Here is a 55290-nt window from a genome sequence, read left to right as displayed (position 1 = left end):
AATTGGGGCGATTCAAAGGAAACACCCGCATGGTTTGCGAAACAGAATGCCCGGAAAATCGACATTGTTGTCCGGGATTTTGACCCTGATCATTCCCAGTACGTGGAATCACGTATACGTCAGACAGCTTCAGTCGCGAACACTTCATGGAAGGTCTTTTTGAGCGCCACGTCGACGTCATCCATCGTCACTGGCAAGCCCAAATCTACCAAAGACGTAACCCCGTGTTCTTGGATTCCACAAGGCACGATGCCTGTGAAATGAGACAGATCTGGCTCGACATTGATCGAAATGCCGTGGAAGCTGATCCACTTCCGTAGGCGGATTCCTATGGCAGCGATCTTGTCCTCAGCCAGCTGTCCCGTCACCGTCAGAGGTTTGTCTTGCCGCCGTACCCAGACACCCACGCGACCTTCGCGTATCTCGCCAGTAACATTGAATTCGGCAAGAGCTGCGATCACCCATTCCTCAAGCTGCTGCACAAAGCGGCGCACGTCATGTCCGCGTTTGCCTACATCAAGCATGACATAAACCACCCGCTGGCCAGGGCCGTGATAGGTATATTGACCGCCACGTTTGCTCTCATAGACCGGAAAACGATCCGGGTCGGTCAGATCTTCGCGCTTCGCAGATGTCCCGGCTGTGTAAAGCGGCGGGTGCTCGAGCAGCCAGATGCATTCATCCGCCTCTCCCGCTGCAATCGCGGCGGCACGCGCCTCCATGAAGGCGGTGGCATCTTCGTAATCAACGAGGCCGTCAGTAGTCTTCCATTCCATCGCCGTCTCTTAAACCGTCCGCGGGGTAGGGTGAAGGGGTCAGGCAGCCTCGGCCAGACAGCGTTGCAGAACCTGCGCATAGGTGTCGGAGCCTCGCGCGCCGGTCAGCAGGTATTTCCCGCCGAATACCATCGAGGGCACACCAGAAATACCCCGGCTGGTCCAGAATTGTTGTTTCTCACGCACTGGCTGGACATGTGCACCCGACTCAAGCGCCGCGCGTGCCGCATTCGGGTCGAGCCCGGCTGTCACGACCGCGTCCAGCAACACCTCTGTTTTGGAAACATCCTGTTGATTGGTGAAATAGGCCTCGAACAGGGCAAGTTTCAACGGATGCTGACACCCCTGCATTTCCGCCCAATCCAGCAACTGATGCGCGGCGAAGGTATTCACGATCCGGCTTTCATCGGTGAAATTGAAAGTAAAGCCGAGTTCGGCCCCCAAAGCGGTCAGCTGCTCGCGCGCTTGCTGGCTCTGCTCAGGTGTAGAGCCATATTTCTCGGCAATATGCTCCCGCAAGTTCTGTCCTTCGGAACCCATGGCAGGGTTCAGTTCGAACGGATGCCAGCGCAGCCGGGCCAACACATTCTCTTGCTTCAGGGCTGCATCGAGCTGGCGAAAGCCAACAATACACCAAGGACAGACCACATCAGATACAACATCAATCTGTACGGTGGGGCGGGGATCGGGCGAGGCCATTTGCTGCTCCAGAATGCTTCCTTTTGCGTTTAGATATGGCCAAAGCGAGTGAATTCAATCACGTGTGTTTTTGCCTCTTCACATCGCGCGGTCCAGCGTCTATACGCCCCCTACCAAGTCATTGGCAGTGCGGTCGTGGCGGAATTGGTAGACGCGCAGCGTTGAGGTCGCTGTGGGGTAACACCCGTGGAAGTTCGAGTCTTCTCGACCGCACCAAGTACTTGATTTTCAACAGGTTTCTTCGCTGAATATAATGGCAAATGGAGCCTTTTGAGATGGATGTACGGGTGCCAAAGGGTCTCTTTATGAGAGGCAAGGGGCACGCGGTCAGAGTCGCAGTACTCAACGAATACCAAGCTATCATCGGTAGGAAAGAGATCGTGCGGGGTCTCGGAACGCAGGACTTGGCTGAGGCTTTGGTTCGACAAGAGGAAGTATTACCAGAAATACTTGCGTCAGTTGGCGAGGGCTCAACGCCCGAACCGATAGTAAAACAGGTTGCGCGACATAACTCTCAAGAGGGAACCACGGTCGGAGATACATCCAATCAGTGGTTGAGAGAGGCCGACGATATCAAAGAGTCCATCGAGGCTAAGCTTGAGAGTATGGATCTGCGTGGGTATGTCTGGATTCTCGTGAAGCTTTCCTATGATGAAGAGGCAGGAGCCTACATCAGTGAATCGTAGCGATCCGGATGTTCTAAGGCGTTTTCAAACGTCACAATAAGAAAGCTATCGAAGAATTTCTTCAAAACCCTTCCGTGGGAGGACATGCAACTGGCCACCATAGCCAACGTTATTGATTTCGCAGCCTTGCTTGTTCAAAACGGACGCTAGGTTCTTTATCGCGGTATTTATTCCTTTGGCTCCGCTATCTCCTGAGCGGAACGCGTTCAGCCTGCGTGCTTCTTTTTTCCCACCGCCATAGAAGTGTGTAACCGGGCCGGAATAATCCAAGTCGACTCCGAGAAGATTGATCTCTTTGTAACCCATGAAATGGCCTAACTGACAGGCTTGCAGTACAACGGATCCCCCCCGAAAGAACATATTTTTACCAGGGGTGATGGGACCGTGCGTCAAGTTAAACGGCCCATCGCCAAAGACATATGTGTTTGTTGGCAGCGGCCTAGGCGCAGAGGCTATTGCAGTACCGCTTAAAAAAGTCGCTTCTGCAGGAAACGCATCTATTTCACTCTTATAATCCCGATAAACGGCAGCATCGCTGACTATTAGAAAGCGAGGCTTCGGTAGCCCCAAAGACATTGCTTTGAAGCCGCGATTTACAACAATTATGTCCTCGCCATTAAGAAGGTGAAGTGGCATCTTTTTAAGAGAGGGACCATTTGCGACGACAAAACAACGGTTGCTGCGAGGGCAGGGCCAAGGTTTTTCACCACAATAAGCTTCATTCCAGTTTCGGCACAATTCTTCTAATTCAGCCCAACCGATCATCGCGGCCCAGGATTGGAAGCTCGTCAGAAGCCTTGTTGAATGCGGCAGTCGGGAAAGGGAGTTCCTGAACAGAGATGCCACCATGTCGTTGTCACGCGCTTCAATAGCGGCGTCCACGGCATCTTCAATTAGACCAGATATATCTTCCCCGACTGCTGCCTTTGCAAGGAGGCATCTATCATGGTAGTGAAGAATCTCTGCGCGCTGCAAAATACCGGCTGATGGCATCTTTTCATCTGCAATGCGGGCGGCTTGCGCCCAGTCGCCGGAAAAAATAACCGTCTCCAATCGCTTAAGTTGATCGAATTGATTGCGCCGGCTGCTTACCGGTTGCTGTTTCAAAACGGCTTCTAGCTTTGCGTTTTCCAACCGTTTCTCAATAGATCTCGAAACTTCGAGTATTTGCGATATAGTTTCTTTATCAAGAATTTCCGGTATACGCCCACTGCGATTGACTAACGCTCGTAACCAGTCGAACAACTTTTGGTTCTGGCGATGCTTTGACCCTTGTGGAGGATTTCTCAGTATTCTGATCCCTCGTGAGATCAACTCTTTATCTTCAAACCTTACACCAATTTCAATAAGTGAGCTTGCACGCATAGCTTCAGATAAGCTTTCGCTCACCTCAAGAAATTTGATGAGGTGATCGAACTCGTTCGACTCAGCTAGGATTTCGATCATTAATAAATCTGCGGCGGGTTTCTGCGGGGAATCCGATTTGATTCGGTCCAACCAATAACGGGCAGACTGATACTTCTGCGCTCGCCTAAGAGTTCTTGCCATGCGAAGCTTTACAAGATCACTTTTATCAAAAAAATATGGCCTCTGTACGCTCAAGCTCAGGGCCGGATCTACCGAGTGGATAGCTCGAAAAATACAGTCTGCTGCATACGCTCGTTGGACTGGGGACTTCAGATGGGGAAGGTCTGCGATCGACTTGTCGACGCCGAATTGGAAAACGATTTCGGTCGACGGCTGAATCCTGGCGACTTCGTGCATGCGTATGGCGGGCTCCAACATATCGGCAAATGATCTTTTGGCGCTGAGGGCATGTTGAAACTGTTTATTTAGCCTTCTCGCTTTGAATTTTCGCCACTGTCTTCTCAAGCCCATAAGTTAATCCCCATCTAAAAATTTCTCATCGGGGTTGTATTGTTGATCGGTTATGGCATCAAGTGGTCAGATCGGCCTTGGTTGGCGACAGCAGGCGAATAGTCGCTGAACAAATGATGCCATTCGCGCTCTGAATATCAATGCGTCCTGAACCTGGATTAACCGCATCAATGAAGCACGGAATGGTCATATCACGCGCGAATGCCCGAAAGTAGTTTTCAGTGGGAACGATTGACGCATCCTCACGGACTTGCGCCGGAACCAAGAGCATCTCTGCCAAATGCCCTAGTAGCTGAAAAGCCCATGAAGCCATGGCTGTTTAACAACAACAACGAGACACAATACTCACCGAAACAGCACGCATCTGGAGAAGCGATAGCGCTACGCAAGGTGATTATATTTATAAAGCAATGGTTTATCAGCTTTTATTCGATGTGCCGGATGTTCCTCGACACGCCAACATCCCAAAAACAACAGAGATTTTCGTCAGTTTAGACGTGCGCCCTGTTGGTCGAAGCGATAGGTTCGATCCTGGGCATAGCCGAAATGGACGGATTCACCAGCGTTGACCTGATGCTGACCGAACAGACGCGCAGTGATCTGGTGGTCTTGCATCATCGCGATCACGTTGGTGTCTCCGCCCAGATGCTCGACATGGGTCACGTTCGCGGTCAGAGGGCCTTCGTCGGATAAGTACAAGTCCTCTGGGCGGATGCCCAACGTTGTGTCCGCGCTGTCGCCTATTACGCTGGCGGGGAAGAAATTCATCGAGGGCGCGCCGAGGAAGCCTGCAACGAACTGGTTGGCGGGGTTGTTATATAACTCCATCGGGCTGCCGACCTGTTCGACCCGACCGTCGCGTAGCACGACGATCTTGTCGGCCAGTGTCATCGCTTCGGTCTGGTCGTGGGTGACGTAAATCATCGAAGCATCAAGCTGCTGATGCAGGTTTGCGATTTCCAGCCGCGTGTTCATGCGCAGGGCGGCGTCCAAATTGGACAAAGGCTCGTCGAACAGGAACAGTTTGGGTTCACGCACGATGGCGCGACCGATGGCGACACGTTGGCGTTGGCCACCGGACAATTCAGAAGGGTAGCGGTCGATGTATGGCTCAAGATTCAGCATCTTGCTGGCCTTGGTGACGCGCTCTTCGATGACCTGCTTGCTCTGACCTTCCTGTTTCAGCGCCAGTGACATGTTCTTGCGCACATTCAGATGCGGATAGAGCGCATAGCTCTGGAACACCATCGCAATGCCGCGCTTAGAGGGCGGTGTGAGGTTCATCAGATCTCCACCGATGCGCACTTCGCCCGAAGTCACATCCTCAAGCCCTGCGATCACACGCAACAGGGTGGATTTGCCACAACCCGAGGGGCCGACGAAGACGACGAATTCTCCGTCTTCGACTTCGATGTTGATATCCTTAAGGACTTCGACGGTGCCGAAGGACTTGTTCACGTTTGTAAGCGTCAGGGCGGTCATGTGCGTGCCTCTTTCAGCGAAATGGGTTGGCCGGTGCGGATGCTTTCATCGGCAGCTAGGCAGATGGCGAGCGATTGCACGGCATCGTTCATGTGGCGGGTCAGGTCGATATCCTCGGCGATGGCACGCAACATATAGGCTTGTTCGGCGTCGCAGAGCTCCTGATGGCCGGGTTCATCGGGCAAGTCGATTGTCTGGTCGCCGTCAGGGCGATGAACCAGAAGGCCACCGACCTTCGTGTGGCCGTCGATATCGGCTGACGCACCTTTGTTGCCATCGGTGATCGAGACCGAGCCGTTGGGTGACACGATGTCTTTCACGAAGAACGCAGTCTCGGACATCATCGGGCCCCAACCGGCCTCGTACCAGCCGATCGAGCCGTCCTCGAAGACCACCTGAAACTGGCCGTAATTGTACATGTCTTCGGCGATCTCATCGCTTAAGCGCAGGCCCATGCCGTGGACGCGCACGGGGTCAGAATCAGTGATCTGACACATCACATCGACATAATGCACACCACAATCGACGATGGGCGAGGTGGTCTGCATCAGGGCCTTGTGCGTCTCCCACTCGGCCCCGCTGCTTTGCTGGTTGAGGTTCAGGCGGAAGACATAGGGTCCGCCGAGATCGCGCGCCTCGGAAATCAGGCGCATCCAAGAAGGGTGGTGGCGCAGGATATAGCCGATGACCAGTTTGCGGTTGGTCTCAACGGCCTTTGCGACAACACACTTGGCGTCCGCCACAGTGGTCGCCAGTGGCTTTTCGACAAATACATGCGCGCCAGCTTCCATCGCCGCGCAGGCGAAATCGGCGTGGCTGTCGGAGTAGGTCGCCACGACCACCAGATCCGGGTTGGTTTCAGTCAGAGCTGCCTGAAAATCTGAATAAGCCGGATAGCCTGACAGGTCAGGATGGTCGACGCGACCGGATCGGTTCACCAGCCCTACGATCTGCGCGTCCGGGTGGTGATGGTGGACCAAAGCGTGGCTCAGCCCCATATTGCCAAGGCCGGCGATCAGAACTTTGGTCATTTGACAGCTCCTGAAGTGATGCCGCGGATCAACTGGCGTGAGAAGATAACGTAGAGCACCAGCACCGGCAGGATCGCCATGCTGAGCGCCGACAGAACCGCGTTCCAGTCGGTGACGAACTGGCCGATGAAAACTTGGCTGCCTAGTGTCAGGGTTTTGGTCTCCTCAGCGGGTGCGAGGATCAGCGGGAACCAGAGGTCGTTCCAGATGGGGATCATGTTGAATACGGCCACGGTCGCCATGGCGGGGCGGACCAGCGGCAGGACCAACCGGAAGAAGATGGTGTACTCGGACAGCCCATCGACGCGGCCAGCGTTCTTCAGATCATCCGAGACCTGCCGCATGAATTCTGACAGGATGAACACGGCTAGCGGCAGGCCTTGTGCGGTATAGACAAGGATTAGTGCCCACAAGGTGTTCACCAACCCGGTTGCCACCATCATCTCAAGTATCGCCACGGTGCCGATGCGGATCGGGATCATAATCCCAAGCGCCAGATAGAGGCCCATCAGGGTGTTGCCCTTGAACTTGTACTCGCTCAGCGCAAAAGCAGCCATTGCGCCGAACAACAGAACAAAAGCCAGCGATACCACGGTCACGATCAGCGAGTTCTGAAAATAAAGGAAGAAATCCCCTTGTTTCATCACCGTCTGATAACCGATCAGCGAGAAGCTTTCGGCATCGGGCAGGGCGAGTGGCTCGCGGAAAATCGAGCGTCGGGTTTTGAAGCTGTTGATGATGATCACGAAGACCGGGAAGAGGGCGATCAATGTGTAGAGGATCAGCGCCCCATGCATGGCGGCCGTGTTCAGCGGGTTCTGGCGTGCTTTGTTCATGCGTTCACCCTCACAGTTGATACCGGCGCATCCGGGTCTGGATGCCGAAGAGATAGATGCAGACGCCGACAAGGATGATGGCAAACATGGCGCCAGCGATGGCGGAGCCCATATGCGGGTCGCCCAGTTGCAGCTGGAAGCCAAAGAAGGTGCGGTACATGAAGGTGCCTAGGATATCGGTTGAGAAATCCGGCCCTGCCAGCGCGCCTTGCGAGACGTAGATCAGGTCGAAGGCGTTGAAATTGCCTACAAAAGTCAGGATTGAGATGATCCCGATTGAAGGAATGATCAACGGCAGTTTGATCTTCCAGAAAGCCGAGGCTCCGGTGATGCCGTCTATTTCTCCGGCCTCAAGGATTTCTTCGGGGATTGACAGCAGGGCGGCATAGATCAACATCATTGGGATGCCGACGAACTGCCAGACCGAGACAAGTGCCAGTGTCGTCAGCGCGTACTCTTCTTTGCCTAGCCATGGTGCAAACAGCGACTTGAGGCCGACGGCGTCAAGCATCGAAGGTGCGATGCCCCAAAGCGGGGACAATATCAGTTTCCACGCGAAACCGACGATAACAAAGCTCAGAATGGTGGGAATGAAGATCGCGGACCGATAGAGCGCGGCAAAGCGTAGGCGTGGATGTGAGAGAAGCGCAGCCAAAGCGATACCGATGGGGTTCTGAACCAGCATGTGGATCAGGAAGAACCAGAAGTTGTTACCCAAAGCATTCCAGAACTGCTCGGACCAGATCGGATCGAAGAACAGGGTGCGGAAATTCTGCAGGCCTACGTAGATGCGTGTCTGATCGACCTCGGTGAACAGTGCGAGGCGCAGTGTATTGAACAAGGGGAAGATCATCACCGCCGTGTAAACCAGCACCGCAGGGGCGAGGAAAACGGCGATGTGCCAGCGTGTGCGGCGGGTCTGCATGGGAATCTCCGGGGAAAAGGTCCGGACGCGACGCGGTGGCCGCGTCCGGTGTGAGTGGCCTAGGTGTTACTGATGCGGTGCGTACCAGCTGGCCAGACCGTCTTGCAGTTGCTGACCCAGCGCTTCGGGTGTCTCGGCACCCTTGATGGCTGCAACGGATGCACCCCAGGTCTCGTTTTCCAGGTTCGGCGTGCCGCGCGACAGGATCTGGTAGGTCGAGCGGATCGTGCTTTCGCACTCTTCACGCCAGCCGACGATTTCTTTGGCCAGTGGATCTTCCAGCTCGACCGGAGTGCTGGATAGCGGGAAGAAACCAGGTAGGGCGTTACCGAATATGCTGGCAAACTCGGGGCTTGCGACCCAAGCCAGGAAGGTGCGCGCGGCTTCTTGGTTTTCGCTCGCCGCGTTCATGCCGATGCCGATATCGGTGTGGTCCGAAATATAGCAGGTATCGCCCGCGTTCTGGACCGGTGGCTTAAAGGCGCCCATCTCGAAATCGGCCTGCGTGTTGAAGCCCGAAATCTCCCAGCTTCCTGCTGGATAGACCGCCGCACGACCCAGCGTGAACAGGTTCTGGCTGTCGGGATAGGTTTGCGCTTCATATCCGTCACCCAGATAGTCCGCCCATTTGGCCAGCGTCGCATAAGGGGCAACCCACTGTGGATCGGTCAGCTTCTGCTCGCCCTTGATCAGCGCTTGACGGCCTTCTTCACCTTTCCAGTAGTTCGGGCCGATGTTGTTATAGCCCATTGTGGCGGCTTCCCACTGGTCGTTGGTGCCCATCGCCATCGGGATATAAGTGCCGTCTTCCTTGATCTTGTCGAGAGCGGCAAAGAACTCGGCCTCAGTGGTTGGAACCTCGATGCCCAACTCATTGAACGCGTCTTTGTTGTAGATGAAGCCGTGGATCACCGATGCCATCGGTACGCAGAAGCTGGCTGATGCGTCATCGGTCTGCCAGGCGGATTTGGCGACGTCCGAGAAATTGCCCATCGCCTCCAGATCGGAAAGGTCTGTCAGGTGGCCTGCCTCATAGAGTGCCAGCGAGGCATCGAACGGGCGGCAGGTGATCAGGTCGCCAGCTGATCCGGCCTCAAGCTTGGAATTCAGCACAGCGTTATATTCCGCTGGGGCAGAAGGTGAGAAAATCACCTTGATACCGGGATGCTCAGCTTCGAACGCCGGTATGATTTTTTCCTGCCACAAGGCCAGATCGTCATTGCGCCAGCTTTCAATCGTCAGCGTGGCGTCTTGCGCATAAGCGCTTGTGACCAGCGCCGTGCTCATCAAGGCAAGGCTTAGAACTTTGCGTTTCATTTCGTGTCTCCCAGGTTGGTGGTTTCTTGGTTTTGTTTCAGCCGCTTCAAAGCGGGGCGGAGGTGATCGTTGGTCTCACGCAACATCGCCTGCGCCACATCCAGCGACGCAGCGCCCGCCGCCAGCAAGGCTGCGCATTTGAGATTGCCTTGCGCCGTCGTGAGCGCAGACGCTGCCTGTTCGGGGTCGGCGCCCGTCAATTGGCACACGATTACGTTGGCGCGGGCGCGTAGCTTGTCGTTATCTGCGCGCAGGTTGATCATCATGCCGTCCTGAATATGCCCCAACTCCATCGCCATCAGCGTTGACAGCATGTTCAGAGCAATCTTCTGCGCCGTACCTGCACCCATCCGGGTCGAGCCGGAAACCAGTTCGGGCGGTGTCGGCAAATGGATCGCGTGATCCGACAACCGCAGAAGCTCGGTATCCGCGTTGTTGGCGATGCCGATGACCGTCGTACCTATGCCGCGTGCGATTTGGGCCGCTGCGACAGTGTAAGGGGTTGTTCCACTGGCCGAGACGGCGATCAGGGTGTCCTGAGGGGATAGATCGGCAAGTTCATCTGTGAGAGTGGCAGAGATATCCTCGACATCTCCGGGCATTTCCGCGCCGGAAGGCAGACCGCCTGCCATGTGTATTCGGATCTGATCTGTCGGGATCGAGAACGTGCCCCCAAGCTCCAACGCGTCGGCGGCGGCCATCAGGCCCGAGGATCCAGCAGCAAGGTAACACAGGCTGCCACCCGCTCGGATCGTGGTTGCCATGGCGCGCGCACCTGCGCAGATCGGGTCAGTCGCTGCCAGCGGGGCAGAGGCTGCAGTGGCCTGCGACTGAGCCAATAGGGCAGCGACATCCGTCAGCGGACGTGTGTCGAGCCCAATGGCCTTCTGATGCAACTGTTCCGTCACAGGTGTGCGCAAGTGATTCTCCCCCCCAGTTCTTCGATATCATACCTTTTAGATACCATTAGTCTACCATTTTGTTTGAGGTGACTGAAATCGCGTTATTTTGCCTATTAGGTCGCTTTTTGGCCTTCAAATTCCTTTAAAGGTATTATAAAGGTCTCAATATGACTCGCGCCTCTGATACCATTGTTCTGGCCGCCGATGGCGGTGGCACGCGGTGCCGTGTTGCCTTGTCCGATGGTGATCGGATCTGGCAGGTCGAGGTTGGGGCGGCGAATGTATCTACTGATTTTGACGCATCCTGTGCTGAGCTTAAGCGGGGTTTAACTGCGGTGAGTCAGCAGGCGGGCATTGACCTGACCGAGGTCGCAGATGCGCCGGCTTATCTGGGGTTGGCAGGGATTACCGGTCAATCTATCGCGGATCGCTTGGCCGGGGCGCTGCCTTTTTCAGATGTACGCATAGAGGATGACCGACCGTCGGCCCTGCGTGGGGCGCTCGGGCCGGGTGATGGCTTTGTAGCCCATTGTGGCACAGGGTCTTTCCTGGCTGCGCAACTTGAAGGCAAGCCGCGCTTCGCCGGAGGATGGGGGCCGGTTCTGGGGGATCAGGCCTCGGCCCAATGGGTTGGGCGGCGGGCGTTGTCCCAGGTGCTGGATTGTGTTGATGCGGTGTGTGAGCCGTCCGAGCTGTCTGCGCAGCTCTTGTCACGATTCAAAGGGACGGCAGGTATCGTCAAAGCCGCATCTGACATGTCGCCCACCGAGTTTGGCGCTCTGGCTCCTGTCGTCACTCAATATGCCGGGCAGGGGGATCCGTTCGCGCAGTCGATCATGCAGGCAGGCGCTGAGTATCTGCGGGAACGGTTGGAGAAAATGGGCTGGGCCGCGGGCCTTCCAATCTGTCTGACCGGGGGCATTGGGCCGCAATACGCTGCCTATCTTCCAGAACCCATGCAGCAGGATTTAATGAAGCCGTTGGGTGATCCGCTATCGGGCGCAATCGCGCTGGCCCACGCTTTCAGGAAGGAGATCGAACATGAGCGTTGCTGATTTCCTGAGGCCAGAGGGCTGGCTGGGCCATACTGCCGGTCCACGTTATGTGCAGTTACGTCAAAGGCTTGAGCAAGGGATTGCGGAAGGCATCCTGCCGCCGAACAGTTCCCTCCCGCCAGAACGCGAGATCGCGGAACTCACTGATCTGTCGCGTGTCACTGTGCGCAAGGCCATTCAGGAACTGGTGCGTAAGGGAACAATCGAGCAGCGTCAGGGGTCGGGCTCATTCGTGCGCGAGCCGGTTGCGCGGGTTGAACAATCGCTATCGCATCTCACCTCGTTCACCGAGGATATGGAACGTCGCGGGTTTGAAACCACCTCGACCTGGCTGGAGCGGGGGATATTCCTGCCGTCGCCGGATGAGATGCTGGCGTTGGGCCTGTCGGCCAATGATCAGGTCGCCCGCATCCACCGCTTGCGCGCCGCCGGAGGGCGACCAATGGCTCTGGAACGCGCGGCGCTGCCGCTGGATATCCTGCCCAACCCGACCGAGGTCACCGGGTCGCTTTATGCGTTTCTGGAGCAATCAGGCTATCGCCCTGTGCGCGCGATCCAGAAAATCTCGGCCATCAATCTCGAAGCCCCCGAGGCGCGCCTTTTGGACGTTGCCGAAGGCACGGCTGGTCTTCGCATCCAGCGCACATCCTATCTTGAAAGCGGGCGCGTCGCGGAACTCACCCGATCCATCTATCACGGCGATGCCTACGATTTCGTGGCAGAGCTGCGTCTGTCAAACTGAAAGGCCGGGCACAATGTCCACCAAAACCACGCAAATGAGGCAAGAAATCAATGAGATACCGTGCGCTGTTGATCGGCTTTTGACCGACGGTGCAGTGGCCATTGAGGGTGCGGCGCAGGCGGTTCGTGATCATGATCCGAGCTTTCTGATCTCGGTCGCGCGGGGGTCATCCGATCATGCCTGTAGCTACCTAAAATACGCCTCCGAGCTGCTTTTGGGGCTGCCGATGGCCTCGGTGGGGCCAAGCGTCAAATCGATCTATGGCGTGGATATGCGTTGCCCTGGCGCATTGTGTATCTCGGTCTCGCAGTCGGGTCAGAGCCCCGATATCGTGCGCCTGACTCGATCACTTACGCAAGGTGGCGCCTATTCGGTCGCCATCACCAACAACACCAATTCAGCGCTCGCGGATGCGGCCTCGGCGGCACTACCTATCCATGCGGGGCCGGAACTGAGCGTGGCGGCGACCAAGACCTTCGTGACCTCGCTGGTCACCGGGCTATGGCTGCTGGCCGAGGTCAAGGGCGACGCCGCGTTGCTGTCGGCGATCCGCAAACTGCCCGAGGATCTGGCGCGGGCCATCACCTGTGATTGGGGTAGTGTGATAGAGGCGATCAATGGCCAATCCCTGTTCACTTTGGGGCGCGGGACCTCCTGGGCGATCTCGAACGAAGCCGCGTTGAAATTCAAAGAGACCTGCCAGATCCACGCGGAAAGCTACTCTTCAGCCGAGGTGCTGCATGGGCCCGTATCCATCGTGGATCAGGGTTTCCCAGTGCTTGCGTTCTCATCCGGCGATGCTGCTGAGGCCAACATTGCTGAGGTTGCCGATGCCTTGGCCGCAAAAGGCGCTCAGGTTTTCGCCACGACCGACCGGGTAAAGGATGCGGTCTCGCTGCCACATGTTCGGACGGCGCATTGGATGACGGACCCCGTCGCAGCGATTGCGTCGTTTTATGGCATGGTGGAAACCGTCGCGACCGGACGCGGCATCAACCCCGATACCCCGCGCCATCTGCGGAAAGTGACGGAAACGGTATGAACACGTCGACCATCACCTTTGCAGGCGGCCCGATCTTTGACGGAGAGACTTTGTTCACCGACCACGCCGCCGGGTTCGTCGATGGGACGCTCGATGCGATTGTGCCAAGAGCCGACCTGCCGTCTGATACCGAGATCCAGGACCTTTCCGGAGATATCCTCAGCCCCGGCTACGTCGATCTGCAGGTGAACGGCGGGGGCGGGGTGATGTTCAACGACGATCCCTCGGTCGACACCCTGCAGAGAATCGCTGAGGCGCATCGTGGGCTTGGGGCGGTATCGATCTTGCCGACGCTGATTACGGACACGCCTGAGAAGACTTCAGCTGCTATTGAGGCCGCGATACAGGCTGTTCAGCGTGGGGTTTCGGGCATTGCGGGTCTGCACCTTGAAGGGCCGCATTTGTCAGTTAAACGTAAAGGGGCGCATGACGGTGCTCTGATACGTCCGATGGACAACAACGACCTAAGCCAATATCTGGCAGCGGCGCGTGCATTGCCTGCGTTGATGGTCACTTTGGCACCGGAAAACGTGACGACTGATCAGGTTGATGCTCTGAGCCGCGCAGGCGTCATCGTTTCGCTAGGCCACACCGATGCGCCGTTCGACACCTGCACGGAATATGTGAAAGCTGGCGCGCGCTGCGTGACACATCTGTTCAACGCGATGAGCCAGTTTGGCAGCCGGGAACCCGGCTTAGTGGGTGCGGCGCTGTCCAACGGGGATCTGTCAGCTGGATTGATCGCGGATACCGTGCACGTGCATCCTGAAACGATGCGCGCCGCTTTTGCCGCTAAACGCGGTCCAGGGAAGATCTTTCTGGTGAGTGACGCGATGGCCGTCGCGGGCACTGACCTTCCCGAGTTCCAATTGGAAGGTCGGCTCATCCGGAGAGAGCAGGGTAGGCTGACTTTAGAGGACGGTACTCTGGCGGGGGCCGATCTCGATCTGACGACCGCAATTCGGGTCCTGACGGGTGAGGTGGGTATCTCATTGGCCGATGCATTGGCTGCGGCCACACGCATTCCCGCTCAACTGATCAACGCGGGTCCGACACCATTGACGCTCAGCGGCACAATTCGGATTACCTCAGACTTGAGCAAAGCGAACCCGGTTTAATCCAGCGTGATTTCCTGCCGCTGTTTCCCTGTCGTCTTGTCGAAGATCAGGATGCGATTGTCGTCGGTGACAACAGCATACCAGTTGCTGCCAATGGTCAGCGCCTGCGCGCGCGCGCCATCGGGCAATTCGATCTGATCCGGCAGCGTCGGGGTGCGATCCGATAGGCGGATGACAATCAGGGCGAATGTCACTAGAACCCCGCCAATCATTACCGCGGTCAACAGCATGACCATGCGCCGCAGCAACCGAAGCTGCGGTGTTTCCTGCGGTTCCTGAGGTTCGGAAGGGACAGTCATGGGCACCCGCCTGATAGAGTTTCACATCGCGGCCGCGCCGCCGCCCCGCCTTGATAAGGCGCTTGCGCGGGATGTGCCAGCGGAAGAGAACCTGTCGCGCACCCGCCTGACCCGCCTGATCGGTGACGGGGCGGTGACGGTCGATGGAGCGGTTGTCGATGATCCAAAAGCCCGAATTGCCGAAGGCGCGCAGGTCGGGATCACCGTGGCCGAGGCTGAAGGCAGCCATATTGGCCCCGAAGATATCCCGCTGGAAGTTGTCTATGAGGATGACGACCTGATCGTCATCAATAAACCTGCGGGGATAGTAGTGCATCCGGCGCCGGGCTCTCCGAACGGGACTCTGGTCAATGCTTTGCTGCATCACTGCGGCGATGATTTATCGGGTGTAGGAGGCGTGAAGCGCCCGGGCATCGTGCATCGGATCGACAAGGAAACCAGCGGCCTGCTGGTCGTGGCTAAGTCGGACGCGGCACATCACGGGCTGGCAGCTCAGTTCGAGGCGCACAGCGTTGAACGTTACTATCGCGCGGTTTGCTATGGTGTTCCCGATGCGAACGATCCGCGCTTGCGTGGGATCAAGGGCGTGAGCTTTGAGCCGGGCAACATCATGCGACTGACGACGCAACTGGCGCGGCACAAGACCGACCGGCAACGGCAAGCCGTGCTGTTTCACGGTGGCCGCCACGCTGTGACCCGGGCGCGGATTGTTGAGGTTTTTGGCAAACCCGGTGGCTTGTCACTGATTGAATGCTGGCTTGAGACAGGGCGGACGCACCAAATCCGTGTTCACATGGCCCATGCCGGCCATGGGTTGGTTGGCGATCCGGTCTATGGTGGCAAACGCAAATTGGCCGCGAAGGCCTTTGCGCCTGAGGCGTCCGAGGCTGTGCGTTCTTTCCCCCGGCAGGCTCTGCACGCTGCTGTGTTGGGCTTTGAACATCCGGTCTCGGGCGAGATGCTGCGATTTGAGGCGCCGCTGCCGACGGACATGGAAGACCTGATTTCTGCGTTGCGGCAGCCGGTGACATAAACTGCAAAGGCTTGTGAAACCGGCAATTTCAGCTTTTCTTTACATCAGGTTAATTTCAGACTGGTAGTTGATCCTCTTGAATATGTCGGGTCCGGTACCCATATCCCATGTTAAGGGCTTAAACATTTGTCCAAGGGACGGAAATAAATGGCAAATTACTCAAATCTTCCGGCACCGACACCCGAGGGTGGTCTTAACCGCTATATGCAGGAGATTCGCAAGTTTCCCCTGCTGGAGCCGGAAGAGGAATATATGCTGGCCAAGCGCTGGGTCGAGGAACAGGATACCGAGGCCGCGCATAAAATGGTCACATCGCATCTGCGTCTCGCGGCCAAGATCGCCATGGGATATCGCGGCTATGGTCTGCCGCAGGCTGAGGTGATTTCCGAGGCCAATGTGGGCCTGATGCAGGCGGTCAAGAAATTCGACCCCGAAAAAGGCTTCCGGCTGGCAACCTATGCCATGTGGTGGATTCGCGCCTCGATTCAGGAATATGTCCTGCGGTCGTGGTCGATGGTGAAGCTGGGTACAACCTCGGCCCAGAAGAAGCTGTTCTTCAACCTGCGTAAGGCCAAGGCCCGCATCGGTGCGTTGGAAGAGGGCGATATGCGTCCCGAAAACGTTGCCAAGATTGCCCAAGACCTCGGCGTGACCGAGGAAGAAGTGATCAGCATGAACCGCCGGATGTCCGGTGGCGATGCCTCGCTGAACGCGACTGTAGGGTCCGAAGGTGAAGGCACCATGCAATGGCAGGACTGGTTGGAGGATGAAGACGCTGACCAGGCGGGTGACTATGAAGCGCGGGATGAGCTTGAAGCCCGTCGAGAATTGCTAGCCGCTGCGTTGGATGTGCTGAATGATCGCGAAAAAGACATTCTGACCCAGCGCCGATTGATGGATCAGCCTGTGACGCTTGAGGAACTCAGCACGCAGTACAATGTCAGCCGCGAGCGTATTCGCCAGATCGAAGTGCGCGCGTTCGAGAAGTTGCAGAAAAAGATGCGTGAGCTGGCGCGTGAAAAAGGCATGCTGGGCTCGGTCTGATCCTGTCGCACTGTTGAAACAACAACCGGCCTGACGTGCTCAGGCCGGTTTTCTTTTTGGCTAGGATGGCTGAGCGCATGACAGGAATGTCCTGCACTGATAATGATGCGATAGCACTAACGAGGCAGGGGGGGAGCGATCATGCAAAAACCGGTTCAATGGGGCATTCTGGGGGCCTCGAAATTTGCGCGTCAGCATATGGGGCCAGCAATTCACACAGCCCAGGGCGCGCGCCTTTCCGGCCTGGCGACCTCTGATCCTTCCAAGGCCGAACCGTTCCAGCAATTCTGCCCCGATCTTAGCGTTTATCAAAGCTATGATGACCTGCTGGCTGATCCGTCGATTGATGCTGTCTACATTCCATTGCCCAATCACCTGCACGTGGAATGGAGCCTCAAGGCGCTGGATGCAGGCAAGCATGTCTTGTGCGAAAAGCCGATGACCATGCGTGCCGACGAATTCGATCAGTTGATCGCCAAACGCGATCAGACTGGTCTGCTGGCCGCTGAGGCATACATGATCGTACATCACCCGCAATGGCAGCTGGCTTGTAAACTGATTGCTGAGGGGGCGATCGGAAAGCTTGTGCACGTAACCGGCGTGTTCAGCTATGACAATCGCGCGGACAAAGGCAATATTCGCAATCGTCCAGAGACCGGCGGCGGCGGATTGCGCGACATCGGCGTCTACGTGATTGGCAGCGCGCGATATGCAACGGGGCAGGAGCCGACCTCGGTCAGCGGAGCCATCCGGTGGGAGAATGACGTTGATGTCTTCACCGAAATTCGCGCGCAGTTTCCCGACTTTACCTACTCCAGCTATGTCTCAACCCGGATGCATCCCCACCAAGAGATGGAGTTTCACGGTGAGGGCGGTGTGATCCGCCTGACCGCGCCTTTCAATGCGCGCGTCTTTGGCGAAGCACGGGTCGAATTGCATCGCCCCGGCCTTGATATGCAAGTGACCCGCTTCCCCGGTGACAACCACTATAAATTGCAGGTCGAGGCGTTTGGTCGGACGATACGCGAAAGCGCAGAATATCCTTGCCCTTTGGAATTTGTGCGCGGCACGCAAGAGGTGATCGATCAGGTCTTTGACAACGCCGTATCGCTGTAGCTTGCCTCGGGCCGGGCGTATCGACTATTCTGCTTCGACTGGATCAGGAGGGCTCCATGGCCGGTGGTTGGGCGCGCGACGGCGCGGTGAGCGAACAAATCGAAGCATCGATCTCGGACGAGTTGGCGCGGATGCAGGCGCAAAAACGTCCCGTGGGCGAAAGCCTGACCCATTGTGCTGAATGCGAAGAGCCGATCCCCGAGAAGCGCCGCACCGCTCTGCCAGGTGTTAAGCTATGTCTGGACTGCCAGCAGGAGCGTGACAGCAGTTTCAAGGCGCGTGGCGGGATCAATCGACGCGGATCGAAGGACAGCCAATTGAAATAGCGCTTGGAGCAACCGGTGCAGGATCAGTCGCAGAAAAATTCAGTGCTGCAATACGGTTTGGTTCTTGGCTTTCTCGCCGCGTTCTTGTGGGGCACGCATAGTGTAATCGTGCGATACCTGACCAGCGATCTGGGTGGATTGCAGATCGCTGTATCTCGGCTATTCATTGCGGCCCTAGCGATGTACTGCATGTTACGCCTGATGGGGGCGCAAGTTTCTATCCGGTTTGGAGATTGGAACTTCCGGTTGGCGGTGTTGTCGACGGTAGTGAACTATATTCTCTTCCATATCGGTCTGGAGCACACCGGCGCCGCAAATGCGATGGTGCTTGAGAATACCGCGCCGTTCTTTGTGTTAATATTCCTGTACTTCTTCGCCGACACACCTGTCGGCCGCACCGAGGTTCTGGCGACGCTGCTGGCGATATTGGGCGTGGTTTTCACCGTCTATCGTGACTTTGAAGGCGGAGGTGAGCCCTTGCTGGGCGATCTGATGGAGATCGGGGCAGGGCTCAGCTGGGCAGTGTTCCTGATCTCAAGCAGCCGGGCAATGCAGTCTTCGGAAACAACCGCAGAAAGGTTGAGTTTCCTGTTTGGGATCTTCCTGTGTTCCGGAGTGCTGTTGGTACCGCTCGCGGCCTTCTCGCTGCAGATGCCCACCGCCAATGATCTGGTTTTCCTGTTCCTGCTTGGCGTTCTGCCCACCGCACTTGCCTACTATCTTTGGTATGAGGCCGCTGCGCGGGTATCGACGCTGACGGCAACACTGCTGTTCGCAGCATCGGTTGTGTTCACCTTTATAAATTCGGCGCTGTTCCTTGGCGCGACCATCACACCTCTGGCCGTTGTCGGGGCGGTCTTAATTGTCGCCGCAATCTTTCTGACCACGATGACGAAGGCCAAAGATGAATGAGGCGGCCCGTAGTGGCCGCCTCATCCATTTAGCTTTCCATCGCTTCCAATTCGTCAATGAAGCCTGAAATCATCGACAAGCCCTTGTCCCAGAACTCCGGGTCGCTGGCGTCCAACCCGAACGGGGCCAGAAGCTCTTTGTGGTGCTTTGATCCACCGGCGCGCAGCATCTCAAAATATTTGTCTTCGAACCCGTCGGCCCCGCTTTCGTAAACCGAGTAGAGCGCATTCACGAGGCCGTCGCCAAAGGCGTAGGCGTAGACATAGAAAGGCGAGTGGACGAAATGAGGGATATAGGCCCAGAAAGTCTCATACCCGTCCATGAATTCGAACGCGGGCCCAAGGCTTTCGGCCTGAACGCTCATCCACAGCGCGTTGATGTCATCGGGGGTCAACTCACCTTCGCGTCGCGCCGCGTGCAGTTTGCACTCGAAGTCATAGAACGCGATCTGGCGAACAACCGTGTTGATCATATCCTCGACCTTTCCCGCCAGCAGCACCTTGCGCTGTTCCGGCGTTTCGGCCTTATCCAGCATCTTGCGGAAAGTCAGCATCTCCCCGAAGACTGAAGCGGTTTCCGCCAGCGTCAGTGGGGTCGACGACAGCATCTCTCCTTGATCGGCGGCCAGCACCTGATGTACGCCGTGACCAAGCTCGTGTGCCAAGGTCATCACGTCGCGCGGTTTGCCCAGATAGTTGAGCATCACGTAGGGATGAACTTCGGTGACGGTGGGATGGGCGAACGCACCCGGAGCCTTGCCGGGCTTCACCGCCGCGTCGATCCAACCTTTCGAGAAGAAAGGGGCCGCGATTTCGCCCATGCGCGGATCAAAGGCGTTGTAGGCATCCATCACCATCTTCTCGGCTTCGTCCCAGTCGACGATGCGGGTATCTTCCATTGGCAACGGCGCGTTACGGTCCCAGACCTGCATGACGTCCAGACCCAGCCATTTGCGCTTTAACTCATAATAACGATGGCTCAGCTTGGGGTAGGCGGCCACGACAGCCTCGCGCAGAGCCTCCACAACTTCGGGCTCGACGTCATTGGACAGATGGCGACCGGTTTGAGCGGTTGGCATGTTGCGCCAGCGGTCGACGATCTCTTTTTCTTTGGCTTGCGTGTTATGAACGCGCGCGAAAGTTTTGATATTGCTTTGGAAAACGCTGGCCAGCTCACGCGCGGCGGCCTCGCGTTTGGCGCGGTCCTGTTCCGTCAGCAGATTCAACGTGCCTTCGATATTCAGTTCCTCGCCATCGACGGTGAAGGTCAAGCCCGCGATGGTTTCGTCGAACAGACGTTCCCAAGCGTCACCTACAACGCCGAGGTCGTGCAGGAACTTTTCCAACTCGTCGGACAGCTGATAAGGCTTCATCGCACGGATGCGGCGGAACACGGGTTCGTACCGCGCCAGATCAGCATTGGCGTCGAAATGCGCCTGCAGCACATCATCGTCTATGCGGTTGATTTCAAGCGTGAAGAAGACCAGCGGCGTGGTAAAGACGGTGATCTTCTCCTGCATATCCGACAGGAACTTGGCGCGATCTGCATCAGTGGTCAGCTGGTAATAGCGCAGGCCCGCAAAAGACATAATCCGTCCAGCGATGGCGTTGATCTTTTCGTTGCGCAGTACGCAGGTCAGTAGACCAGCGGCATCCAGATCGGCCAGCTTGCCCTCATAATCCGCGGCAAAGGACGCACATTCGCCTTCCAGCCAATCCAGATCGCGGGACAGTTCTGGTGCGTCTTCCGAGGCATAGAGATCCGTCAAATCCCATTCCGGCAGATTGCCCAGATCATCGGAACCGCCGCTGGCATTTGCGTCACGGACGGGAAAGGGTAGGTCGCGCATGGATCACCTCGAATAAATAGCTTTGGCAAACATCTAGGCCCGGCGCACCCGGATCACAAGCAACCTGTAGGCCGATGCCTTAGTGACAGGGCTCGGGTTTCGGCTTTGCGCTGGCTGCCAAGAAATGCGCGGCCAATTGGTCAAACACTGGCCCGCGCACGTCGGGTCCTTCCATCAAAACCTCGTGTTCGCCGTCGGGTATCTCGACCAGAGTACCGCTGGGCCAGTTCGCCATGCGGGCACGGATCGCCTTGCGGTCGACGATCTGTTCATGGCTTCCGAGGAAGGTCAGGGCAGGGATGTCGGGCGCGGTCTGTTCCATCAGCCAGACGCATTCGTCCAGCGCCTCGCGCAGCCAGATCGTGGATGGTGCACCCAAAGCCAGTTCCGGATGCGCAGCCAACTGGTCCCGCATCATCTGGTACATCTCGGGATCGCGGGTCAGAACGTTCCCTTCGAAGGGTTGCGAGACCACATAGCTTTCCAGTGACGTTGTAGGCGGAGTTTTCTCACCCAATCCCAATCGCGGTCCCCAATAGGCGGTCAATTGGCTAAGCGGCTTCATGATCGGCGTGAAGAAAATGCCCCACATCGGCCCCGTGAAGGCGCAGGCGGTGAAGTCAGAACCTTCCAGCACGGCGCGCAGCCCAATGGCTCCGCCCATCGAATGACCGATCACGTACCAGGGTTTGGGCAGCTCAAGACGTTCTGCCATCTCGAGCACCGCGCGAACATCATGCTGGTAATCGGTGAACTGTTCGATATGTCCGACACGCGCATCTGGTAACAGACGATCCGCAAGGCCCTGACCTCGCCAATCTATGGACATGCTGGCAAAGCCGCGACTCATGAATTCTTTGGCTGCGTTGCCATATTTTTCGATATACTCCGTACGGCCGGGGAACAGCATCACCGTACCGCGCGCGTCATCATCGGGGCGCCAATGCGCCACCCGGATGCGTTTGCCGTCTTCGGTGGTCAGCCAATGCGCCACACCACCGGCAGGGCCGCCGGCCACGTCTTCGAATAAGGGGGCCGGCGTATACTCCATCAGGCCAGTACCGAGGCGAGTTTCATGGCAATACCCATGTCGCCATCTACGCTCAGCTTGCCGGACATGAAGGCCCCGGTCGGGTTTAGGTCACCGCTGAGGATCTGCTCGAACGTATCTGCATCAGCGCTGAGGGTCACATCAGCTTCGTCATCGCTGACCCGCGCACCGCTTGCGTCCAGAATGATTGACCCCAGATCGGCGATTGCAAATTTGGCTGACGCGTCGAAATCACCGCCCGACAGTTTCTCATTCAATGCCGCCGCGGCTTTTTCCAGAATATCGCTCATGGTCTTCCTCATATTGTTCATGCGCCGTGAATGGACATCCCCGGTCGCTACGCTACACTGACCATTGTTATGGGTATTGCAATCAACAATCTCAAAGGTACCGTCGCGGCACTTGCTGCGATAGTCACGTTTTCCACCACTTGCGCTGCGCAAGAGGCGGATTCGCGGGATGAGGCGGTGCTGCTGCAACAACTGGCGCAATCGACGCCCGAGCAAGCCATCGGTCTTGATCGGCAATTGCAGGCGTTGTGGTCGTTGTCGGGATCGGCCTCGGCGGATTTGCTGTTGGAGCGTGGACGCGAGGCGCTTGAGGATGGCGATGTCGAAGCCGCGTTGGATCATCTGACCGCACTCACGGATCACGCGCCTGAATTTGCTGAAGGCTGGCACGTGCGCGCCTCGGCCTTCTTTGGTATCGATCGGTTTGGAATGGCGGCGGCGGATCTTGAGCATGCTTTGACTCTCAATCCGAACAATTATGAGGCCATTTACGGCCTCGGCCTGATCTTCGAGATCGTTGGAAAGCCCGAACAAGCGCTTGATGCCTATTCGCGTGCGCTGGCTATACATCCCCACCACGAAGAAGTAACCAATGCCGTGAATCGGCTGAAGCCTCAGGTTGAAGGCAAGGCGCTGTAAGTCTCAGGGCGCAGGGGGCAAAGGTGAGCGGGTCATCCCGAATCGTGGCCGTACTTGGCCCAACGAACACAGGTAAAACTCACTACGCGATTGAACGTATGCTGGGGTACCGGACCGGTGTCATCGGCCTGCCTCTGCGTCTGCTCGCGCGTGAGGTTTACGACAAGATCGTCGCTATTCGCGGCCCATCGGTTGTCGCGTTGGTGACGGGTGAGGAACGGATCGTACCGCCCCGGACGCAATATTGGGTTTGCACGGTCGAAGCTATGCCCGAGGGCATGGGTGCGGATTTCGTAGCCATCGATGAAATCCAGCTCTGTGCTGATCCCGAACGTGGCCATGTGTTCACTGACCGCCTGCTACGCGCCCGTGGGACAAACGAGACTCTGTTCTTGGGGTCCGACACGATGCGCGGCGCGATCGCTGCGCTTGTGCCCGAGGCGCAGTTTGTCCGGCGCGAGCGGATGTCGCAGCTTGTCTACTCCGGGTCCAAGAAGATCAGCCGGATGCCCCCACGCAGTGCCATCGTCGGGTTTTCGGTCGAAAACGTATATGCCATCGCTGAACTGCTTCGCCGTCAAAAGGGTGGGGCGGCTGTGGTCATGGGCGCGCTCAGCCCGCGTACGCGCAACGCGCAGGTGGATTTGTACCAGAATGGCGAAGTCGACTATCTGGTCGCCACCGATGCTATCGGAATGGGCCTGAATCTGGATGTGAACCATGTGGCGTTCTCGTCCCTGACCAAATTCGACGGGCGGCGGATGCGGCCTCTGGCGCCAAATGAACTGGCGCAGATCGCTGGCCGGGCCGGGCGCGGCATGTCCGACGGCACCTTTGGTGTGACCGGCGAGGCCCCGCCGCTGGATGAGGGCGTCGCGCAGGCCATCATGGACAGCCGATTTACGCCGATGAAAAAGCTGAACTGGCGGAATGCTGCTTTGCGCTTTGGTTCTATCGAAGCGCTGATCGAGTCGCTTGAGGTCAGCCCCGATAGTGAAAACCTGATCAAAGCGCGCCCCGCCGACGATCTGAACGTATTGAAATCGCTGTCGCAGATTACCGAAATCATGGCCCGTGCCAGCGATGGCCAATCCGTCCGCTTGCTCTGGGATGTGTGCAGAATCCCCGATTTTCGTGGCATCAGCCACGCGGAACATGCCAGCCTGCTCGAAGTGATCTATGGCCACCTGCACGAACGCCAATCCATCCCCGACGATTTCATGGCGCGGCAAATCCGCCGCATCGACCGAACGGACGGAGATATTGATGCGCTCTCCAAAAGGTTGGAATATATTCGCACCTGGACATATGTTGCGCAACGAAACGGCTGGGTGCGTGACGAATCGCATTGGCGTGAGGAAACACGCACTGTAGAAGACAGGCTGTCGGACGCTCTGCATGACCGTCTGACTCAGAGATTTGTGGACCGGCGCACATCCGTCTTGCTGCGCCGGCTCAAACAGAAGGAGGCCCTTTTGGCCGAAGTAAATGACAAGGGTGAAGTGACCGTCGAAGGCGAATTCGTAGGTCGTCTGGAAGGGTTCCGGTTTACACCGGACAAAAGCGCGCAAGGAGCTGAGGCGAAAGCTTTGAAATCGGCCTCCCTGCAGGCTCTCGCGCCGCAATTCCATCTGCGTGCCGACCGCTTCTACAACGCGCCCGATACCGAAATTGATTTCACCGATCAGGGTGGCCTGATGTGGGGCGAATATGCCGTCGGCAAACTGATTGCCGGGGCCGAGCCGCTCAAGCCGATGGTCGAGGTTTTTGTGGATGAAGCCGCAGGGCCAGATGTCGAGCAAAAAGTGCAACGCCGTCTGCAACATTTCATCGACCGCAAAGTGGCCGCGCTGTTCGAGCCGCTGCTGAACCTGTCGCGGGACGAGGAACTGTCCGGTCTGGCCAAAGGTTTCGCCTTCCGTATGGTCGAAGCGCTGGGCGTTCTGCCCCGCGCGCAGGTCGCGCAAGAGGTCAAGGATCTGGATCAGGACGCCCGTGGCGCGCTGCGCAAGCACGGCATCCGCTTTGGCCAGTTCACCATCTTCATGCCACTGTTGCTGAAACCTGCGCCCACGCGCCTGCGTCTTGTGCTGTGGGCGCTGTCCAGTAGTCTGCAGGAATTCCCCGAAGCACCGCCTCCGGGTCTGGTCACTGTACCGGTCGCCAAGGATGCGCCGCAGGGCTACGACACCATGTGCGGTTATCGCGACGCGGGCGAACGCTCGATCCGGATCGACATGCTGGAACGTCTGGCCGATATGTTGCGATCCGAGGACAGCCGGGGTGGGTTCGAAGCCAAACCCGACATGCTGTCGATCACTGGTATGACGCTAGATCAGTTCGCCGATCTGATGCAGGGCCTGGGATACAAGGCCGAACGCGGCGAGCGTGAAAAGGTTAAAACGGTCGTCGCAGAACAGCCTGTGGCAGAGGCGGCGGAGCAACCTGCGGTCGAAGAGACTCCTGCACCAGAGGCTGCAACGGAAGAGGTTGGCGCACCTGCCGAGGCATCGGCCGAGGCCCCCGAAAGCACCGAAGCGGCAGCCGAGGCCCCCGCTGCGGAACCAGCATCGGATGAGCCGGAGGTAGAGGTGTTCTATACCTTTACCTGGGGCCGTCAGCGCCAGCAAAATCGCGGCCCGCGCCGCGAGCAAGGGCAGGGCAAGGGCAAACCACGTGGTAAGCCGCAGGATGGTCGTAGACCGCAGGGCAAGAAGGGCGGCAAGCCGCAGGGTGCCAAGAGCTTCTCGTCACGTCCTCCGAAAAAGGAAAAGGCAATTGATCCTGACAACCCATTCGCCGCCGCGCTGATGGGTTTGAAGGACGGCAACTGACCGACAATGGCCGAGGCCAAGCTGCGGATTGATAAATGGTTATGGCAGGCGCGGTTCTTTAAGACCCGTAGCCTGGCCGCCAAACAGGTCAGCGGCGGACATGTCAGATTGAACGGAAACCGGGTGCTGAAACCAGCGCAAGCCGTGGCACCCGGAGACGTTCTGACCTTCCCGCAGGGGCGGATCGTCCGCGTGGTTCGTATCGAAAAGCTGGGTGAACGCCGTGGTCCAGCGCCTGAGGCGCAAACATTGTACTTCGATATGACTGAAAAACAGGATGCACCGCCCAAGAATCCGGGTTTTGAGGGAAAAGGTCGCCCAACCAAGAAAGAAAGGCGCGCGCTTGATCTTTCTCGCACCTCAAAGGGGTGATCTTCTCTTGAAGAGGCGGGCAGACTGAATTAGCTAGTCGCCCAAAGCGCACATGGGAACCATACAATGACCTACGTTGTCACCGAAAACTGCATTGGCTGCAAATACACCGACTGTGTCGAGGTATGTCCGGTGGACTGTTTCTACGAAGGCGAGAACACTCTGGTCATTCACCCTGATGAGTGCATCGACTGTGGCGTCTGTGAGCCTGAGTGCCCTGCAGATGCCATCCGCCCTGACACCGAGCCGGGCATGGAGCAATGGGTTGAGTTCAACCGGAAGTATTCGGAAATGTGGCCGGTGATCGTCACCAAGAAAGACCCGTTGCCCGAGGCCGAAGAACGCGATGGCGAAGAAGGCAAGATGGAGAAGTATTTCTCCGAAGCGCCCGGCGAAGGCGGTTAAGCGATTCGGTGGTCAAGTAAAGCCGTATCCGCGCCAATCGACACATTATCGCATTGAGATAAGGCGATTTTTCTGCCTTTGATCAGGGCCGGTCTTTTGAGTGTCGCAATTTTGTGATATACTTAAGCCTGAATGATGACTGTGATGGGGACGTGCTCCGTAAGTATGCTCACTATGGAGTCCTGATTTTGTGACAATAGATGCGCCTGACGAGGCCGTGCTGGGCCTCGGCTGGGGTGTTTTTGTTGTCTCATATCCCCGTCCATAACGAAGGATGTATCTGAATGTCGAAGTCGAAAAAGCTTGAGTTCCGCCCGAACGATTATGTTGTTTACCCCGCCCATGGCGTGGGGCAGATCATATCGATCGAGGAACAGGAAGTCGCGGGCTTCTCGCTTGAGCTGTTCGTGATTTCCTTTGAAAAGGACAAGATGACACTGCGGGTTCCGACCAACAAGGTCACCGAATCCGGTCTGCGCTCGCTCAGCTCTCCGGATGTGATCTCTCAGGCGATGAAAACGCTGAAAGGCAAAGCCAAGGTGAAACGCGCCATGTGGTCGCGCCGGGCGCAGGAATATGAACAGAAAATCAACTCGGGTGATCTGATCTCGATCGCTGAAGTTGTTCGTGACCTGCATCGCACCGACGACCAGCGCGAGCAGAGTTATTCCGAGCGTCAGCTGTATGAAGCCGCGCTTGAGCGTCTGACCCGCGAAGTGGCTGCGGTGTCCGGTGCGGATGAGATTTCTGCCGCCAAACAGGTCGACGAAGTTCTGACCTCGCGCGCAGCCTGATCACGATCAAACTCTTTCATGGGCCGTCTCGATATCCGGGGCGGCCCTTTTTTGTGGTCGGCGCTTGGTGCAGAGACGCTTGTCGGGTATTTTTCTGTAACTGCGGGAAGATACGGGGACATGATGAAGCAGACGGTGAAGTTCCTCTACATCAGCCATGAGCCAGTCTCGATCTGGTTTCGCTATGGCCTCATCCTGTTCGACATCGCCTCAATCATCTTTTTTGTCGCCACCGCGAACATCCCGCACGGACCGGGGCTTACGGTCGCAAGCCTCGGAGTGGGGCTGATTATCCTGCTGGATTTCTCTGCGCGTATGTGGATCGCCAAAGATCGTTGGAAACTGCTGCGTCAGGTTTATACGCTCGCTGATATCGTGGTGATCGCTTCGCTGTTGCTTGACCCATTCCTAACCGGAAATCTGGCGTTCCTGCGGATCTTGCGGGCATTGCGGCTGATACATTCCTATCATCTGCTGCGGGACCTGCGCCGGGACAGTCCGTTTTTCAGGACCCACGAAGATGCCGTGATCGCGGCGATCAATCTGATGGTCTTTGTGTTTGCGACCTCGACTGCCGTACTGGTCTTCTTTGTCCCAGAGGACGCGCAGACCCCCTATATTGACGCGCTTTATTTCACCATGGCAACGCTGACGACGACCGGTTTCGGGGATATCACGCTTGGCACACCTGCGGGGAAGCTGTTTTCGGTTTTCATCATGGTCGTTGGCGTGGCGCTGTTCGTTCGTCTGGCGCAGGCGATCTTCATGCCGCAGAAGGTACGCTACAAATGCCCAAGCTGTGGTCTGTTCCGGCACGATCCGGATGCCGTGCATTGCAAACACTGTGGCGCGACGTTGCGCATCGAAACCGGGGGCGCATCTTAAAGCGATGCGGTCAGCGCCAAAAGGAATGCGATCTCCGAAATCTGCTGAGTGGCACCCAGAATATCGCCCGTCTGGCCGCCAATCTTGATCTTTGCGAGGCGCGCGACAAAAGCCGTTGCGAGCAGTGCGCAGAGCATTGGCGCGATGGCTGATCCGCCCAACAGCAGTAATGACAGGACGATGGCCAGTCCGATGCCAGTCAGAGCCGCAGTAGCAGGGGGCGCACCAACCGAATGGCTCAGCCCGGATTTGCGAGCGTTCGGCAGCGCGCGCATCAGCGCAGGCATCATGGCGCGAGAGAAAATGCACGCGGCAAGCACGCCCGTCAGCAAACCCGCGCCAATCAAGGCCATGATGGCAGCAACTCGAAGCATCTGCGCGAGCAGCAAAGCCAGCACGCCGTAGGTGCCGATATGGCTGTCTTTCATGATCTCCAAACGACGCTCGGATGTGAAACCGCCCCAGAGCCCGTCGGCGGTGTCGGCCAACCCGTCTTCATGCATTGCTCCGGTCACGATGATCAGCGTGGCCACCAGCAAAGCGGCGGTTGCGAAGGTGGGCAACTGCGCCCAGATCGCGATCCAGGCGACGCCGCAGGCCAGCGCCCCGACAACAACCCCCGCCAGCGGATAAGCCCATGCAGCGCGCGACTGGCGGGCAAATGCCTCGTCAGGCAGGCGCGGCAGGGGCAGGCGGGTCAGCAGGACCAGAGCGAGCGGGATATCCCACGCAGAAAACGGGGCGGTGTCGTTTTTGGTCACTCCCAGGCCTTTCAGGGTCTTGTTGCTTTGCCAGCATTGGTTAAACACACACAACCACTCTGATGCAACGAGGCTTTCAATGCTGCCCGAACTCAATGATCTAAACAGTTTCCGCAATGCGCTGGCTGGCGCGCCCGGCGTGGACGCATCTGCCGTACAAGGAGCGGAAGCGCGTAATGGCCAGTTGACCAAACCACCCGGCGCATTGGGCCGGCTTGAGGATTTGGCGATCTGGTATGCGGGTTGGCGCGGGGATGCGCGGCCTCAGATCACCGCGCCTCAGGTCATTGTGTTTGCGGGTAACCACGGTGTCACGGCGCAGGGCGTTTCGGCCTTCCCACCCGAGGTGACGGTGCAGATGGTCATGAATTTCGAACATGGCGGGGCGGCGATCAACCAACTGGCCAAGGCCGCTGGCGCGAAGATGGACGTGCATGCGCTGGAGCTGGAACGTCCCACGGCAGATTTCACGCAAGCGCCAGCGATGAGCGAAGAGGAACTGCTGAACGCCCTGCGCACGGGTTGGCAGGCGGTTGATCCGCAGGCTGATCTGCTTGTGGTCGGAGAGATGGGGATCGGAAACACCACCCCTGCCGCGGCCATTGCCTGTGCGCTGTTCGGAGGGGATGCTGCCGACTGGACCGGACGCGGGACCGGTGTGGATGATGCAGGTCTGGCAAACAAAACCCGCATTGTCGCAGAAGGCATCGCGCTGCACGGTCAGGGCGACGGTCTGCATATCCTTCGATGCCTCGGTGGGCGAGAGATTGCGGCCATGGCCGGGGCGATTGCCGCCGCGCGAGTATTGCGCATTCCAGTCATTCTGGACGGGTTTATCTGCACTGCCGCGGCTGCCTGCTTGGCGCAGATATCAGAGACGGTGCTCGATCACACCGTGGCGGGTCACCAAAGTGCCGAAGGTGCGCATGCGGCGATGCTGGATAAGCTTGGCAAGGAACCCTTACTGAGCCTCGGTCTGCGCTTGGGCGAAGGCTCAGGCGGGGCACTGGCGATCAACATTCTCAAAAGCGCGGTGGCCTGCCATTCCGGCATGGCCACCTTTGCTGAAGCAGGCGTCTCAGACAGCTGATTTAACGGCCTGATCCGGTAAAGGTCAGGCCGATTTCTTGGCGTGTTCCTCGGCGAGCTCCAGCAGGGCAGTCTCCAAATCCTTTTCGAGCTCTTGCGCGCGTTCGATATACTTCTTGTTCTCGGCAGTCGGCATGCCGGGTATCCACAGTTCCGCCAGTTGGCGGACTGATGTTCGGTCATGGTGATAAAAGGTCTGTTCTGCCTGCGCAGCTTCGTATTCGCTGAGCCCGATATTTTCCAGAACATAGCGGCCTGCGCGCAGAGATCCGTCGAACATCTCGCGCACGATATCGTTGGCTCCGGCCTGATAGAGTTCGTAGACATGAGTGCGGTCGCGCGCGCGCGCGATAATATGCAGGTCGGGCCGTTGACGGCGAGCGTAGCTGACCAGCCGGGTCACTTGTTTGTAGTCATCCATCGCGGCCACCAGCACGGCGGCCTTTTCGATACCAGCGGCGCGTAGCAATTCGGGGCGCGTAGGATCGCCCAGAAAGCCTTTGACCCCAAAACGGCGCATCAGTTGAATGGTTTCGATGTCATGGTCCAACACCACCGTCTTGAACCCGCTGGCCTGTACCAACCGGTTGACGATCTGCCCAAAGCGACCGATCCCGGCGATGATGACGGGCCCTTTTTCATCGATCTGATCGGGTTCGACTTGTGGCTTGCTCTCACCCATATAGCGTGAAAGCAGGTCGTAGATGATGAACAGCAGCGGCGTGATCAGCATGGTCAGCGCGATGATCATCAGCAGCTTTTGCGACAGGCCAGGCGGGATCACATTCTGCTGCGTCGAGAATGCCAGTAGCACAAAACCAAACTCACCGGCTTGTGCCAGCCCAAGTGTGAACAGCCAGTGATCGCGCCCACGCAGCTTGAACGCGCGCCCGACGATAAACAGGATGATCCCCTTGGCGAGAATGACAAGCAGGGCGAGCCCAATCAGATCAAACGGATCGGCAAAGAAATATCCCACATCGATTCCCGCACCCACGGTGATAAAGAACAGGCCCAGCAGCAGTCCCTTGAATGGCTCAAGGTCGCTCTCCATTTCGTGCCGGAATTCAGAACTGGCCAATACGACACCGGCCAGAAATGCGCCCAGAGCCGGCGAGAGCCCCACGAGCGTCATCAGAAACGAGATACCGACCACGATCATCAACGCCAGTGCGGTATACATTTCGCGCAAACGGGTGGCGTGAATGAACCGGAACAGAGGGCGGGTCAGGTAGATGCCAGCCAGAACAACAAAGGCGACCGCTCCGATCGTGACCAGTGTCACGGCCCAGCCGGGCAGCCCTTCGACCAGTGACAAAGAAGCATGATACTCCCCGTTCTTTGCCGATTCTATGCCGCGGTTGATCGAGCCGTCGTCTTCAATCTGGATACTTGCGGGCAAAGCCAGTAGCGGCAGGAAGGCCAGTATCGGGATCACCGCGATGTCTTGTGTCAGCAGAACCGAGAAGGTCGCGCGCCCGCCATTTGTTTGCATCAGGCCCTTTTCGGACAGGGTCTGCAGTACAATCGCCGTTGATGACAGAGACAGAGTTAACCCAACCGCCAGCGCAACCGACCATTGGTGACCCGCATAGAAGGCCACAGCCGCAATGGCGGCGGTTGAAAGGGCGACCTGCAACCCGCCAAGGCCCAACAACTTGTCCCGCATATCCCACAGGGCGCGGGGCTCAAGTTCCAATCCGATCAGGAACAACATCATCACGACGCCGAATTCGGCCACATGCTGCAGGCTTTCTGTTTCCGCACCGACGAGACCCAGAATTGGACCAATGGCGATGCCTGCGGCCAGATACCCCAGGACCGATCCCAGCCCAAGACGGGCAGATAGTGGAACCGCGATTACCGCAGCTGCCAGATAGATCGATGCCTGATAAAGGAATTCGTTCATTAATGCTCTCTCTTGTGCGCTCAGGTCGGGAGTGGCGCGTCGCGTTTTAATTGGTCCATAACGATCTGGCTTTGCACCCGTGCAACAGCAGGATGCGGCAGGATCACTTCGTGAAGCAAGCTGTTGAGTGCTGATAAGTCGTCACAATAGACGTGAAGCAGGTAATCTGCCTCTCCGGTCATGGTCCAAGCACTGCAGATCTCGGGGCGCGTATTGACCATACGGGCGAAGCTTGCGGATTGTTCGGGGCCGTGTGTGCCCAGATGCACCTGAATGAACCCTTGCACCTGCAGCCCCAGCTTCAGTGGGTCCAGTCGGGCGGTGTATCCGGTGATGTAACCTTCGGCCTCAAGCCGTTGTCGGCGGCGGCCCGCCTGACTGGCAGACAGATTCAACACGTCGCCCAGTTGTTGCGAAGTCAGATGCGCGTCGCGCTGCAATGCCGCGAGTATTCCGATATCAATCCGATCAAGCACGTGCGGCGTTTCCTCAAGATTCGTCGATAAGATGCGGGGAATACGCATATGAACTAAGTTTATACGAAAATAATGCGCAGAAACAGCGCTCAATAAGGCGTATTTTTGAATCAGCAAAGAAATTCCTGTTTTCCAAGGAGACGCGCCATGGGTCCTTTCCCGCATAACGCCCCGAAATCTGTCATCAGTGATGAAAACCCTGCAGGGACCGACGGATTCGAATTCGTCGAGTTTGCCCATCCCGAACCGCAAGAACTGCGTGACCTGTTTGCGCGCATGGGTTTCGAATATGTCGGCTATAATCGCAACACGCCTAAAGTAGAGCTTTGGCAGCAGGGCGACGTGACCTACATCCTGAACGCAGACCCCGACAGCTTTGCCGCCAAGTTCGTGGCCGAACACGGCCCCTGCGCCCCGTCGATGGGCTGGCGCGTCGTGGATGCTCAGCAAGCCTATGAGCACGCAGTTTCCAAGGGGGCCGAGCCCTACGACGCTGCCGACAAGACCATGGATGTTCCAGCGATCAAAGGCATCGGCGGCTCACTGATCTATTTCATCGATCAGTACCATGACACCTCGCCCTATAACGAAGAGTTCGAGTGGCTGAAGCAATCCAAACCGCGGGGTGACGGGTTCTATTACCTCGATCACCTGACCCATAACGTCTTCAAGGGCAACATGGACAAGTGGTTCAAGTTCTACGGCGACCTGTTTAACTTCCGCGAAATCCGGTTTTTCGATATTCAGGGCAAGTTCACTGGTCTCTTTAGCCGGGCGCTGACCTCGCCCTGCGGTCGTATTCGTATTCCGATCAATGAAGATCGCGGTGAGACCGGGCAGATCGTGTCCTATCTGAAGAAGTACAAAGGCGAAGGTATCCAGCATATCGCGGTTGGCAGCGACGACATCTACAGCTCGACCGATGCGATTGCCGAGAAGGGCCTGACGTTCATGCCCGGCCCGAATGAGACATATTATGATATGTCCTATGACCGCGTGACCGGCCATGACGAGCCGAAGGACCGTATGATGAAGCACGGCATCCTGATCGACGGCGAAGGCGTCGTGGATGGTGGTGAAACAAAGATTCTGCTGCAGATCTTCTCGAAAACTGTAATCGGCCCGATCTTTTTCGAGTTCATTCAGCGCAAAGGCGATGATGGGTTTGGTGAGGGCAATTTCAAAGCCCTGTTCGAATCCATCGAGCGCGAGCAGATTGAATCGGGTGAAATCTCGGCAGCCTGATCGCAAATACATCGGATCGATGACAGAGCGCCGTTTGATGCGGCGCTCTTTTTCGTTCGACTATCAGCTACGCGGCATTTTGAGCGTGACGTTCTTGCCGCGTTTCTGATAGCGCAACTCGCTATCGCCAATGGCAATGACATTGCCGCCGTCGATACGGTCGCCCACCTTCAGTTTTTTGTAACGCCCGCTGGGCAGGCGGACCAATGCGCGGCGGTTCGCCGGGGTACCGTAGACGCCGATCAGGTTGAGCTTGCGCAGGTTTATGGCGTTGTCGATGGTTGCCTGTCGCGCGACCGATGCGCTTGACGGGATTTTGGGGTTCACCGCCTTGGGCTGGAACGATCCGGCCTCATCGGAATTGCTGGCCACGTTGGCTGTCGACGCAAGCGGGGCAGTGCCGCCAGTGCTTGGTTGTGACGTCGCGCGCGGTGCGAGGCCGGCTGGCCGGATCTTCGGGCGCGGCACCCGCACAACCGCCAGCGCCGTTGGCGTTTCATCGACTACCGGTTTGACCTGCAGCGACTCGGGCCGCAGCTTGGGGCGAACCGAGGCAAGCTCTTGCAGGGATCGACCACCCAACTGCTGGCGCTCGAACTGGTCCACTAGGTTTTCCGGACGCGGGCGCGGGCGGAACGCTGCGAGCCGTTCGTCAATCTCTTCAATAACGGCTGGTTCTGTCTCAAACCGGGTTGGTGCTTCGGGCGGAACAGAAGACGGTCGCCCAAGATAGACCATTACCCCGGCGGGGTTCAGCGTGCCGTCAGAGCTTGGCGTCACGAGGCCACGCTCATCAAGTTCGAACCGTTGCCCAGCCTGACCGGGCAAGGTGATCTGGTCGACTGGCGCATCCGTATCCAGGCTGGCAAGCGAGGGGAGGGCGACGATATCGGTCGACAGGTCCGAGCGGTCGACCGAAGTCAGATAAAGATCATCGACGTTCTGTTCAGGCGCCGAGTCGAGTTCTGAGGGCTCAACCGGAGCAGTGCCCGTGAACGCATGAAATTCGGTTGTGTCATCCAGCTGCTTCGCGATGTCTTCGACCGGTTCCGGTTCAACACTCAGCGCTTCTAAGATGGCCGCATCCGTTGCCGAGAGGGCCGGTTCCTCCTCGGTCGCGGGATCTTGTGTCTCAGGTTCCGGCGTCAGGCTTGCGGTCTCGGGGTCCTGGGTTTGCGACTCAGGTGCCTCGGGCTGAGGCTCTGTCATCGCAACTTCTGGTTCCGGCTGCAGCTCCGGGTCCAGATTCAGCGGTTCGGCTACCTCGATGGCTTCGGGTTCAGAGCTGTTGAAGGACCAGACGCCCAGCAGCATCCCGACCAAAACCGACGCGGCAATAGCGGGAAGGACAAAGCGTTTTAGATCAGTCCCGGACTTTGCTGCGGTGGGCAGGGTGAGAGAGGTAGGCTCGAAGGCAGGCGCTTTGGCTTCATCAGCTATTGCATGCACCGGGATATCCGGTGTCTTGTCTGGCTCTGGCTCTGGCTCTGGCTCTGGCTCTGGCTCTGGCTCTGGCTCTGGCTCTGGCTCTGGCTCTGGCTCTGGCTCTGGCTCCAGTTTCAGCTCTGGCTGGGGGTCTGGGGTCGGAGGCGAGACCTCTGGCGTTGAGGCAGCAGGTGCGGCCTCGACCGTTTCATTCTTGGTGACCGGCAATTCGAAAAACGGCTCGTCCAGCGTATCTTTGCCCGTTGCGCTGACCCAGATTGCCTCGGGGATGAATCCGTGATCAGTCGCAAATGCGCTGGCCTCGTTCAGCGTCTGTTGCGCTATGGCGGCAACACGCGTCAAAGGGCCGTCGACATCGGTGACATAGGCCAGTTCCGACAGTTCATAGGGCGTCGCCGAGGCGAGCGTGCCTTCGACCTTCTGCGCCGCTGCGTCACTGTCCAGACCATCGGTTTCAACCGTCAACAGCCGCACCTGGTCCGAAGGGATAATCAGCTTGCAACTCAGATCGTTTTCCAGCGCGAATCCCTGATCTCGCAGAGCTTGAATCTGATCCTGCAGATCCGGAGCATCCAACGGAACGGTCCCGATGCAATACCAGTCGCCATCCGACTGGTGATGCAGGGAAATACCGTTTTCAGAAAATGACAGCGCAAAGGCGGGTTTCATAATCCGGATGAACCATAATTGTCAGCTTTAATGCAAACGCTTGGATGTTTGCCGTCCGAGATTAGAGCAGGAACCCGCCGAGGGAAAGAAAAAGGCGCGTTACCCTCTTGCCGTGTGCCGCGTGTGATACCCATCTTGTAGGCAAGTCACTAGGAGGGATCACCTTGAAGACACTTGCTTTTCTGGCTGCGATGACCGCAGCGGTCGCGGCCATGCCCGCCTATGCGGAAGAACGCCGAATCTCGGTCAGCGGTACCGGAACCACTCTCGCCGCGCCTGATATGGCAACCATCACGCTGGGGGTGACAAATCAAGATGAGCAGGCCTCGGCTGCGATGCAGGCGACATCGGATGCGGTGGCACAGATTCTCAAGAGGTTGGATGAAATGGGGTTGGAGGCGCGTGACGTGCAGACCCGCGACCTGTCGCTGTCTCCTGTCTGGTCGGGGCGGAACAGTTCCAGCAATGCACCACCCAAGATCACCGGGTTTACGGCCTCGAACCGGGTGTCGGTCCGAGTGCGCGATCTGGATAAGCTAGGTCAGATCATGGACGCGGTCATCAAGGATGGTGCCAATGATTTCGGTGGTCTGAGCTTTGGCGTTCAGGACCCCAAACCACTTGAGGCCGAGGCGCGGGCCAAAGCGGTCGCGGATGCAACAGCCAAGGCGCAGCAACTGGCGCAAGCGGCAGGCATTACGCTGGGCCCAGTGATTTCGATCAACGATCACGGTGGCGGCGTGCGCCCGGTCGCTCAGATGCGTGAAATGGCGATGTCCGATTCCGCAGGGGTTCCGGTTGCGGGCGGCGAGATTTCAGTCTCGGTCAACATCTCGATGGACTTCGAGATATCCGAGTAATCTCAGGCGCGGGCTTGCAGCGGTTGGCGTTGCTGGCCCACCTCATCGAAATTTTCAGGTGATAGCCAAGTCTGAAAGGCCTGCTTGATGCGGGGCCACTCGCTGTCGATGATCGAGTACCAGGCGGTGTCACGGTTGCGGCCCTTGTAATGGGTTGCCTGCCGGAAGATGCCCTCGAAGGTAAAGCCCAACCGCTCGGCAGCCTGACGTGACGGCGCATTCAAAGCGTCGCATTTCCATTCATAGCGGCGATAGCCCAATTCATCGAAAACGCGCTGCATCATCAGGAACAAGACTTCAGTCGATTGCGGTTTGCGCTGCAACAGTGGTGAGAAGTGGATGTGACCGACTTCAATTGCACCGGCCGCGGGTTCGACGCGTAGATATGACGCCATCCCAACAGGTGTTTCGTCTACATCCAGCACCGTGTGGAACATCGGATCGGCATCCATGCAGTTGGAATGCGCCCAGTCGATGAACTCCGCCTCGGCGCTAAACGGACCGTAGGGCAGATAGGTCCAGTTGCGGCCATCCGCATCATTGGCAAACGCCCGGTAAAGCCCGGGCGCGTGTCTGTTTACATCCAACGGCACGACCGAGCAGAACCGGCCAACCATCGGCGTATAAGGCGGGGTGGGGCGCGGGTATTCGCCCTCTACCGGCAAACCGATGGGTTGGCCCAGATCGTTGGTGTCGTGCCCGGCCATCGGATCAGGCGCTCGCTTTGGCGAGAGCTTGGTCGAGATCGGCGATCAGATCGTCCGCATCCTCAATCCCGATCGAGACACGTACAACGCCCGGTCCGGCGCCCGCGGCCTCTTGCTGCTCGGGCGTCAGTTGGCGGTGCGTGGTCGAGGCCGAGTGGATGATCAACGACCGCGCGTCACCCAGGTTGGCCACGTGGCTGAAGATCTCAAGCGCGTTGACCAGTTTGACGCAGGCGTCATAGCCGCCTTTGACCGCGAAAGTGAACAAAGCACCCGCGCCGCGCGGGTAATGCGCCTTGACCCGATCATGATAGGGCGACGAGGGCAGGCCAGCATAGGTTACGTAGTCCACGCGGTCGTCAGCCTCCAGCCAAGCTGCGATCTTCTGGGCGTTCTCGACATGGCGTTCCATCCGCAGGGACAAGGTCTCGATCCCCATCAGCGTGTAGTGCGCCGCCTGTGGGTTCATCGTCATGCCCAGATCGCGCAGGCCAATGGCAATGCCGTGGAAAGTGAAGGCCAGCGGGCCGAATGTCTCGTGGAATTTCAGCCCGTGATAGGCAGGCTCGGGCTCGCTGAGCGAGGGGAATTTGTCATTCGCCGACCAGTCGAATTTGCCTGAATCCACGATACAGCCGCCGGTGACGGTGCCGTTGCCGGTCAGGTACTTGGTGGTCGAATGCACGACCAGAGTGGCACCATGTTCGATCGGGCGGCACAGGTATGGCGTGGCCGAGGTGTTGTCGACGATCAGGGGAATGCCCGCAGCATCCGCCACATCCGCCAGCGCGCGGATATCGGTGACATAACCGCCGGGGTTGGCAACAGACTCGCAGAACACCGCGCGGGTGTTTTCATCGATGGCGTCTTTCACGGCGTCCAGATCATCGGTTTCGACAAACTTGGCCGACCAGCCAAAGCGCTTGATCGTCTGGCTGAACTGCGTGACCGTGCCACCATAAAGGCGCGTCGAGGCCACCACGTTACAGCCGGGCCCCATCAGCGGGAACAGCGCCATGATCTGCGCCGCGTGACCTGACGAGCAACAAACCGCGCCGACGCCACCTTCAAGGGTCGCGACACGTTCTTGCAGCACTGCGACGGTCGGGTTGGTCAGACGGGAATAGATGAAACCTACTTCCTGCAGGTTGAACAAAGCTGCGGCGTGCTCGGCGTCGCGGAACACATAAGCCGTAGTTTGATAGATCGGCGTCTGACGCGCGCCCGTGGCAGGGTCGGGGCGGGCCCCGGCGTGAATTTGCAGCGTGTCAAAACCGTAGGTCGGGCCGTCGGACATCGAATAAATCTCCTGTTGGAATGTTTGTTGATGAATCTCTAAGACATTGACCCGTCACGCACAACGCTTGCGTCACCGCAGCCAAAGCCCCTTGGATTTGATTGTCTTGCGTATGACCTGTTCGCGCGCTGGCAGGTTGTCCTGGTCGAACAAGGCCCGGATCTTCGTACCCTTGCGCTGGATCACCAGCTTCTTCAGCGGGTCATATCCTTTGAGCACCTTCTTGATCTTGTTCGGGGCCACAACGGTTTCCAACACCTCGATCACATGATCGCTTTCGCGGGCGTAGAGCATCGGAAACAGGCGATAATGACAACTGATCGATCCGTCCAGCAGACCCTCGGGCAATGCATCCCGACCACCGCCGAACGAGTGGATGACCAGCGGCAAAACAACCTGATCAAGCCAAGGATCCAGAACCTGTCCTGTCAGCTCGGGGATTTCCTCGTCCCGGATGGTGCGGGCGTAGTCGAGAAAGCGCTCACCAAACAGGCGGGGGCATTTGTAAAAGAAGTATCCGGCGTTGAAATACAGATAGTGCCGCCAATATCCCGACGGTTGGCTGGGATCGAGAGAGCTTTCGAAATCCAGCCCGAACCGGTCATATAACGCTCGCCAGATACCTTCATAGCCGGGACCATAGAGCGTCGGTTTGGGCCACGAACCTTCGACTCTAAGCGAGGCACCGGGTCGGTCGAAATCAAATGGAACATCGGCAAGCTCGCCGGTGATCAGCGTGTCGCTGTCAAAGAAGACGAATGGCTCGCCCTCGGGCATTGCCAGCAGGGCTTCGATCTTGTTGCCGTGGGGATAGCTTGCGCCGAAAGTATGGGAATCGAAGGGCAGGATCTCAGTACCCAGATGCTGCAGCGCTTCCAGCACCTCGATGTCCTGTATGCTCGGGTTCTGGGGCCAGCGCGGGCCGGGCTGTGGTACGCCCACAAACAACCGACCCTTGAAGCCTGGGGAACTGTGGCGCAATGATGCGGCAAACAGCAACGCCTCATATTGCAGCCGGTTGTTTTGCCCGATGATGAGGATGTTGAATGTCGCCGGGCTTGCCTGCATCTTGTCGCTCTCTGATCGGGCCGGAATTCGGCATCTGCCTCAACCGGGAGTACAACAAGCCGTGAGGGGCGTCAAAACCCCAAACGGATCCGGTTTGAAATTCCGGTTCCGGATGCCATCTTATGGGGCAGCAACGCAGGAGGATTGCAGATGCGGGTCAATGCGGATTTCACGCGGCGGGTCGCCGTTCACTTTGATCAGACAGAATGGGTCGCCTCCCCGGCCGCCGGCGTCGAACGCAAGATGCTGGACCGCATCGGTGAGGAAGTCGCCCGGGCGACGACCATTGTGCGCTTTGCCCCTGGCAGTGCGTTTTCCGCGCATACCCATGATGGGGGTGAGGAATATCTGGTGCTGGATGGTGTGTTCCAGGACGAGACCGGAGATTTCCCGGTTGGCAGCTATGTACGCAATCCTCCGACGTCATCTCATACGCCCTCGGCCAGCGAAGGCGCGACCATTCTGGTCAAATTGCATCAGTTTGATCCGGATGATCGCACCGAGGTGCGTCGCTCGATCAACGGGGGCAGGGATGTTGATCTGTTCAAAGATGCGCATGAGGATGTCCGTGTTCAAAGCTGGACCGCTGGCGCGCGTATTGAACTGGATGCCAGCAAGGGGCTTGAGGTCTTCGTCATTGAGGGCAGCTTTGCTGAGGCGGGCGAAGAGTTCGGCACCTGGGACTGGCTGCGCCTGCCGCCCGGATCGGGCTCGGTTGCCGTCGCTGGCGAGGTCGGAGCGCGCGTCTGGATCAAATCCGGACATCTCGACGGGATGGTCTGACGCAGCATCTGCTGCGAAATTACGCAGATTTCTTTGAAATCCGGGCCATTCCGCCCGGATTTTTCTTTTTTTGACCATTTGGCAAATTTTACCAATTGATAAAAAATTTGTTTGTGGCAAGCTGTACCTCATAACAAACATATCTACAGGGAGTAGAGTGATGGCACAGGGCCAGATGGCACCCGGGATCGTCTCCGGGCGGCTTTCCAGCGATGAGCTGACCTCGAATTTCACCGATCTGCATCCGCCACTGGCCCCGCACGAGGCCGCCGTGGCCGCGGATCGCTGCTATTTCTGCTATGACGCGCCATGTGTGACGGCCTGTCCGACGGATATCGATATTCCGTTGTTCATTCGCCAGATTCAGGCCGGGCAACCGCAGGCGGCAGGTCAGACTATTCTGGAGCAGAACATTCTGGGCGGTATGTGTGCCCGGGTTTGTCCGACCGAAACCTTGTGTGAAGAGGCCTGCGTACGTGAAACGGCCGAAGGCAAACCGGTCGAGATTGGGCGCCTACAGCGTTATGCAACCGATGACGTGATGGCATCGGGCGCGCATCCCTTCGAGCGCGCCGCATCAACCGGCAAGACAATTGCCGTGGTCGGAGCAGGGCCCGCCGGTCTGGCCTGTGCGCATCGTCTGGCGATGCTGGGACATGATGTGGTGATCCACGAAGGCAAGCCCAAACCGGGCGGTTTGAACGAATATGGCATTGCGGCTTATAAATCGACCAACGATTTTGCGCAGGCCGAGGTCGATTGGCTGCTGAAAATCGGTGGAATCGCTATCGAAACCGGATCTGTTCTGGGTGAGACTATTTCGCTGGATGGCCTGAAGGAAAACTATGATGCTGTTTTTCTGTCGATCGGTCTGGCAGGGGTGAACGCGCTGCGTGCTGACGGGGTCGATAAAGACGGGGTGCGTCCGGCGGTCGATTTCATCTCCGATGTGCGGCAGGCCAGCGATCTGGCAGATCTTCCGGTAGGGCGGAATGTCGTTGTGATAGGTGGGGGGATGACTGCGGTGGACGCGGCAGTGAAGTCTAAATTGCTGGGGGCCGAGCATGTGACCATCGCCTACCGCAGGGGGCGCGCCGCGATGGGGGCCAGCCGCTACGAGCAGGACTTGGCAGCCTCGCACGGCGTTCGGATTTTGTGCAATGTCCAGCCATTGGCCATTCACGGAAATGGTGCCGCAGCAGAGATCGAATTGGAGTATACTGCCAGCAATGATGGTCGTTTGACCGGAACGGGAGAAACCGTCCGTGTCCCCGCCGATCAGGTTCTCAAGGCCATCGGCCAGACTCTGGATGGCGCGCCGGAAGGGCTGACGCTGGACGGTAACAAGATCACTGTGACCGGGGCCGGGCGCACGTCGATGACCGGTGTATGGGCTGGCGGTGATTGCGCGGCAGGTGGCGAGGATCTGACTGTGACCGCTGTGGCCGAGGGCCGCGATGCCGCGATGGATATCCACGCAAGTCTAAGCGTGTGAAACTCAAAGTTAAAGATGCAAATCTGCATCAGGGAGGCCGGATAAATGGCTGATTTAACATCAAATTTCTTGGGAATTTCAAGTCCAAACCCATACTGGCTGGCTTCGGCACCGCCGACGGATAAGGAATATAACGTCCGCCGCGCCTTCGAGGCCGGTTGGGGTGGCGTAGTGTGGAAGACCTTGGGGGCCGAGGGGCCTCCGGTCGTGAATGTGAACGGCCCACGCTATGGCGCGATCTACGGCGCAGACCGCCGGTTGTTGGGGCTCAACAACATCGAACTGATCACCGACCGGCCGCTTGAGGTGAACCTTGAGGAAATGGCCCGCGTAAAGGCGGATTATCCGGATCGTGCACTGATCGCCTCGATCATGGTGCCCTGTGAAGAGGCCGCTTGGAAAGCCATTCTGCCGCGCGTGGCCGAAACTGGTGCAGACGGGATCGAGCTGAATTTTGGTTGCCCGCATGGGATGAGCGAGCGCGGCATGGGGTCGGCCGTTGGGCAGGTGCCGGAATACATCGAAATGGTGACCCGGTGGTGCAAGCAGTATTATGACCGCCCGGTTATTGTGAAACTGACCCCGAACATCACCGATATTCGTAAACCGGCGGCGGCGGCCAAGAACGGCGGCGCGGATGCGGTATCGTTGATCAACACCATCAATTCGATCACCAGTGTCAATCTAGATACATTCAGCCCTGAGCCTTCGATTGATGGCAAAGGCAGCCATGGCGGCTATTGCGGGCCAGCAGTGAAGCCGATTGCCCTGTCCATGGTGTCAGAGATTGCTCGGGCTGAGGCCACTCGTGGGCTACCGATCTCAGGTATCGGTGGCGTGACCACTTGGCGTGATGCGGCTGAGTTCATCTCGCTGGGTTGCGGTAATGTTCAGGTCTGCACTGCCGCGATGACATACGGGTTCAAGATCATTGACGAACTGACCGCTGGCTTGTCGGAATGGATGGACGAAAAAGGCTATACCAATATCGACGAAGTGATCGGGCGCGCCGTACTCAACGTGACGGACTGGCAATATCTGAACCTCAACTACATCGCCAAAGCCAAGATCGATCAGGATCAGTGCATCAAATGTGGGCGCTGCTATGCCGCCTGCGAAGACACCAGCCATCAGGCGATTTCAATGTCGGCAGATCGGGTATTCGATGTCATCGACGACGAGTGCGTGGCCTGTAACCTCTGCGTGGATGTCTGTCCGGTTGAGGGCTGTATTTCCATGGTGCCGATGGCCGCCGGAGAAGTTGATCCGCGTACGGGCAAGGTCGTTGATCCGGAATATGCCAACTGGACGACTCACCCCAACAATCCGATGGCGAAGGCCGCTGAATAGGCCGAGATTTTTCGTCGAAAAATCTTAGGCGAGAAAATTCGCAGAATTTTCTCAGAACAGGATGTCGATCGGGCCGTTATGGCAGATGACGATGTATTGGTTTGCGGTGCGGATCAGGTGATATCCGCGCCGCTTAACTTCACTCTGAAAAGCGGAGTGACCGACTTCGCGTTCAACCCAGGCAACCGAGCGGCGGACTACCGCGCCGCTTCGTGCGGAGCGGGACGAGAAAAGCTGGGTGATCCAGGGATCGGGGTTGTCTCTGCGTGTCAACATAACGCGAGCTTTTCCCAATAGGGTAAAGCTTTTGTTAAGGTGCCAGCAGTTTTCGATAAAGCGTTTCGACGAAGGGCGTTGCGCCTTCATAAGGGTCTTCTTCGCCGAGGATCGCGCGGACCTGCACATCGAAATCCGCATAGTGCTGGGTCAGTGCCCAGATTGAGAAAATCAGATGGTAGGGATGCACGCGTGCAATCTTGCCCTGATCCATCCATAGGTTCAGGATTTCAACTTTCTCGTCGACCAGCTTTTTCAGATCTGTAGACAGCGCATCATGAATGCGTGGCGCTCCTTGAACCAGCTCGTTGGCGAACAAGCGGCTTTCGCGGGGAAGATCGCGGCTCATTTCGAGCTTGCGATGAATGTAGGACAGTATCTCTTCGAGCGGGTCGCCGTCTTCGTCCAGGGTATGCAGCGGTGCCAGCCAGACCTCAAGCAGGCCTGACAAAAGGGCGGTGTGGATCGCTTCTTTGGACGGGAAGTAATAGAGCAGGTTGGGTTTGCTCAGCCCTGCCTCAGCCGCGATTTGGTCGACAGTTGCTCCACGAAACCCATGCGCTGAGAATACATTCAGAGCTGCCTCGAGAATCGCTGCGCGGTTCTTTTGCTGAATCCGTGTCGGGGCGCGGTCTTTGGGCATGTTCACCTGATGTCTCTTTTTCGGCCAGTTGGGTGTCGAATATGTCGAAAATTCCGGCAGGTCACTGCAATTTCTTGACTGATGTCGAACCCGTGATAGCGTGAGTTTGACCAGATGGTCAAATCAAGACACCAAAAGCGAGCCAAATCGCTAGCAACAGGGAAGAACAAGATGGCAGCTCCGGCGCAGAACCTCAGGATCAATGGCGACAGGTTGTGGGACAGCTTGATGGAGATGGCCAAGATAGGCCCTGGTGTCGCGGGCGGAAACAATCGCCAGACGTTGACTGACGAGGACGCAGAAGGGCGTGCATTGTTCCAGAAATGGTGCGAGGACGCGGACTGCTCTATGGGATTGGATCAGATGGGTAACATGTTTGCCCATCGCGAGGGAACGGACCCGGACGCTCTGCCGGTCTACGTGGGCTCGCATCTGGATACGCAGCCCACAGGCGGCAAATATGATGGTGTTTTGGGCGTGCTCGGCGGGTTGGAGATTATTCGCACGCTGAACGATCTTGGCATCAAGACCAAGCACCCAATCGTGGCGACCAACTGGACCAATGAAGAGGGGACGCGATATGCGCCCGCAATGCTGTCATCGGGCGTGTTCGCAGGAATGCATACTCAGGATTGGGCGTATGATCGCGAGGATGCCGAAGGTAAGAGATTTGGGGATGAACTGAACCGTATCGGCTGGCGCGGCGACGAAGAAGTGGGTGCGCGAAAGATGCACGCGTTCTTTGAACTGCACATCGAACAGGGCCCCATTCTGGAAGCTGAAAGCAAGGATATTGGCGTCGTCACTCATGGTCAGGGGTTGAGCTGGACCCAGATCACCGTGACCGGCAAGGATGCGCATACCGGGTCTACCCCGATGCCGATGCGCAAGAATGCCGGGCTGGCGATGGCGCGTATTCTTGAAAAAGTGGATGAGATCGCCTGGTCGCATGCGCCGCACGCCGTCGGTGCCGCTGGGCATATCGATGTCTATCCGAATTCGCGCAATGTGATCCCGGGTAAGGCTGTGTTCACGGTCGATTTCCGCTCACCCGAGTTGGATGTGATCACCGATATGGAGAACCGTCTGCGAGTTGCTGCAGAGAAAATTGTCGACAAGATGGGGCTGCAGATCGAATTCGAGAAGGTTGGGGGCTTTGATCCGGTGAAATTCGATGATGGCTGCGTGGCCGCCGTGCGCGATGCGGCGGAGCGGTTGGGTTATTCGCATATGGATATCATCTCGGGTGCCGGGCATGATGCCTGTTGGATCAACCGGGTGGCTCCGACTGCAATGGTGATGTGCCCTTGCGTAGATGGGTTGAGTCACAATGAGGCCGAAGAGATCAGCAAAGAATGGGCTGCAGCTGGGGCGGATGTTCTGTTTCATGCGGTCGTTGAGACGGCGGGGATCGTGGAATAGGGGGCTCTGCCCCCGTCGCCCGATGGGCGACTCCCCCGGGATATTTTTAGCCAGATGAAGCAAGCGGCGCAGACCGCATCAGGGAGTTTAAGATGAGCACTGTGATCAAGAACGGAACCGTTGTGACCGCTGATCTGACCTATAAGGCGGATGTGAAGGTTGAAGGCGGAGTGATTACCGAGATCGGCCCGGACCTGCGCGGCGATAAAGAACTGGACGCAACGGGCTGTTACGTTATGCCGGGGGGGATTGATCCGCATACGCATCTGGAGATGCCGTTTATGGGGACCTATTCCAGCGATGATTTCGAAAGCGGGACGCGGGCGGCGTTGGCGGGTGGAACCACCATGGTTGTCGATTTTGCGCTGCCCAATCCGGGCGAGAGCCTGCTGGATGCGTTGAAGCGCTGGGACAATAAGTCGACGCGTGCGAATTGTGATTATTCGTTCCACATGGCGGTGACCTGGTGGGGTGAACAGGTGTTTGATGACATCAAGACCGTCATCGAGACGCGCGGGATCAACACGTTCAAGCATTTCATGGCCTACAAAGGCGCGCTGATGGTGAACGATGACGAGCTGTTTGCCTCGTTCAAGCGTCTGGCCGAGTTGGGCGGCACCGCGATGGTGCATGCCGAGAATGGCGACGTGGTGGCTGAGCTGAGTGCCAAGTTATTGGCTGAAGGCAACACGGGGCCAGAGGCGCATGCCTATTCGCGACCACCGCAGGTGGAGGGTGAAGCGACCAACCGGGCGATCATGATTGCCGATATGGCCGGTGTGCCGTTGTACGTAGTGCATACGTCCTGCGAAGAGGCACACGAGGCGATCCGGCGTGCCAAGATGCAGGGCAAGCGTGTTTGGGGGGAACCTCTGATCCAGCACCTGACCTTGGATGAAAGCGAATATTTCCACCACGATTGGGAGCATGCTGCGCGACGGGTCATGAGTCCTCCGTTCCGGAACAAGCAACATCAGGACAGCTTGTGGAATGGTCTGCAGTCCGGAACGCTGAGCGTTGTGGCGACGGACCATTGTGCCTTTACGACTGAACAGAAACGTTATGGTGTGGGCGATTTCACCAAGATCCCGAACGGGACCGGAGGGTTGGAAGATCGGATGCCGATGCTTTGGACACATGGTGTGAACACCGGGCGATTGACGCCAAACGAATTCGTAGCTGTGACTTCAACCAACATCGCCAAGATACTGAATTGTTATCCGAAAAAAGGCGCCGTTCTGGTGGGTGCGGATGCGGACCTTGTGGTCTGGGATCCGAACAAAGCCAAGGTGATCTCGGCCGAGACGCAGCAATCGTCTATCGACTACAACGTCTTTGAGGGCAAAGAGGTGCGCGGATTGCCACGCTTTACGCTGACCCGTGGCGTGGTGGCTGTGCATGATGGTGAAATCCAGACCCAGGAGGGGCATGGGAAATTCGTGGCGCGCGAAGCCAACACCCACGTGAACAAAGCGCTGAGCACCTGGAAAGAGCTGACTGCTCCGCGACCGGTTGAACGGACGGGAATACCGGCATGTGGTGTGTAAGGTTTTTGGGCCGCCTGTTGGTGGCCCGGTTTCAGGCTTCTTCAAGGCAATGGAATGAATACAGAAAACACGACTCAACCTGTTATTGAGGCAAGGCAGCTGGACCTGACTTTTCAGACGAATGACGGGCCTGTCCATGCATTGAAAGATGTGAACTTGTCGATTGGCAAAGGCGAGTTCGTCAGCTTCATCGGGCCTTCGGGCTGTGGCAAGACCACGTTCCTGCGCTGTATCGCGGCGTTGGAAACGCCGACGGGCGGGTCGCTGACCGTGAATGGGATGACACCGGATGAAGCACGGCGTAAGCGGGCCTATGGCTATGTGTTTCAGGCCGCGGGCCTCTATCCTTGGCGCACGATTGCCAAGAATATCAAACTACCGCTTGAGATCATGGGCTATTCCGCGACCGAGCAGGAAGAGCGCGTTAACAAAGTTCTGGAACTGGTTGATCTTGAAGGGTTTGGTGGCAAGTTTCCCTGGCAGCTATCGGGTGGAATGCAGCAGCGGGCCAGCATCGCTCGGGCCTTGGCCTTTGATGCGGACATCCTTCTGATGGATGAGCCGTTTGGGGCTTTGGATGAGATCGTGCGCGATCATCTGAACGAACAGCTTCTGGATCTTTGGGCAAGGACGGAGAAGACCATCGGGTTCGTCACGCACTCGATCCCCGAGGCAGTATATCTGAGCACCAAGATCGTGGTGATGAGCCCTCGACCTGGGCGGATTACGGATGTGATCGACAGCCCTCTGCCGAAAGAGCGGCCTCTGGACATTCGGGACACGCCGGAGTTCATCGAAGTTGCCCATCGTGTGCGCGAAGGTTTGCGAGCAGGGCATGGAGACGAAGTCTGATGCACGAGATCGACATCAGAAGGGCGAAACCCGATGACGTGGCGGCTTGTGCGCAAGTGATCTGGACATGGATCGACGAAACCGACTGGATGCCCGACGATCTGCCTCAAGAGAAACTCGAAGAGCTGATCCGCGAGGCGTTTCCGCATCGCGATATCTGGGTCTCAGGCGACCCGGCTGATTGTTACATGTCGCTTGATCCTGTCGAGAGTAAAGTTGGCGCGCTTTATTGTCTGAGGACCGGTGAAGGTATCGGTAAAAGATTGCTGGATAAGGCCAAGGAAAACCGAGATTTTCTGTGGCTGACCACGCATGTGCCCAATAGGGATGCGCAACGATTTTATCGACGCGAAGGCTTCACTGAAATCGGTACTGAGCCTCCAACACCTCCAGAAACAGTGCCGGTCATCCGGATGGAGTGGCGGGCATGAAACAGATTACAGCCGTCATGTGGGTGATCGCCGCGATTGTCGCCATCTGGTACATCGCCTGCATACCTATGAACATCGACAGTGCACTGAACGCTGCTGAACGCGCAGGTGAGGAGGTCGATCCTCCAACCGCGAAGGAGCGGTTGCTGGAGTATGATATCATTCTGGTCTGGGACAACAGCTTTGCCATCCCCGAGACATGGGAACAGGATCGCCCTCGGCTGCCGACACCCCATGACGTGGTGCTGGAGTTGTGGGACACGACGATCAACAAAAAGATCACCTCCAAGCGCTCATTGATCTATCATGGTTGGGTCACGCTGAGCGCTACAATGCTGGGTTTTGCGATTGGCACGGGTCTGGGCATATTGTTGGCGGTCGGGATCGTGCACAGCAAAGTCATGGACCTGTCGGTGATGCCTTGGGCGATTGTCAGCCAGACCATCCCGATCATCGCGCTTGCGCCTATGATCATTGTTGTCCTGTATTCGGTCGGTGTTCAGGGGATCATCCCCAAGGCCATTATCTCGGCCTATCTGAGTTTCTTCCCGGTTGTCGTCGGAATGGTGAAAGGGCTGCGCAGTCCGGACGCGATGCAGTTGGATTTGCTGCGCACCTATAATGCCAGTCAATCGCAAGGGTTTTGGAAGCTGCGGTTGCCTGCGTCCATGCCCTATCTGTTTGCCTCGCTGAAGATTGGGATCGCAGCGTCACTGGTCGGCGCCATCGTAGGCGAATTGCCTACCGGAGCAGTTGCAGGTCTGGGCGCACGTTTGCTTGCAGGCAGCTACTATGGCCAGACGGTGCAGATCTGGTCGGCCCTGTTTGCAGCGGCCATTCTTGCGGGATGCCTCGTGGGCTTGCTGGGTTTGATTGAGCGTACGGTCCTTAGACGGATGGGGATGGCGCAATGATCATGATTTTCTTGGCCCTTCTTCTGTGGCTTGCGGGGTGGTGGCTCAACAGCCGGTTGGCCAGTGGGCCCATGGCGGATACGCCTCTGGTCCGGTTCCTGGCCCCGTTGATCTTCGGTCTGACGGTTATCGGCGTTTGGGAATTGCTGGTGCACGGGCTCGAGGTGCCCTTGGTTATCCTGCCCGCGCCATCGGTCATAGCTGTACGGTTTGGTGACAGTCTGTCGATCCTGTGGGCCGATTTCTGGCAAACCATCATCAAAGGTGCGCTGAGTGGGTATATCATCGGCTGCACCGCCGCTTTCCTGATGGCGATCGCAGTTGATCGTTGGGACTTTCTGCGCCTAGGGTTGTTGCCGGTTGGCAATTTCGTCGCCGCCTTGCCCATCGTGGGAACCGCTCCGATACTGGTCATGTGGTTCGGGTTTGACTGGCATTCCAAGGCCGCTGTTGTGGTGGTGATGGTATTTTTCCCGATGCTGGTGAACACCGTAGCAGGACTGCGCGAGGCAACGGCCATGCAGCGCGACCTGATGGAGACCTATGCAGCGACCTATTGGCAGAGCTTTCTGAAACTGCGCTTACCCGCTGCGATGCCGTTTATTTTCAACGGGTTGAAGATTTCTACCACATTGGCGCTGATCGGCGCTATCGTGGCCGAGTTCTTTGGCTCGCCCACGCTGGGCATGGGCTTTCGCATATCGACCAGCGTAGGGCAGCTTGCGCTTGATATGGTCTGGGCCGAGATCGTGGTGGCTGCACTTGCCGGAACGGCTTTCTACGGCGCGGTCGCACTGATCGAGAAAACGGTGACCTTCTGGCACCCGTCGCAGCGAGGATAAGAGGAATTCAACAGACCCCGAAAACGGGGCAATAACAGCAACTAGGAGACTTGAAGATGAAGAAGCTACTCAGCGGGGCGGTTGCCGCCTTTAGCCTGGCTACCACTGCAGCTTGGTCGGCGGATGAGGTCACATTGCAATTGAAGTGGGTCACGCAGGCACAGTTTGCAGGCTACTACGTGGCCAAGGACAAAGGGTTCTACGATGAAGAAGGGCTGGACGTCACCATCCTGCCCGGTGGGCCTGACATTGCACCCACTCAGGTCATCGCCGGGGGCGGCGCGGACGTGACCGTCGAATGGATGCCCGCCGCACTGGCCGCTCGCGAGAAGGGCCTGCCGCTGGTCAATATCGCACAACCTTTCAAAAGCTCGGGCATGATGCTGACCTGCTGGAAGGATGCCGGAATTTCGTCACCTGACGATCTGAAAAACCGTACGCTGGGCGTTTGGTTCTTCGGCAACGAATTCCCCTTCATGAGCTGGATGAGCCAGCTGGGTATCAGCACCGATGGCAAAAGCGAAAGCGGTGTAGAGGTGTTGAAACAGGGCTTTAATGTTGATCCACTTCTGCAGCGTCAGGCCGATTGCATCAGCACCATGACCTACAACGAATACTGGCAGGTGATTGATGCTGGCGTTACGCCCGAAGAGCTGGTGACCTTTAAGTACGAAGATCAGGGCGTCGCCACGCTGGAAGACGGTCTGTATGTGCTGGAAGAGAACCTGAGCGACGCGGCCTTTACCGATAAGATGGAGCGTTTCGTGCGCGCATCGATGAAGGGTTGGAAATACGCCGAAGAGAACCCGGATGAAGCGGCTGAGATCGTATTGGAAAACGATGCGACAGGCGCTCAGACGGAAGAGCATCAAAAGCGCATGATGGGTGAAATCGCCAAGCTGACGGCCGGATCGAACGGCGCGCTCGACCCCGCCGATTTCGAGCGCACGGTGGCCACTTTGCTGGCCGGTGGCTCGGACCCGGTGATTACCGCCCAGCCCGAAGGTGCGTGGACTCACCAGATCACGGATGCGGCGTTGAACTAAGACGCAAAGATCTTTGACCATGCTTTGAACGCGGCTCCAGTTGGGGCCGCGTTTTTCTTTGCGATGTCGGATTTGTGTCTGTACTTGCGCGATGAATGCCTTAGAATTTACTTGTAAAATAACGCAATTAACGAACGCAAAGCTCGAACATAGAAGAAAATGCAGAATTTTGCATCAGAATTCAATCAGGCATTCACTCTGATCCTGAAAGTGGATGCAGAGCTTTGGGCGATTGTGCTGCTCTCACTGCGGGTTTCGGTCTTTGCAGTGCTGATTTCTGCCGCGATCGGCATGCCAATCGGCGCAGCCCTGGCCGTTGCGCGATTTCCGGGGCGGCGGGTTCTGATTATCCTGATGAACGCACTGATGGGATTTCCGCCGGTCGTCGTGGGCTTGCTGGTTTATCTGATGCTGTCGCGTTCCGGCCCTCTGGGTGTCTTGGAACTGCTCTACACGCCGACCGCCATGATTATCGCGCAGGTGGTTTTGGTTACGCCCATTGTGGCAGCCCTGACCCGACAAGTGATCGAGATGTTGGCTGAGGAGTATTCTGAACAGCTTCGATCCTTGGGCGTATCCCGGCTGGCTTCGGTTCCGGTGCTGCTCTGGGATGCGCGTTTGGCCTTGGTTACGGCGCTGTTAGCTGGGTTTGGGCGCGCCATTGCCGAGGTTGGGGCGGTGATCATCGTGGGTGGCAACATCAACCATGTGACGCGTGTGATGACGACGACGATTGCGCTTGAAACCTCGAAAGGCAATCTGGCGCTTGCGCTGGCATTGGGGGCTATTCTGATCGGGATTGCTGTTGCGGTGAATGCGATGGTCAGCGCCCTGACTTTGAGGGCCGAGCAGGAGGGGTTGCGCCATGCGTGATGTGGTAACCGCGATGCCCGGCGTGATTGAAGTGCGCGATCTGCATATCAGCCGCAAAGGCAAGGTGCTTCTTGACGTGTCGCAGCTCTGTCTCGATGGGCCGGGGCCGACCTTGATCCTTGGGCCGAACGGGGCAGGAAAAAGCCTTCTGCTGCGGTGTTTGCATGGGTTGATTGCTCCGGATCGTGGGGGTGTCACTCAGGATGGGCGTTCGCTTAACGCTGCACATAAGGCGCGACAGGCAATGGTGTTTCAAAACCCGGTCCTGCTGCGCCGATCGGTTGCGGCCAATCTTGAATTTGTGCTGAAGCGGCAGGCTATGCCGCGCAGCTTGCGCAAGCAGCGTATCGTTGAACTGCTCGCGGAAGGCGGATTGGAAGGTAAGGCACGTCAGTCCGCACGCTCGCTGTCGGGGGGCGAGGCGCAGCGCCTGGCGATTTTGCGCGCCCTGGCGCTTGAGCCTGAGACGCTGTTTCTCGACGAGCCTACCAGCGCGTTGGACCCGAGTGCCACGCAGACGATCGAACAGATGGTGTTGCGCGCATCGGCGCGCGGTGTACGCATCGTGATGGTGACGCATGACATCGGACAAGCCCGCCGATTGGCCGCAGATATTGTGATGATGCAGGCCGGTCGCGTGGTCGAACATGGACCCGCACAGCAGGTGTTGGACGCACCGCGCAGCGCCGAGTCCCGCCGCTATCTGGCTGGCGGATTGGTAACCTGATTTACGAAAGATGGAGTTTGGAATGATCCGGAAATTTATTCTGGCGTCGGCGGTTGCACTTGGGCTGTCAGCCCCGGCAACCGCGGAATCGCCGTTCATCGTGGTGCAATCCACCACCTCAACCCAGAACTCGGGCCTGTTGGATTACATCTTGCCGGGTTTCGAAGCTGAAACCGGTATCGATGTGCGTGTCGTCGCCGTAGGCACCGGACAGGCGATCCGAAACGCGGTCAACGGTGACGGCGATGTGCTGCTGGTGCACTCCAAGCCTGCCGAAGAGCAGTTCGTGGCTGATGGCTGGGGCGTCGAGCGGTTGGACGTCATGTACAATGATTTTGTGCTGGTTGGTCCAAATTCCGATCCTGCCGGGGTTGCCGGCGGCGGCGACATCGTGGCCGCCCTGACCGCGGTGGCCGAGGCCGAGGTCCCGTTTGCCTCACGTGGCGATGATAGCGGCACACATAAGGCCGAACTGCGCCATTGGGACGCGACGGGTGTCGACCCGACCGCAGCCTCGGGCGAGTGGTATCGTGAGACCGGGTCGGGCATGGGGGCCACATTGAACGTGGCCAGTGGTATGGACGCCTATGTGCTGACCGACCGGGCGACATGGCTGTCTTTCGGCAACCGGGGCAACCTGCAGATTCTGGTCGAGGGCGATCCGCGTCTTTTCAATCAATACGGTGTGATCCTTGTGAATCCAGAGAAACATTCTGGTGTGCGTGCAGCCGCCGGGCAACGGTTCATTGATTGGCTGACCGGCCCCGATGGGCAGGCTGCAATAGCGTCATACACGCTGGATGGTGAGCAGCTGTTCTTCCCCAACGCGCAGTAATTGCGTCTTAAGCAAGCGCTTTGGGAAATGGTGAAAGTTTAACCGCTGGCACCGTTGTGGTGGATCTGGCCAAGATTGCTTAGGTCATATCCACCCAGTTCGGTGGCCCGTTCGGCGAAACGTTCGGACCAAAGGAACCGGGTCAGCGTCTGCATGGGCGGGTCGAAGAAAGCACGACGCCAGATAGCGAGGTCCAGACGCTCGGAATGGGTGGGCACGAAGGTTAGAGTGTAGGGTCGCGTGAGTGCCCCAAGGCCGAACCCGGCCTCGGCTTTGCCATCGCGCAGCGCGGTGGCCAGCTCTTCCTCGGTTCGTGCGCAGACGGGCAGGGTGTTTAGATCATCGCGGCTTAGTCCATGTGCGTTGAGCTCGGCATCAAACAGCCGCTGGCTCGCGGCGCTGTCCTGACGCAGGATGATGCGTCGACCTTTCAGATCCTTAAAGCCCGAGATGCCGGAAGTACCGGGGGCCAGCAGCAGGCCACGTTGACGGTGGGCAATCTGGTACAGGATGATCGGGGCATCGCCCATTGTGTCGCTTAGGGTCCGAGTGTTGAAACCATCAGGCTCGTGGATATGCAGGGCCGCAGCTTGGGCGCTGCGATCCGCAAGACGGTTGAGCCCGTCAAAGGACCCATCATAATAAGTAGCAAGCCCTGATCCGCTTTCCCGCAACGCCCAGTCCAGAATCGGATCGTGACTGCCCGCAACGATTGGCGGCAGCGGCGGTTCGGCCACATGAGGGCCAGAGCGTGAGGCGTTGAGCCAGGCAATGATCTCGGCCTTGGGAAACAGCAGCTTGCCCATGGCGCGTACGCAGGGGATTTCGCCCGACGATGCCAGGTCATAGGCCTTCCGCTCACCAATGCGCAGCAGATCCGCCAGTTCGCGGGTGGTCAGGTATTGTGACATTCAGTCGAGGCGTACTGCCGAGCCGGACGTTCTGTCCTCGGCGCTGAAACCGAATTGATCCAGCGTGTACGGAGCGGCGACAGTGATCACGACCATCGCGGCGACGGCGGTCAGAAAGGCTTTCATAGTTTCCTCCGGCTCAGTCCCGTGAAGCGGTGGCGCGGCGCAGGAACGCGATCAGATCGATCCGGTCCTGAGCTTGCGTGATCCGCTGCATCGGCATCTTTGACCCTGGAATGTAATGGTCCGGGCCCTCGTCGAAAAGAGCATTTATAGTCTCTTCATTCCAAATGATATCAGAGTCTTGCAGCGTGTCCGAGTACAAATAATCGGGCAGGGTTCCAGCCTGCCGACCGAAGATGTCATGCAAGGTGGGGCCTGCGCGCCGTTTACTGTCCGGGGTCAGGCTGTGACAGATCGAGCATTTGCGAGCGAATTGGCGTTCACCGTTGCTCATCTCGTCTGGGTCTTTCAGAAA

Annotated in this window: 58 protein-coding genes and 1 tRNA gene (1 of these 59 cut by a window edge); 33 read left to right on the top strand and 26 right to left on the bottom strand. The window is 57.7% G+C overall.

Annotated features, from left to right (window positions below; all coding sequences use genetic code 11):
- Positions 1-119: 119 nt before the first annotated feature.
- Positions 120-776 (bottom strand): lipoyl(octanoyl) transferase LipB, encoded by a 657-nt coding sequence (lipB, locus tag ACR3EM_RS07255; protein WP_480470122.1) that lies wholly within the window; start codon positions 774-776, stop codon positions 120-122.
- Between the two features lie 39 nt (positions 777-815).
- The gene (locus ACR3EM_RS07250) at positions 816-1475 is read right to left on the bottom strand and encodes a DsbA family oxidoreductase (RefSeq protein WP_480470121.1); all 660 of its coding nucleotides are present in this window, start codon (positions 1473-1475) and stop codon (positions 816-818) included.
- 129 nt (positions 1476-1604) lie between these two features.
- Between ACR3EM_RS07250 and ACR3EM_RS07245 the strand changes: the two genes are divergently transcribed.
- Positions 1605-1691 (top strand) — tRNA-Leu (locus ACR3EM_RS07245).
- Positions 1692-1735: 44 nt separating this feature from the next.
- Complete coding sequence (locus tag ACR3EM_RS07240; RefSeq protein ID WP_480470120.1) at positions 1736-2161, top strand: hypothetical protein; 426 nt, start codon at positions 1736-1738, stop codon at positions 2159-2161.
- 45 nt (positions 2162-2206) lie between these two features.
- Here the strand turns inward: ACR3EM_RS07240 and ACR3EM_RS07235 are convergent, their stop codons facing one another.
- From ACR3EM_RS07235 to ACR3EM_RS07200, 8 genes are all read right to left on the bottom strand, one after another.
- On the bottom strand, positions 2207-3925 hold the full coding sequence (locus ACR3EM_RS07235; RefSeq protein ID WP_480470119.1) for a motility associated factor glycosyltransferase family protein: 1719 nt from the start codon (positions 3923-3925) through the stop codon (positions 2207-2209).
- A 172-nt stretch (positions 3926-4097) separates the two neighbouring features.
- Positions 4098-4319 (bottom strand): hypothetical protein, encoded by a 222-nt coding sequence (locus ACR3EM_RS07230; protein WP_480470118.1) that lies wholly within the window; start codon positions 4317-4319, stop codon positions 4098-4100.
- Between the two features lie 206 nt (positions 4320-4525).
- A complete protein-coding gene (locus tag ACR3EM_RS07225) occupies positions 4526-5521 on the bottom strand; it encodes an ABC transporter ATP-binding protein (protein ID WP_480470117.1) in 996 nt (331 codons plus the stop codon).
- On the bottom strand, positions 5518-6552 hold the full coding sequence (locus tag ACR3EM_RS07220) for a Gfo/Idh/MocA family protein (RefSeq protein ID WP_480470116.1): 1035 nt from the start codon (positions 6550-6552) through the stop codon (positions 5518-5520). The genes ACR3EM_RS07225 and ACR3EM_RS07220 overlap by 4 nt, the downstream gene beginning before the upstream one ends.
- Entirely contained in the window at positions 6549-7388 is an 840-nt protein-coding gene (locus tag ACR3EM_RS07215) for a carbohydrate ABC transporter permease (protein ID WP_010439354.1), read from the bottom strand. Before ACR3EM_RS07215 ends, ACR3EM_RS07220 begins: the two co-directional genes overlap by 4 nt.
- Before the next feature lie 10 nt (positions 7389-7398).
- Positions 7399-8313 (bottom strand): carbohydrate ABC transporter permease, encoded by a 915-nt coding sequence (locus tag ACR3EM_RS07210; protein WP_480470115.1) that lies wholly within the window; start codon positions 8311-8313, stop codon positions 7399-7401.
- 66 nt (positions 8314-8379) lie between these two features.
- Positions 8380-9630 carry an ABC transporter substrate-binding protein gene (locus ACR3EM_RS07205; protein WP_480470114.1) on the bottom strand — a complete coding sequence of 417 codons (1251 nt, stop codon included), beginning with the start codon at positions 9628-9630 and terminating at the stop codon, positions 8380-8382.
- Complete coding sequence (locus ACR3EM_RS07200; protein ID WP_480470113.1) at positions 9627-10550, bottom strand: N-acetylmuramic acid 6-phosphate etherase; 924 nt, start codon at positions 10548-10550, stop codon at positions 9627-9629. The genes ACR3EM_RS07205 and ACR3EM_RS07200 overlap by 4 nt, the downstream gene beginning before the upstream one ends.
- A gap of 149 nt (positions 10551-10699) precedes the next feature.
- Between ACR3EM_RS07200 and ACR3EM_RS07195 the strand changes: the two genes are divergently transcribed.
- Genes ACR3EM_RS07195 through nagA form a run of 4 tightly spaced genes read left to right on the top strand, consistent with a single transcriptional unit; the run spans position 10700 to position 14489 of the window.
- Positions 10700-11587: a glucosamine kinase nucleotide-binding domain-containing protein gene (locus ACR3EM_RS07195; RefSeq protein ID WP_480470112.1), complete on the top strand. Its 888-nt coding sequence runs from the start codon at positions 10700-10702 to the stop codon at positions 11585-11587.
- Positions 11574-12329, top strand: a complete 756-nt coding sequence (locus ACR3EM_RS07190) for a GntR family transcriptional regulator (RefSeq protein ID WP_480470111.1) — start codon at positions 11574-11576, stop codon at positions 12327-12329. Before ACR3EM_RS07195 ends, ACR3EM_RS07190 begins: the two co-directional genes overlap by 14 nt.
- Before the next feature lie 13 nt (positions 12330-12342).
- Positions 12343-13371: an SIS domain-containing protein gene (locus tag ACR3EM_RS07185; protein ID WP_480470110.1), complete on the top strand. Its 1029-nt coding sequence runs from the start codon at positions 12343-12345 to the stop codon at positions 13369-13371.
- Positions 13368-14489: an N-acetylglucosamine-6-phosphate deacetylase gene (gene nagA / locus ACR3EM_RS07180; RefSeq protein WP_480470109.1), complete on the top strand. Its 1122-nt coding sequence runs from the start codon at positions 13368-13370 to the stop codon at positions 14487-14489. The genes ACR3EM_RS07185 and nagA overlap by 4 nt, the downstream gene beginning before the upstream one ends.
- On the opposite strand, the gene ACR3EM_RS07175 is transcribed toward nagA, so the two are convergent.
- Positions 14486-14788, bottom strand: coding sequence for a DUF6476 family protein (locus ACR3EM_RS07175; protein ID WP_480470108.1), 303 nt, complete (start codon positions 14786-14788; stop codon positions 14486-14488). The two genes, nagA and ACR3EM_RS07175, sit on opposite strands and share 4 nt — an antisense overlap.
- Here ACR3EM_RS07175 and ACR3EM_RS07170 point away from each other — a divergent pair.
- The 5 genes from ACR3EM_RS07170 to ACR3EM_RS07150 all read left to right on the top strand — a co-directional run bounded on the left by ACR3EM_RS07170 (position 14787) and on the right by ACR3EM_RS07150 (position 19219).
- Positions 14787-15821, top strand: a complete 1035-nt coding sequence (locus tag ACR3EM_RS07170; RefSeq protein WP_480470107.1) for an RluA family pseudouridine synthase — start codon at positions 14787-14789, stop codon at positions 15819-15821. The genes ACR3EM_RS07175 and ACR3EM_RS07170 overlap by 2 nt on opposite strands.
- Before the next feature lie 147 nt (positions 15822-15968).
- On the top strand, positions 15969-16865 hold the full coding sequence (gene rpoH / locus ACR3EM_RS07165) for an RNA polymerase sigma factor RpoH (RefSeq protein WP_480470106.1): 897 nt from the start codon (positions 15969-15971) through the stop codon (positions 16863-16865).
- A 141-nt stretch (positions 16866-17006) separates the two neighbouring features.
- Complete coding sequence (locus tag ACR3EM_RS07160) at positions 17007-17981, top strand: Gfo/Idh/MocA family protein (protein ID WP_480470105.1); 975 nt, start codon at positions 17007-17009, stop codon at positions 17979-17981.
- A 56-nt stretch (positions 17982-18037) separates the two neighbouring features.
- On the top strand, positions 18038-18307 hold the full coding sequence (locus ACR3EM_RS07155; RefSeq protein ID WP_480470104.1) for a DksA/TraR family C4-type zinc finger protein: 270 nt from the start codon (positions 18038-18040) through the stop codon (positions 18305-18307).
- 15 nt (positions 18308-18322) lie between these two features.
- Complete coding sequence (locus tag ACR3EM_RS07150) at positions 18323-19219, top strand: DMT family transporter (RefSeq protein ID WP_480470103.1); 897 nt, start codon at positions 18323-18325, stop codon at positions 19217-19219.
- A gap of 28 nt (positions 19220-19247) precedes the next feature.
- Here ACR3EM_RS07150 and ACR3EM_RS07145 read toward each other — a convergent pair whose 3' ends face one another.
- From ACR3EM_RS07145 to ACR3EM_RS07135, 3 genes are all read right to left on the bottom strand, one after another.
- Positions 19248-21068: a M3 family oligoendopeptidase gene (locus tag ACR3EM_RS07145; RefSeq protein WP_480470102.1), complete on the bottom strand. Its 1821-nt coding sequence runs from the start codon at positions 21066-21068 to the stop codon at positions 19248-19250.
- 79 nt (positions 21069-21147) lie between these two features.
- Positions 21148-22119, bottom strand: coding sequence for an alpha/beta fold hydrolase (locus tag ACR3EM_RS07140; RefSeq protein WP_480470101.1), 972 nt, complete (start codon positions 22117-22119; stop codon positions 21148-21150).
- A complete protein-coding gene (locus ACR3EM_RS07135; protein ID WP_010439389.1) occupies positions 22119-22409 on the bottom strand; it encodes an SCP2 sterol-binding domain-containing protein in 291 nt (96 codons plus the stop codon). The genes ACR3EM_RS07140 and ACR3EM_RS07135 overlap by 1 nt, the downstream gene beginning before the upstream one ends.
- A 30-nt stretch (positions 22410-22439) precedes the next feature.
- Between ACR3EM_RS07135 and ACR3EM_RS07130 the strand changes: the two genes are divergently transcribed.
- From ACR3EM_RS07130 to ACR3EM_RS07105, 6 genes are all read left to right on the top strand, one after another.
- Positions 22440-23048, top strand: a complete 609-nt coding sequence (locus ACR3EM_RS07130) for a tetratricopeptide repeat protein (protein WP_480470100.1) — start codon at positions 22440-22442, stop codon at positions 23046-23048.
- Between the two features lie 23 nt (positions 23049-23071).
- Positions 23072-25882 (top strand): helicase-related protein, encoded by a 2811-nt coding sequence (locus tag ACR3EM_RS07125; protein WP_480470099.1) that lies wholly within the window; start codon positions 23072-23074, stop codon positions 25880-25882.
- 6 nt (positions 25883-25888) lie between these two features.
- On the top strand, positions 25889-26254 hold the full coding sequence (locus tag ACR3EM_RS07120) for an RNA-binding S4 domain-containing protein (RefSeq protein WP_480470098.1): 366 nt from the start codon (positions 25889-25891) through the stop codon (positions 26252-26254).
- A gap of 66 nt (positions 26255-26320) precedes the next feature.
- Positions 26321-26659 carry a ferredoxin FdxA gene (fdxA, locus tag ACR3EM_RS07115; RefSeq protein ID WP_010439399.1) on the top strand — a complete coding sequence of 113 codons (339 nt, stop codon included), beginning with the start codon at positions 26321-26323 and terminating at the stop codon, positions 26657-26659.
- Between the two features lie 284 nt (positions 26660-26943).
- Positions 26944-27453, top strand: coding sequence for a CarD family transcriptional regulator (locus tag ACR3EM_RS07110; RefSeq protein ID WP_170792284.1), 510 nt, complete (start codon positions 26944-26946; stop codon positions 27451-27453).
- A 123-nt stretch (positions 27454-27576) separates the two neighbouring features.
- Positions 27577-28338: an ion channel gene (locus ACR3EM_RS07105; RefSeq protein ID WP_480471903.1), complete on the top strand. Its 762-nt coding sequence runs from the start codon at positions 27577-27579 to the stop codon at positions 28336-28338.
- Here the strand turns inward: ACR3EM_RS07105 and cobS are convergent.
- The gene (gene cobS, locus ACR3EM_RS07100) at positions 28335-29099 is read right to left on the bottom strand and encodes an adenosylcobinamide-GDP ribazoletransferase (RefSeq protein ID WP_480470097.1); all 765 of its coding nucleotides are present in this window, start codon (positions 29097-29099) and stop codon (positions 28335-28337) included. The genes ACR3EM_RS07105 and cobS overlap by 4 nt on opposite strands.
- Positions 29100-29178: 79 nt before the next feature.
- On the opposite strand from cobS, the gene cobT reads away from it, so the two are divergent.
- A complete protein-coding gene (cobT, locus tag ACR3EM_RS07095; RefSeq protein WP_480470096.1) occupies positions 29179-30189 on the top strand; it encodes a nicotinate-nucleotide--dimethylbenzimidazole phosphoribosyltransferase in 1011 nt (336 codons plus the stop codon).
- Positions 30190-30213: 24 nt separating this feature from the next.
- Here the strand turns inward: cobT and ACR3EM_RS07090 are convergent, their stop codons facing one another.
- Positions 30214-32097, bottom strand: coding sequence for a monovalent cation:proton antiporter-2 (CPA2) family protein (locus ACR3EM_RS07090; protein WP_480470095.1), 1884 nt, complete (start codon positions 32095-32097; stop codon positions 30214-30216).
- A 20-nt stretch (positions 32098-32117) separates the two neighbouring features.
- Entirely contained in the window at positions 32118-32621 is a 504-nt protein-coding gene (locus ACR3EM_RS07085) for an Lrp/AsnC family transcriptional regulator (RefSeq protein WP_480470094.1), read from the bottom strand.
- Positions 32622-32720: 99 nt separating this feature from the next.
- Between ACR3EM_RS07085 and hppD the strand changes: the two genes are divergently transcribed.
- Positions 32721-33818: a 4-hydroxyphenylpyruvate dioxygenase gene (gene hppD, locus ACR3EM_RS07080; RefSeq protein WP_480470093.1), complete on the top strand. Its 1098-nt coding sequence runs from the start codon at positions 32721-32723 to the stop codon at positions 33816-33818.
- Between the two features lie 63 nt (positions 33819-33881).
- Here the strand turns inward: hppD and ACR3EM_RS07075 are convergent, their stop codons facing one another.
- Entirely contained in the window at positions 33882-35933 is a 2052-nt protein-coding gene (locus ACR3EM_RS07075) for a hypothetical protein (RefSeq protein WP_480470092.1), read from the bottom strand.
- A gap of 164 nt (positions 35934-36097) precedes the next feature.
- Between ACR3EM_RS07075 and ACR3EM_RS07070 the strand changes: the two genes are divergently transcribed.
- On the top strand, positions 36098-36793 hold the full coding sequence (locus ACR3EM_RS07070) for an SIMPL domain-containing protein (protein ID WP_480470091.1): 696 nt from the start codon (positions 36098-36100) through the stop codon (positions 36791-36793).
- A gap of 2 nt (positions 36794-36795) precedes the next feature.
- Here ACR3EM_RS07070 and ACR3EM_RS07065 read toward each other — a convergent pair whose 3' ends face one another.
- The 3 genes from ACR3EM_RS07065 to ACR3EM_RS07055 all read right to left on the bottom strand — a co-directional run bounded on the left by ACR3EM_RS07065 (position 36796) and on the right by ACR3EM_RS07055 (position 39865).
- A complete protein-coding gene (locus ACR3EM_RS07065; RefSeq protein WP_480470090.1) occupies positions 36796-37500 on the bottom strand; it encodes a GNAT family N-acetyltransferase in 705 nt (234 codons plus the stop codon).
- Positions 37501-37504: 4 nt separating this feature from the next.
- Positions 37505-38797 carry an O-acetylhomoserine aminocarboxypropyltransferase/cysteine synthase family protein gene (locus ACR3EM_RS07060; protein ID WP_480470089.1) on the bottom strand — a complete coding sequence of 431 codons (1293 nt, stop codon included), beginning with the start codon at positions 38795-38797 and terminating at the stop codon, positions 37505-37507.
- A gap of 72 nt (positions 38798-38869) precedes the next feature.
- The gene (locus tag ACR3EM_RS07055) at positions 38870-39865 is read right to left on the bottom strand and encodes a hypothetical protein (RefSeq protein ID WP_480470088.1); all 996 of its coding nucleotides are present in this window, start codon (positions 39863-39865) and stop codon (positions 38870-38872) included.
- A 150-nt stretch (positions 39866-40015) separates the two neighbouring features.
- Between ACR3EM_RS07055 and ACR3EM_RS07050 the strand changes: the two genes are divergently transcribed.
- From ACR3EM_RS07050 to preA, 3 genes are all read left to right on the top strand, one after another.
- Positions 40016-40648, top strand: coding sequence for a cupin domain-containing protein (locus ACR3EM_RS07050; protein ID WP_480470087.1), 633 nt, complete (start codon positions 40016-40018; stop codon positions 40646-40648).
- Between the two features lie 160 nt (positions 40649-40808).
- The gene (locus ACR3EM_RS07045; RefSeq protein ID WP_480470086.1) at positions 40809-42143 is read left to right on the top strand and encodes an NAD(P)-dependent oxidoreductase; all 1335 of its coding nucleotides are present in this window, start codon (positions 40809-40811) and stop codon (positions 42141-42143) included.
- 45 nt (positions 42144-42188) lie between these two features.
- Positions 42189-43493, top strand: a complete 1305-nt coding sequence (gene preA, locus ACR3EM_RS07040; RefSeq protein ID WP_480470085.1) for an NAD-dependent dihydropyrimidine dehydrogenase subunit PreA — start codon at positions 42189-42191, stop codon at positions 43491-43493.
- Positions 43494-43544: 51 nt separating this feature from the next.
- On the opposite strand, the gene ACR3EM_RS07035 is transcribed toward preA, so the two are convergent.
- Positions 43545-43769, bottom strand: a complete 225-nt coding sequence (locus tag ACR3EM_RS07035; RefSeq protein WP_480470084.1) for an N-(5'-phosphoribosyl)anthranilate isomerase — start codon at positions 43767-43769, stop codon at positions 43545-43547.
- 34 nt (positions 43770-43803) lie between these two features.
- Complete coding sequence (locus tag ACR3EM_RS07030) at positions 43804-44412, bottom strand: TetR family transcriptional regulator C-terminal domain-containing protein (RefSeq protein ID WP_480471902.1); 609 nt, start codon at positions 44410-44412, stop codon at positions 43804-43806.
- A 171-nt stretch (positions 44413-44583) separates the two neighbouring features.
- Here ACR3EM_RS07030 and ACR3EM_RS07025 point away from each other — a divergent pair, with 171 nt between their 5' ends.
- From ACR3EM_RS07025 to ACR3EM_RS06980, 10 genes are all read left to right on the top strand, one after another.
- Positions 44584-45834, top strand: a complete 1251-nt coding sequence (locus ACR3EM_RS07025; RefSeq protein WP_480470083.1) for a Zn-dependent hydrolase — start codon at positions 44584-44586, stop codon at positions 45832-45834.
- Between the two features lie 92 nt (positions 45835-45926).
- Complete coding sequence (gene hydA, locus ACR3EM_RS07020) at positions 45927-47381, top strand: dihydropyrimidinase (RefSeq protein ID WP_480470082.1); 1455 nt, start codon at positions 45927-45929, stop codon at positions 47379-47381.
- A gap of 54 nt (positions 47382-47435) precedes the next feature.
- Entirely contained in the window at positions 47436-48233 is a 798-nt protein-coding gene (locus tag ACR3EM_RS07015; protein WP_480470081.1) for an ABC transporter ATP-binding protein, read from the top strand.
- Positions 48233-48664 carry a GNAT family N-acetyltransferase gene (locus ACR3EM_RS07010; protein WP_480470080.1) on the top strand — a complete coding sequence of 144 codons (432 nt, stop codon included), beginning with the start codon at positions 48233-48235 and terminating at the stop codon, positions 48662-48664. Before ACR3EM_RS07015 ends, ACR3EM_RS07010 begins: the two co-directional genes overlap by 1 nt.
- Positions 48661-49578, top strand: coding sequence for an ABC transporter permease (locus tag ACR3EM_RS07005; protein ID WP_480470079.1), 918 nt, complete (start codon positions 48661-48663; stop codon positions 49576-49578). The genes ACR3EM_RS07010 and ACR3EM_RS07005 overlap by 4 nt, the downstream gene beginning before the upstream one ends.
- On the top strand, positions 49575-50420 hold the full coding sequence (locus tag ACR3EM_RS07000) for an ABC transporter permease (protein ID WP_480470078.1): 846 nt from the start codon (positions 49575-49577) through the stop codon (positions 50418-50420). The genes ACR3EM_RS07005 and ACR3EM_RS07000 overlap by 4 nt, the downstream gene beginning before the upstream one ends.
- Before the next feature lie 56 nt (positions 50421-50476).
- Positions 50477-51466 (top strand): ABC transporter substrate-binding protein, encoded by a 990-nt coding sequence (locus tag ACR3EM_RS06995; protein WP_480470077.1) that lies wholly within the window; start codon positions 50477-50479, stop codon positions 51464-51466.
- 159 nt (positions 51467-51625) lie between these two features.
- The gene (locus tag ACR3EM_RS06990; RefSeq protein WP_480470076.1) at positions 51626-52339 is read left to right on the top strand and encodes an ABC transporter permease; all 714 of its coding nucleotides are present in this window, start codon (positions 51626-51628) and stop codon (positions 52337-52339) included.
- Complete coding sequence (locus ACR3EM_RS06985) at positions 52332-53066, top strand: ATP-binding cassette domain-containing protein (RefSeq protein WP_480470075.1); 735 nt, start codon at positions 52332-52334, stop codon at positions 53064-53066. The genes ACR3EM_RS06990 and ACR3EM_RS06985 overlap by 8 nt, the downstream gene beginning before the upstream one ends.
- Before the next feature lie 22 nt (positions 53067-53088).
- Positions 53089-53901 (top strand): ABC transporter substrate-binding protein, encoded by an 813-nt coding sequence (locus tag ACR3EM_RS06980; RefSeq protein ID WP_480470074.1) that lies wholly within the window; start codon positions 53089-53091, stop codon positions 53899-53901.
- A gap of 38 nt (positions 53902-53939) precedes the next feature.
- On the opposite strand, the gene ACR3EM_RS06975 is transcribed toward ACR3EM_RS06980, so the two are convergent.
- The 3 genes in view from ACR3EM_RS06975 to ACR3EM_RS06965 are tightly spaced (at most 13 nt apart) and all read right to left on the bottom strand, a layout consistent with a single transcriptional unit that may run on beyond the window.
- Positions 53940-54812 (bottom strand): substrate-binding domain-containing protein, encoded by an 873-nt coding sequence (locus ACR3EM_RS06975; RefSeq protein ID WP_480470073.1) that lies wholly within the window; start codon positions 54810-54812, stop codon positions 53940-53942.
- Positions 54813-54938 carry a hypothetical protein gene (locus ACR3EM_RS06970; protein WP_480470072.1) on the bottom strand — a complete coding sequence of 42 codons (126 nt, stop codon included), beginning with the start codon at positions 54936-54938 and terminating at the stop codon, positions 54813-54815. It abuts the gene before it with no gap.
- 13 nt (positions 54939-54951) lie between these two features.
- Positions 54952-55290, bottom strand: the final stretch of a protein-coding gene (locus ACR3EM_RS06965; protein WP_480470071.1) for a c-type cytochrome. Its footprint extends 924 nt past the window's final position; only the last 339 of its 1263 coding nucleotides appear in the window; the start codon falls outside the window, past its right edge — the gene reads right to left on this strand; the stop codon is at positions 54952-54954.

This window comes from Ruegeria sp. AH3 (genome assembly GCF_056536265.1).
This window is presented reverse-complemented; position numbering and strand designations above follow the sequence as displayed.

What these genes read in the sequence shown, in the direction of transcription:
- lipB (WP_480470122.1), bottom strand. Translation starts at nt 776, where the DNA reads ATGGAATGGAAGACTACTGACGGCCTCGTTGATTACGAAGATGCCACC.
- ACR3EM_RS07250 (WP_480470121.1), bottom strand. Translation starts at nt 1,475, where the DNA reads ATGGCCTCGCCCGATCCCCGCCCCACCGTACAGATTGATGTTGTATCT.
- ACR3EM_RS07240 (WP_480470120.1), top strand. Translation starts at nt 1,736, where the DNA reads ATGGAGCCTTTTGAGATGGATGTACGGGTGCCAAAGGGTCTCTTTATG.
- ACR3EM_RS07235 (WP_480470119.1), bottom strand. Translation starts at nt 3,925, where the DNA reads ATGCACGAAGTCGCCAGGATTCAGCCGTCGACCGAAATCGTTTTCCAA.
- ACR3EM_RS07225 (WP_480470117.1), bottom strand. Translation starts at nt 5,521, where the DNA reads ATGACCGCCCTGACGCTTACAAACGTGAACAAGTCCTTCGGCACCGTC.
- ACR3EM_RS07220 (WP_480470116.1), bottom strand. Translation starts at nt 6,552, where the DNA reads ATGACCAAAGTTCTGATCGCCGGCCTTGGCAATATGGGGCTGAGCCAC.
- ACR3EM_RS07215 (WP_010439354.1), bottom strand. Translation starts at nt 7,388, where the DNA reads ATGAACAAAGCACGCCAGAACCCGCTGAACACGGCCGCCATGCATGGG.
- ACR3EM_RS07210 (WP_480470115.1), bottom strand. Translation starts at nt 8,313, where the DNA reads ATGCAGACCCGCCGCACACGCTGGCACATCGCCGTTTTCCTCGCCCCT.
- ACR3EM_RS07205 (WP_480470114.1), bottom strand. Translation starts at nt 9,630, where the DNA reads ATGAAACGCAAAGTTCTAAGCCTTGCCTTGATGAGCACGGCGCTGGTC.
- ACR3EM_RS07195 (WP_480470112.1), top strand. Translation starts at nt 10,700, where the DNA reads ATGACTCGCGCCTCTGATACCATTGTTCTGGCCGCCGATGGCGGTGGC.
- ACR3EM_RS07190 (WP_480470111.1), top strand. Translation starts at nt 11,574, where the DNA reads ATGAGCGTTGCTGATTTCCTGAGGCCAGAGGGCTGGCTGGGCCATACT.
- ACR3EM_RS07185 (WP_480470110.1), top strand. Translation starts at nt 12,343, where the DNA reads ATGTCCACCAAAACCACGCAAATGAGGCAAGAAATCAATGAGATACCG.
- nagA (WP_480470109.1), top strand. Translation starts at nt 13,368, where the DNA reads ATGAACACGTCGACCATCACCTTTGCAGGCGGCCCGATCTTTGACGGA.
- ACR3EM_RS07170 (WP_480470107.1), top strand. Translation starts at nt 14,787, where the DNA reads ATGGGCACCCGCCTGATAGAGTTTCACATCGCGGCCGCGCCGCCGCCC.
- ACR3EM_RS07175 (WP_480470108.1), bottom strand. Translation starts at nt 14,788, where the DNA reads ATGACTGTCCCTTCCGAACCTCAGGAACCGCAGGAAACACCGCAGCTT.
- rpoH (WP_480470106.1), top strand. Translation starts at nt 15,969, where the DNA reads ATGGCAAATTACTCAAATCTTCCGGCACCGACACCCGAGGGTGGTCTT.
- ACR3EM_RS07160 (WP_480470105.1), top strand. Translation starts at nt 17,007, where the DNA reads ATGCAAAAACCGGTTCAATGGGGCATTCTGGGGGCCTCGAAATTTGCG.
- ACR3EM_RS07155 (WP_480470104.1), top strand. Translation starts at nt 18,038, where the DNA reads ATGGCCGGTGGTTGGGCGCGCGACGGCGCGGTGAGCGAACAAATCGAA.
- ACR3EM_RS07145 (WP_480470102.1), bottom strand. Translation starts at nt 21,068, where the DNA reads ATGCGCGACCTACCCTTTCCCGTCCGTGACGCAAATGCCAGCGGCGGT.
- ACR3EM_RS07140 (WP_480470101.1), bottom strand. Translation starts at nt 22,119, where the DNA reads ATGGAGTATACGCCGGCCCCCTTATTCGAAGACGTGGCCGGCGGCCCT.
- ACR3EM_RS07135 (WP_010439389.1), bottom strand. Translation starts at nt 22,409, where the DNA reads ATGAGCGATATTCTGGAAAAAGCCGCGGCGGCATTGAATGAGAAACTG.
- ACR3EM_RS07130 (WP_480470100.1), top strand. Translation starts at nt 22,440, where the DNA reads ATGGACATCCCCGGTCGCTACGCTACACTGACCATTGTTATGGGTATT.
- ACR3EM_RS07120 (WP_480470098.1), top strand. Translation starts at nt 25,889, where the DNA reads ATGGCCGAGGCCAAGCTGCGGATTGATAAATGGTTATGGCAGGCGCGG.
- fdxA (WP_010439399.1), top strand. Translation starts at nt 26,321, where the DNA reads ATGACCTACGTTGTCACCGAAAACTGCATTGGCTGCAAATACACCGAC.
- ACR3EM_RS07110 (WP_170792284.1), top strand. Translation starts at nt 26,944, where the DNA reads ATGTCGAAGTCGAAAAAGCTTGAGTTCCGCCCGAACGATTATGTTGTT.
- ACR3EM_RS07105 (WP_480471903.1), top strand. Translation starts at nt 27,577, where the DNA reads ATGAAGCAGACGGTGAAGTTCCTCTACATCAGCCATGAGCCAGTCTCG.
- cobT (WP_480470096.1), top strand. Translation starts at nt 29,179, where the DNA reads ATGCTGCCCGAACTCAATGATCTAAACAGTTTCCGCAATGCGCTGGCT.
- ACR3EM_RS07090 (WP_480470095.1), bottom strand. Translation starts at nt 32,097, where the DNA reads ATGAACGAATTCCTTTATCAGGCATCGATCTATCTGGCAGCTGCGGTA.
- ACR3EM_RS07085 (WP_480470094.1), bottom strand. Translation starts at nt 32,621, where the DNA reads ATGCGTATTCCCCGCATCTTATCGACGAATCTTGAGGAAACGCCGCAC.
- hppD (WP_480470093.1), top strand. Translation starts at nt 32,721, where the DNA reads ATGGGTCCTTTCCCGCATAACGCCCCGAAATCTGTCATCAGTGATGAA.
- ACR3EM_RS07075 (WP_480470092.1), bottom strand. Translation starts at nt 35,933, where the DNA reads ATGAAACCCGCCTTTGCGCTGTCATTTTCTGAAAACGGTATTTCCCTG.
- ACR3EM_RS07065 (WP_480470090.1), bottom strand. Translation starts at nt 37,500, where the DNA reads ATGGCCGGGCACGACACCAACGATCTGGGCCAACCCATCGGTTTGCCG.
- ACR3EM_RS07060 (WP_480470089.1), bottom strand. Translation starts at nt 38,797, where the DNA reads ATGTCCGACGGCCCGACCTACGGTTTTGACACGCTGCAAATTCACGCC.
- ACR3EM_RS07055 (WP_480470088.1), bottom strand. Translation starts at nt 39,865, where the DNA reads ATGCAGGCAAGCCCGGCGACATTCAACATCCTCATCATCGGGCAAAAC.
- ACR3EM_RS07050 (WP_480470087.1), top strand. Translation starts at nt 40,016, where the DNA reads ATGCGGGTCAATGCGGATTTCACGCGGCGGGTCGCCGTTCACTTTGAT.
- ACR3EM_RS07045 (WP_480470086.1), top strand. Translation starts at nt 40,809, where the DNA reads ATGGCACAGGGCCAGATGGCACCCGGGATCGTCTCCGGGCGGCTTTCC.
- preA (WP_480470085.1), top strand. Translation starts at nt 42,189, where the DNA reads ATGGCTGATTTAACATCAAATTTCTTGGGAATTTCAAGTCCAAACCCA.
- ACR3EM_RS07035 (WP_480470084.1), bottom strand. Translation starts at nt 43,769, where the DNA reads ATGTTGACACGCAGAGACAACCCCGATCCCTGGATCACCCAGCTTTTC.
- ACR3EM_RS07030 (WP_480471902.1), bottom strand. Translation starts at nt 44,412, where the DNA reads ATGCCCAAAGACCGCGCCCCGACACGGATTCAGCAAAAGAACCGCGCA.
- ACR3EM_RS07025 (WP_480470083.1), top strand. Translation starts at nt 44,584, where the DNA reads ATGGCAGCTCCGGCGCAGAACCTCAGGATCAATGGCGACAGGTTGTGG.
- hydA (WP_480470082.1), top strand. Translation starts at nt 45,927, where the DNA reads ATGAGCACTGTGATCAAGAACGGAACCGTTGTGACCGCTGATCTGACC.
- ACR3EM_RS07015 (WP_480470081.1), top strand. Translation starts at nt 47,436, where the DNA reads ATGAATACAGAAAACACGACTCAACCTGTTATTGAGGCAAGGCAGCTG.
- ACR3EM_RS07010 (WP_480470080.1), top strand. Translation starts at nt 48,233, where the DNA reads ATGCACGAGATCGACATCAGAAGGGCGAAACCCGATGACGTGGCGGCT.
- ACR3EM_RS07005 (WP_480470079.1), top strand. Translation starts at nt 48,661, where the DNA reads ATGAAACAGATTACAGCCGTCATGTGGGTGATCGCCGCGATTGTCGCC.
- ACR3EM_RS07000 (WP_480470078.1), top strand. Translation starts at nt 49,575, where the DNA reads ATGATCATGATTTTCTTGGCCCTTCTTCTGTGGCTTGCGGGGTGGTGG.
- ACR3EM_RS06995 (WP_480470077.1), top strand. Translation starts at nt 50,477, where the DNA reads ATGAAGAAGCTACTCAGCGGGGCGGTTGCCGCCTTTAGCCTGGCTACC.
- ACR3EM_RS06990 (WP_480470076.1), top strand. Translation starts at nt 51,626, where the DNA reads ATGCAGAATTTTGCATCAGAATTCAATCAGGCATTCACTCTGATCCTG.
- ACR3EM_RS06985 (WP_480470075.1), top strand. Translation starts at nt 52,332, where the DNA reads ATGCGTGATGTGGTAACCGCGATGCCCGGCGTGATTGAAGTGCGCGAT.
- ACR3EM_RS06980 (WP_480470074.1), top strand. Translation starts at nt 53,089, where the DNA reads ATGATCCGGAAATTTATTCTGGCGTCGGCGGTTGCACTTGGGCTGTCA.
- ACR3EM_RS06975 (WP_480470073.1), bottom strand. Translation starts at nt 54,812, where the DNA reads ATGTCACAATACCTGACCACCCGCGAACTGGCGGATCTGCTGCGCATT.
- ACR3EM_RS06970 (WP_480470072.1), bottom strand. Translation starts at nt 54,938, where the DNA reads ATGAAAGCCTTTCTGACCGCCGTCGCCGCGATGGTCGTGATCACTGTC.